This is a genomic window from Rhodospirillales bacterium, assembly GCA_016699855.1.
In the GTDB taxonomy this organism is placed as follows: Bacteria; Pseudomonadota; Alphaproteobacteria; order Reyranellales; family Reyranellaceae.
Genome location: CP064988.1, coordinates 3,213,038 through 3,269,096 on the forward strand (window position 1 = coordinate 3,213,038; position 56,059 = coordinate 3,269,096).

Annotated in this window: 53 protein-coding genes and 3 pseudogenes (2 of these 56 cut by a window edge); 29 read left to right on the forward strand and 27 right to left on the reverse strand. The window is 71.9% G+C overall.

The window, feature by feature from the left end:
- Positions 1-248, reverse strand: partial view of a rhodanese-like domain-containing protein gene (locus tag IPK81_15075; protein ID QQS10940.1) — the 5' portion only. Its footprint begins 130 nt before the window's first position; only the first 248 of its 378 coding nucleotides appear in the window; the start codon lies at positions 246-248; its stop codon lies off the left edge, out of view.
- A gap of 102 nt (positions 249-350) precedes the next feature.
- Between IPK81_15075 and IPK81_15080 the strand changes: the two genes are divergently transcribed.
- Positions 351-1,553: an aminotransferase class V-fold PLP-dependent enzyme gene (locus tag IPK81_15080; GenBank protein ID QQS10941.1), complete on the forward strand. Its 1,203-nt coding sequence runs from the start codon at positions 351-353 to the stop codon at positions 1,551-1,553.
- Positions 1,554-1,612: 59 nt separating this feature from the next.
- Here the strand turns inward: IPK81_15080 and IPK81_15085 are convergent, their stop codons facing one another.
- Positions 1,613-2,386, reverse strand: coding sequence for an SDR family oxidoreductase (locus IPK81_15085; GenBank protein QQS10942.1), 774 nt, complete (start codon positions 2,384-2,386; stop codon positions 1,613-1,615).
- A gap of 590 nt (positions 2,387-2,976) precedes the next feature.
- Between IPK81_15085 and IPK81_15090 the strand changes: the two genes are divergently transcribed.
- Positions 2,977-4,857 carry a protein kinase gene (locus tag IPK81_15090; GenBank protein QQS10943.1) on the forward strand — a complete coding sequence of 627 codons (1,881 nt, stop codon included), beginning with the start codon at positions 2,977-2,979 and terminating at the stop codon, positions 4,855-4,857.
- 10 nt (positions 4,858-4,867) lie between these two features.
- Here the strand turns inward: IPK81_15090 and IPK81_15095 are convergent, their stop codons facing one another.
- Positions 4,868-5,572 (reverse strand): pirin family protein, encoded by a 705-nt coding sequence (locus IPK81_15095; GenBank protein ID QQS10944.1) that lies wholly within the window; start codon positions 5,570-5,572, stop codon positions 4,868-4,870.
- A gap of 315 nt (positions 5,573-5,887) precedes the next feature.
- Here IPK81_15095 and IPK81_15100 point away from each other — a divergent pair, with 315 nt between their 5' ends.
- The 4 genes from IPK81_15100 (at position 5,888) to IPK81_15115 (ending at position 10,073) form a co-directional block, all read left to right on the forward strand.
- Positions 5,888-7,033, forward strand: coding sequence for an MFS transporter (locus IPK81_15100; protein QQS10945.1), 1,146 nt, complete (start codon positions 5,888-5,890; stop codon positions 7,031-7,033).
- Positions 7,034-7,184: 151 nt separating this feature from the next.
- Complete coding sequence (locus IPK81_15105; GenBank protein ID QQS15128.1) at positions 7,185-8,366, forward strand: MFS transporter; 1,182 nt, start codon at positions 7,185-7,187, stop codon at positions 8,364-8,366.
- Positions 8,359-9,198 carry a dienelactone hydrolase family protein gene (locus IPK81_15110; GenBank protein QQS10946.1) on the forward strand — a complete coding sequence of 280 codons (840 nt, stop codon included), beginning with the start codon at positions 8,359-8,361 and terminating at the stop codon, positions 9,196-9,198. Before IPK81_15105 ends, IPK81_15110 begins: the two co-directional genes overlap by 8 nt.
- On the forward strand, positions 9,195-10,073 hold the full coding sequence (locus IPK81_15115) for a dienelactone hydrolase family protein (protein QQS10947.1): 879 nt from the start codon (positions 9,195-9,197) through the stop codon (positions 10,071-10,073). The genes IPK81_15110 and IPK81_15115 overlap by 4 nt, the downstream gene beginning before the upstream one ends.
- Before the next feature lie 31 nt (positions 10,074-10,104).
- Here the strand turns inward: IPK81_15115 and IPK81_15120 are convergent, their stop codons facing one another.
- From IPK81_15120 to fsa, 3 genes are all read right to left on the reverse strand, one after another.
- A complete protein-coding gene (locus tag IPK81_15120; protein QQS10948.1) occupies positions 10,105-11,100 on the reverse strand; it encodes a tyrosine recombinase XerC in 996 nt (331 codons plus the stop codon).
- Positions 11,101-11,166: 66 nt separating this feature from the next.
- Positions 11,167-11,871: a DUF484 family protein gene (locus IPK81_15125; GenBank protein ID QQS10949.1), complete on the reverse strand. Its 705-nt coding sequence runs from the start codon at positions 11,869-11,871 to the stop codon at positions 11,167-11,169.
- Between the two features lie 17 nt (positions 11,872-11,888).
- A complete protein-coding gene (gene fsa, locus IPK81_15130; protein ID QQS10950.1) occupies positions 11,889-12,560 on the reverse strand; it encodes a fructose-6-phosphate aldolase in 672 nt (223 codons plus the stop codon).
- Positions 12,561-12,608: 48 nt separating this feature from the next.
- On the opposite strand from fsa, the pseudogene IPK81_15135 reads away from it, so the two are divergent.
- Positions 12,609-14,883, forward strand: a pseudogene (locus IPK81_15135) (primosomal protein N').
- Positions 14,884-14,912: 29 nt separating this feature from the next.
- On the opposite strand, the gene IPK81_15140 reads toward IPK81_15135, so the two are convergent.
- Positions 14,913-15,722 (reverse strand): class I SAM-dependent methyltransferase, encoded by an 810-nt coding sequence (locus tag IPK81_15140; GenBank protein QQS10951.1) that lies wholly within the window; start codon positions 15,720-15,722, stop codon positions 14,913-14,915.
- A gap of 385 nt (positions 15,723-16,107) precedes the next feature.
- Here IPK81_15140 and IPK81_15145 point away from each other — a divergent pair, with 385 nt between their 5' ends.
- The 6 genes and pseudogenes from IPK81_15145 to IPK81_15170 all read left to right on the forward strand — a co-directional run bounded on the left by IPK81_15145 (position 16,108) and on the right by IPK81_15170 (position 22,007).
- Entirely contained in the window at positions 16,108-16,668 is a 561-nt protein-coding gene (locus IPK81_15145) for a F0F1 ATP synthase subunit delta (GenBank protein QQS10952.1), read from the forward strand.
- Positions 16,668-18,196: pseudogene (locus IPK81_15150) on the forward strand (F0F1 ATP synthase subunit alpha). Before IPK81_15145 ends, IPK81_15150 begins: the two are co-directional and overlap by 1 nt.
- Positions 18,197-18,260: 64 nt before the next feature.
- On the forward strand, positions 18,261-19,136 hold the full coding sequence (locus IPK81_15155) for a F0F1 ATP synthase subunit gamma (protein ID QQS10953.1): 876 nt from the start codon (positions 18,261-18,263) through the stop codon (positions 19,134-19,136).
- 46 nt (positions 19,137-19,182) lie between these two features.
- Entirely contained in the window at positions 19,183-20,607 is a 1,425-nt protein-coding gene (atpD, locus tag IPK81_15160; GenBank protein QQS10954.1) for a F0F1 ATP synthase subunit beta, read from the forward strand.
- A gap of 29 nt (positions 20,608-20,636) precedes the next feature.
- Positions 20,637-21,050: an ATP synthase F1 subunit epsilon gene (gene atpC, locus IPK81_15165; GenBank protein QQS10955.1), complete on the forward strand. Its 414-nt coding sequence runs from the start codon at positions 20,637-20,639 to the stop codon at positions 21,048-21,050.
- Positions 21,051-21,188: 138 nt separating this feature from the next.
- Positions 21,189-22,007, forward strand: a complete 819-nt coding sequence (locus IPK81_15170; GenBank protein QQS10956.1) for a ferritin-like domain-containing protein — start codon at positions 21,189-21,191, stop codon at positions 22,005-22,007.
- Positions 22,008-22,016: 9 nt separating this feature from the next.
- Here the strand turns inward: IPK81_15170 and IPK81_15175 are convergent.
- The 10 genes and pseudogenes from IPK81_15175 to IPK81_15220 all read right to left on the reverse strand — a co-directional run bounded on the left by IPK81_15175 (position 22,017) and on the right by IPK81_15220 (position 31,901).
- Positions 22,017-22,495, reverse strand: a pseudogene (locus IPK81_15175) (RNA pyrophosphohydrolase).
- A 16-nt stretch (positions 22,496-22,511) separates the two neighbouring features.
- Entirely contained in the window at positions 22,512-23,957 is a 1,446-nt protein-coding gene (locus IPK81_15180; GenBank protein QQS10957.1) for a divergent polysaccharide deacetylase family protein, read from the reverse strand.
- A gap of 34 nt (positions 23,958-23,991) precedes the next feature.
- Positions 23,992-25,446 (reverse strand): PDZ domain-containing protein, encoded by a 1,455-nt coding sequence (locus tag IPK81_15185; protein QQS10958.1) that lies wholly within the window; start codon positions 25,444-25,446, stop codon positions 23,992-23,994.
- 165 nt (positions 25,447-25,611) lie between these two features.
- Positions 25,612-27,219: a 2,3-bisphosphoglycerate-independent phosphoglycerate mutase gene (locus IPK81_15190; protein QQS10959.1), complete on the reverse strand. Its 1,608-nt coding sequence runs from the start codon at positions 27,217-27,219 to the stop codon at positions 25,612-25,614.
- 39 nt (positions 27,220-27,258) lie between these two features.
- Positions 27,259-27,879, reverse strand: a complete 621-nt coding sequence (locus tag IPK81_15195; GenBank protein QQS10960.1) for a hypothetical protein — start codon at positions 27,877-27,879, stop codon at positions 27,259-27,261.
- 91 nt (positions 27,880-27,970) lie between these two features.
- Positions 27,971-28,429 (reverse strand): 23S rRNA (pseudouridine(1915)-N(3))-methyltransferase RlmH, encoded by a 459-nt coding sequence (gene rlmH / locus IPK81_15200; GenBank protein ID QQS10961.1) that lies wholly within the window; start codon positions 28,427-28,429, stop codon positions 27,971-27,973.
- A gap of 19 nt (positions 28,430-28,448) precedes the next feature.
- A complete protein-coding gene (gene rsfS / locus IPK81_15205; GenBank protein QQS15129.1) occupies positions 28,449-28,916 on the reverse strand; it encodes a ribosome silencing factor in 468 nt (155 codons plus the stop codon).
- Between the two features lie 19 nt (positions 28,917-28,935).
- Positions 28,936-29,760 carry a nicotinate-nucleotide adenylyltransferase gene (locus IPK81_15210; protein QQS10962.1) on the reverse strand — a complete coding sequence of 275 codons (825 nt, stop codon included), beginning with the start codon at positions 29,758-29,760 and terminating at the stop codon, positions 28,936-28,938.
- A 330-nt stretch (positions 29,761-30,090) separates the two neighbouring features.
- Positions 30,091-30,618 carry a hypothetical protein gene (locus IPK81_15215; GenBank protein ID QQS10963.1) on the reverse strand — a complete coding sequence of 176 codons (528 nt, stop codon included), beginning with the start codon at positions 30,616-30,618 and terminating at the stop codon, positions 30,091-30,093.
- Entirely contained in the window at positions 30,615-31,901 is a 1,287-nt protein-coding gene (locus tag IPK81_15220; protein QQS10964.1) for a glutamate-5-semialdehyde dehydrogenase, read from the reverse strand. The genes IPK81_15215 and IPK81_15220 overlap by 4 nt, the downstream gene beginning before the upstream one ends.
- Positions 31,902-32,085: 184 nt before the next feature.
- Between IPK81_15220 and IPK81_15225 the strand changes: the two genes are divergently transcribed.
- Together IPK81_15225 and IPK81_15230 are read left to right on the forward strand one after the other, a co-directional pair.
- On the forward strand, positions 32,086-32,946 hold the full coding sequence (locus IPK81_15225) for an isocitrate lyase/PEP mutase family protein (GenBank protein ID QQS10965.1): 861 nt from the start codon (positions 32,086-32,088) through the stop codon (positions 32,944-32,946).
- A gap of 34 nt (positions 32,947-32,980) precedes the next feature.
- Positions 32,981-34,642, forward strand: coding sequence for a thiamine pyrophosphate-binding protein (locus tag IPK81_15230; protein ID QQS10966.1), 1,662 nt, complete (start codon positions 32,981-32,983; stop codon positions 34,640-34,642).
- A 112-nt stretch (positions 34,643-34,754) separates the two neighbouring features.
- Here IPK81_15230 and IPK81_15235 read toward each other — a convergent pair whose 3' ends face one another.
- The 5 genes from IPK81_15235 to IPK81_15255 form a co-directional block, all read right to left on the reverse strand.
- Positions 34,755-35,396: an NIPSNAP family protein gene (locus IPK81_15235; GenBank protein ID QQS10967.1), complete on the reverse strand. Its 642-nt coding sequence runs from the start codon at positions 35,394-35,396 to the stop codon at positions 34,755-34,757.
- Positions 35,397-35,433: 37 nt separating this feature from the next.
- Entirely contained in the window at positions 35,434-36,660 is a 1,227-nt protein-coding gene (locus tag IPK81_15240; GenBank protein QQS10968.1) for an acyl-CoA dehydrogenase family protein, read from the reverse strand.
- Positions 36,661-36,688: 28 nt separating this feature from the next.
- Positions 36,689-37,813, reverse strand: a complete 1,125-nt coding sequence (locus IPK81_15245; protein ID QQS10969.1) for an acyl-CoA/acyl-ACP dehydrogenase — start codon at positions 37,811-37,813, stop codon at positions 36,689-36,691.
- A gap of 125 nt (positions 37,814-37,938) precedes the next feature.
- Complete coding sequence (locus IPK81_15250; GenBank protein ID QQS10970.1) at positions 37,939-39,474, reverse strand: acyl-CoA synthetase; 1,536 nt, start codon at positions 39,472-39,474, stop codon at positions 37,939-37,941.
- Between the two features lie 193 nt (positions 39,475-39,667).
- On the reverse strand, positions 39,668-40,567 hold the full coding sequence (locus tag IPK81_15255; protein ID QQS10971.1) for an SDR family NAD(P)-dependent oxidoreductase: 900 nt from the start codon (positions 40,565-40,567) through the stop codon (positions 39,668-39,670).
- 188 nt (positions 40,568-40,755) lie between these two features.
- Between IPK81_15255 and IPK81_15260 the strand changes: the two genes are divergently transcribed.
- The 5 genes from IPK81_15260 to IPK81_15280 all read left to right on the forward strand — a co-directional run bounded on the left by IPK81_15260 (position 40,756) and on the right by IPK81_15280 (position 45,450).
- Positions 40,756-41,529, forward strand: coding sequence for an enoyl-CoA hydratase/isomerase family protein (locus IPK81_15260; GenBank protein QQS10972.1), 774 nt, complete (start codon positions 40,756-40,758; stop codon positions 41,527-41,529).
- Between the two features lie 144 nt (positions 41,530-41,673).
- The gene (locus IPK81_15265; GenBank protein QQS10973.1) at positions 41,674-42,480 is read left to right on the forward strand and encodes an SDR family oxidoreductase; all 807 of its coding nucleotides are present in this window, start codon (positions 41,674-41,676) and stop codon (positions 42,478-42,480) included.
- A 27-nt stretch (positions 42,481-42,507) separates the two neighbouring features.
- The gene (locus tag IPK81_15270) at positions 42,508-42,861 is read left to right on the forward strand and encodes a DOPA 4,5-dioxygenase family protein (protein ID QQS10974.1); all 354 of its coding nucleotides are present in this window, start codon (positions 42,508-42,510) and stop codon (positions 42,859-42,861) included.
- A 25-nt stretch (positions 42,862-42,886) separates the two neighbouring features.
- The gene (locus IPK81_15275) at positions 42,887-43,366 is read left to right on the forward strand and encodes a CinA family protein (protein ID QQS10975.1); all 480 of its coding nucleotides are present in this window, start codon (positions 42,887-42,889) and stop codon (positions 43,364-43,366) included.
- A 443-nt stretch (positions 43,367-43,809) separates the two neighbouring features.
- The gene (locus IPK81_15280) at positions 43,810-45,450 is read left to right on the forward strand and encodes an NAD(P)/FAD-dependent oxidoreductase (GenBank protein QQS15130.1); all 1,641 of its coding nucleotides are present in this window, start codon (positions 43,810-43,812) and stop codon (positions 45,448-45,450) included.
- Between the two features lie 21 nt (positions 45,451-45,471).
- On the opposite strand, the gene IPK81_15285 is transcribed toward IPK81_15280, so the two are convergent.
- Genes IPK81_15285 through IPK81_15305 form a run of 5 tightly spaced genes read right to left on the reverse strand, consistent with a single transcriptional unit; the run spans position 45,472 to position 49,052 of the window.
- Positions 45,472-46,455 carry a hypothetical protein gene (locus tag IPK81_15285; protein ID QQS10976.1) on the reverse strand — a complete coding sequence of 328 codons (984 nt, stop codon included), beginning with the start codon at positions 46,453-46,455 and terminating at the stop codon, positions 45,472-45,474.
- Positions 46,456-46,498: 43 nt separating this feature from the next.
- Entirely contained in the window at positions 46,499-47,542 is a 1,044-nt protein-coding gene (locus IPK81_15290) for a hypothetical protein (GenBank protein QQS10977.1), read from the reverse strand.
- Positions 47,543-47,594: 52 nt separating this feature from the next.
- Complete coding sequence (locus IPK81_15295; GenBank protein QQS15131.1) at positions 47,595-47,792, reverse strand: hypothetical protein; 198 nt, start codon at positions 47,790-47,792, stop codon at positions 47,595-47,597.
- 39 nt (positions 47,793-47,831) lie between these two features.
- A complete protein-coding gene (locus tag IPK81_15300; protein ID QQS10978.1) occupies positions 47,832-48,113 on the reverse strand; it encodes a hypothetical protein in 282 nt (93 codons plus the stop codon).
- 33 nt (positions 48,114-48,146) lie between these two features.
- Entirely contained in the window at positions 48,147-49,052 is a 906-nt protein-coding gene (locus tag IPK81_15305) for an FAD-dependent oxidoreductase (GenBank protein QQS10979.1), read from the reverse strand.
- A gap of 238 nt (positions 49,053-49,290) precedes the next feature.
- On the opposite strand from IPK81_15305, the gene IPK81_15310 reads away from it, so the two are divergent.
- The 9 genes from IPK81_15310 to IPK81_15350 form a co-directional block, all read left to right on the forward strand.
- Positions 49,291-49,743 carry a (2Fe-2S)-binding protein gene (locus IPK81_15310; protein QQS10980.1) on the forward strand — a complete coding sequence of 151 codons (453 nt, stop codon included), beginning with the start codon at positions 49,291-49,293 and terminating at the stop codon, positions 49,741-49,743.
- Positions 49,744-49,756: 13 nt separating this feature from the next.
- On the forward strand, positions 49,757-51,922 hold the full coding sequence (locus IPK81_15315) for a xanthine dehydrogenase family protein molybdopterin-binding subunit (GenBank protein ID QQS10981.1): 2,166 nt from the start codon (positions 49,757-49,759) through the stop codon (positions 51,920-51,922).
- Positions 51,923-52,002: 80 nt separating this feature from the next.
- Entirely contained in the window at positions 52,003-52,299 is a 297-nt protein-coding gene (locus IPK81_15320; protein QQS10982.1) for a cytochrome C, read from the forward strand.
- Between the two features lie 11 nt (positions 52,300-52,310).
- Positions 52,311-53,576 (forward strand): FAD-dependent oxidoreductase, encoded by a 1,266-nt coding sequence (locus IPK81_15325; protein ID QQS10983.1) that lies wholly within the window; start codon positions 52,311-52,313, stop codon positions 53,574-53,576.
- Positions 53,577-53,580: 4 nt separating this feature from the next.
- Positions 53,581-54,186, forward strand: a complete 606-nt coding sequence (gene soxX, locus IPK81_15330; GenBank protein ID QQS15132.1) for a sulfur oxidation c-type cytochrome SoxX — start codon at positions 53,581-53,583, stop codon at positions 54,184-54,186.
- A gap of 53 nt (positions 54,187-54,239) precedes the next feature.
- Positions 54,240-54,689 (forward strand): SoxY-related AACIE arm protein, encoded by a 450-nt coding sequence (locus IPK81_15335; GenBank protein ID QQS15133.1) that lies wholly within the window; start codon positions 54,240-54,242, stop codon positions 54,687-54,689.
- The gene (gene soxZ / locus IPK81_15340) at positions 54,689-55,009 is read left to right on the forward strand and encodes a thiosulfate oxidation carrier complex protein SoxZ (protein ID QQS10984.1); all 321 of its coding nucleotides are present in this window, start codon (positions 54,689-54,691) and stop codon (positions 55,007-55,009) included. Before IPK81_15335 ends, soxZ begins: the two co-directional genes overlap by 1 nt.
- The gene (soxA, locus tag IPK81_15345) at positions 55,006-55,788 is read left to right on the forward strand and encodes a sulfur oxidation c-type cytochrome SoxA (GenBank protein ID QQS10985.1); all 783 of its coding nucleotides are present in this window, start codon (positions 55,006-55,008) and stop codon (positions 55,786-55,788) included. Before soxZ ends, soxA begins: the two co-directional genes overlap by 4 nt.
- Positions 55,789-55,847: 59 nt before the next feature.
- Positions 55,848-56,059: the 5' end (the start) of an LLM class flavin-dependent oxidoreductase gene (locus IPK81_15350; protein ID QQS15134.1), read on the forward strand. The gene runs 799 nt beyond the window's last position; only the first 212 of its 1,011 coding nucleotides appear in the window; the start codon lies at positions 55,848-55,850; its stop codon lies off the right edge, out of view.

Below are 56,059 nucleotides of genomic sequence, written 5' to 3' on the forward strand. Positions count from 1 at the left end.
ACGACGACCGTCTTGGCGCGGTCGAACGCCGCGTCGTGCAGCGCCGAGGCGGGATCGGCGCGGAACTCGATCAGGCCGCGGGGTATCGCCACGGCGCCGGGCACTTTGCCCGACGTGGCGACCTCGGCCGGTTCGCGCACGTCGAGGAACAGCGTGTCGTCGCGGCCGACCATCCCCTTGGCCTCGTCGGGGGTGATGCGCGGCACCACGGCCTCGGCCTCGGCCAGCATCTGTTGCACGGTCTTCATGGGTCACCTCCATTCCGGGCCGGCATCTTGCGGGATTCCACGCGGTGTCGGCAAACACCATCGGATCGCGGGTATGATCGACCGGCGTTCGCGGGAGGCGGCATGGACATCCATCTCGACTGGAACGGCGTCGCGCCGGGGTCGATCGCGCCGGGCTCGGCGGCGATGCGGGCGCTGTTCCCGCTCGATCCGGCCGTCACGCAGTTCAACCATGGCGGCTACGGCGTGACGCCGCTGCCGGTCTCGGCGGCGCGCGACGCCTGGCGCCGGAGGGTCGAGGCGAATCCCACGGCGTTCTTTTTCCAGCACGACTTCGTCGCGCGGGTGCGCGCCGCCGCCGGGCGCGTCGCCGGTCTGTTGGGCGGCCGCGGCGAGGACTGGGTGTTCGTCCCCAACGCGACGGCCGGACTCAACGCCGTCATCCAGGCCGTGGACCTCGCGCCGGGAGACGAGATTCTGCTCACCGACCATGGCTACAACGCCGTCAAGCAAGCCGCGCTGCGCTGGACGGCGCGCGCCGGCGCCGCCGTGCGCGTCGCGGCGTTGCCGTGGCCCGACGCGACCGCCGACGGAATCGTCGCCGCGATCTCCGCGGGAATCACGTCGCGCACGCGGCTGGTGATCGTCGATCACATCACGTCGCCCACGTCGCTGACGCTGCCGGTGGCGCGGATCGCGGCGCTGTGCCGAGATGCCGGCATGCCGCTGGCGGTCGATGGCGCGCACGCGCCCGGCCACATCGCGGCGCTCGACGCGCCATCGCTCGGCGCCGACGTCTACGTCGGCAATCTGCACAAATGGGCCTATGCGCCCCGGGCGCTGGGCGCTCTCTGGGCGTCCCCGGCGTGGCAGACGCGGCTCCATCCCACCGTCATCAGCCACGGCTACGGCCAGGGCTTCACGGCCGAGTTCGACTGGCAGGGCACCGTCGATCCGACGCCCGTGCTGACGGTCGACGCGGCGTTCGCCTTCGCTGAAGCGCTCGGCCGCGGGCGGCTGGCGGCATGGAGTCGCGCGACGCTCGACGTGGCGCTGCCCGCGCTGATGACGTCGCTCGGTTCCAACGCCACGACGCCGGCCGAACTGCGCGCGCCGGCGATGGCGACGATCGCGCTGCCGGAATCCGCGGGCGTCGACGTCGACGCGGCGATGTCGCTGCGCCGACGGATGCGCGAACGCCACGGCGCCGAGATCCAGATCGTGCCGTTCGCCGGCAGGCTATGGCTGCGCGTCTGCGCCACGCCCTATCTCGACGTGGCGGATTTCGAGCGCCTCGCGCGGGCGCTGCGGGCGGAGATCGGTTGACGGAGGACGCCCCTCATCCGGGGCTCCTCGCTTCCGTTCTCCCCCGCCGTCGCCGCCGCCTAGAACAGCGTGTACGCGCCGTCGATCACGAAGTCGCGGCCGGTGGTGTACTTGGTGGCGTCGCTGGCGAGGTAGACGGCGATCGGGCCGAAATCCTGCTCGACGCCCCAGCGGCGCACGGGGATGCGCGGCATCACGTTGCCGGCGAACTTCGGATCGTGGAACGCGTTGTGCGTCATCGCCGTCTCGATCCAGCCCGGCAGGATCGAGTTGACGCTGATCTTGTGCCGCGCCAGCTCGACCGCGAGCGCGCGCACGAAGGCGGTCACGCCGCCCTTGCTGGCGCCGTAGTGGCTGCTGCGCGCGGCGCCCTCGATCGCCGCCGTGCTGGCGACCGCGACCAGCGAGCCGCCCTGGCCGCGCGGCACCATGTGGCGGGCGGCGGCGCGGAAGGTCAGGAACACGCCGTCGAGGTTGACGCGCATGACGCGGCGCCACTCGTCGTGGGTCATGTCGAGGATCGCGCCCTTCCCGCGGCCGGACACGCCCGAATTGGCGACGCAGTTGTCGACCTTGCCGAGCACCTTCACGGCCTCGGCGAAGCCGGCGTCGACCTGGGCCTCGTCGCCGACGTCGACGATCTGGGCGTGCACGCGCCGGCCGTGGCGCTTCAGCTTCTCGCTGGCGGCGTCGTTCTTGGCCTTGTTGGTGCCCCAGATGCAGACGTCGGCGCCGGCCTCGGCCAAGGCGTCGGCCATGCCGAAGCCGATGCCGCCGTTGCCGCCGGTGACCAGCGCCACTTTGCCGCTGAGATCGAAACCCTTGTACGCCATGGCGCCTTCCCTCCGTTGAATCGTCCGGCGCGCAGCAAATCCGCTCGACCGCGCGGCGTCAATCGCCGGACGCGCGCCGATATGGCCGGAATTCCGGCCCGCGGCCGCGGCGCTGCTTGTGAGGGCTCGCGCGCGTGGCGTATCATCGCGGCGCATGATCGACGTCCAGGACCACCGCGGGAAGCATCGACAATGACGGGCTCGCCGGTGAAGCGACGCGTCGACGCCGCGACGTCCGTCGCGGTGGCGCCGGGCTTGTCGCGGCGATGACCGGCGGCGACGGACGTCCGCCGCCGCGGTGGCAGGAATCGACGCCGCCAGGCGGCGCGCCGCCGCACTCGACGCCACCTGCCTACCCGCCGCCGCCGGCGTCTCCACCGCCCGTGTCGACGCCTCCACCCGCCGCGCCGCCGGCCTACGCGCACCCCGTCTCCGCGCCGCCCGCGTCGGCGCCGTCCGCCTACCCGCCGGCATACCCGCAGCCCGTATCCGCACCGTCGGCATCCGCGCCGCCCGGCTACATGCCGCCGGTGTCGACGCCGCCCGCTTCCGCGCATCCCGCTTCCGCGCCGCCGGCCTACGCGCAGTCCATGTCGGCGCCGCCGCAGGCGACCTCGGCGTCGCCCGCGCAGTCCGCGCGGCCGTCGTTCCAGGGGCTGACGCCGCCGTCGCAGATGTCCGGCGGCACGCCGCTGGTGCCCGGCATGGTGCTCAACAACACCCACCGCATCGACCAGCTGCTGGGGCGGGGCGGCATGGGCGAGGTCTACCGCGGCGTCAACGTGCACACCGGCGACGCCGTGGCGATCAAGGTGATCCGGCCCGAGCTGGTCGACGACGGGCCGATCCGCGACCTGTTCCTGCGCGAGGCCAACGCGCTGCGCCGCATCCGCCACCCCGCGATCGTGTCCTACGAGGGCGCCAGCGCCGATCCCAGCGGCCGGCTCTACCTCGTGATGGATTTCGTCGAGGGCCAGTCGCTGGCGCACATGGTCGTGCGCGAGCCCCTGACGGTGCCGCGCATGCGCGCGTTGCGCCGCCGTCTCGCCGAGGGGCTGCTGGCGGCGCACGAGCAGAACGTCGTGCACCGCGACCTGTCGCCCGACAACATCGTGCTGCCCGGCGGCGATCTGAACCGCGCCGTGATCATCGATTTCGGCATCGCCAAGCGCACCGACGGCGGCAAGACCAGCATCATCGGCAACAGCTTCGCCGGTAAGCTCGAATACGCCGCGCCGGAGCAGCTCGGCATGTTCGGCGGCGTCGTCGACGCGCGCTCCGACATCTACACGCTGGCGCTGGTGTTGATGGCGGCGATGCTCGGGCGGCCGTTCGACATGGGCGATTCGGCGGCGGCGGCGATCGCGGCGCGTTCCACCGTGCCCGACCTGTCCGCGTTCCCGGCGGCGGTGCGGCCGGAATTCGCCGCCATGCTCCAGCCCAACCCGGCACGGCGGCTGGCCTCGATGCGCGACGTGCTGGCGCTCGAGGGCGGCTCGACGCCGGGCTCGGTGTATCCGGCCGCGGCGGCGGGTGGCCGCGGGCGCGGCAAGCTGGTGTGGATCGCCGGTGGCGGCGTGGCGGCGGCGCTGGCTGTGGGCGCCGCCGTGTTCGCGCTCGGACCGATGCTATGGCGGCCCGCCCCGACGATCGCGACCGCGCCGACGCAGCCCGTCAAGCCGTCGCCGGCCAACAAGGCGGCGTCGGCCCCGACACCCGCGCCCAGACCACCCGACACCAGCGCCGAGGAACGCGCCTGGGCGGCGGCGGTCGCGTCCGACACGGTGGCGGGCTATCGCGACTTCCTCCAGAGCCACGCCACCAGCGCGCGCGCGGCGGAGGCGGGACGGCGCATGGCCGCAGCGATCGAGCGCGAGGCGCGCGCCGAAACGCAGCGACGCGGCGCCGAGGCCGCGGCCGCCGCGGAAGCGCGGCGGCATCAGGCCGAGGCCGAGGCGGCGGCACGGAGCCAGACGACGTCGCGGCCGGGGGCGGCGCTGCCGACCCAGCCCGCCTGGTCGACCGTGCCATGCGCCTCGATACCGATGGCCGTGCCGACGGGCTTCCAGTGCCAGACCAGCGCCGACTTCTCGATGTCCGGCGCCGGACGCTACGGCGCGGCGGCGTTCGGCGGCACCGTCAACGGCTGGCAAACCTACGTATGGTTGTATGAGCCGCGTGGTGATGACAGCCAATCGGTCCGGCCGATCGCGGACGCCGCCGACGCCCTGCGCACGCTCAATGCGCTGACGACGGCGGGCACGTACTGGTCCGAGGTCGGCACCTACGGCGGCGCCGAGTACATGACGTTCCGCTCCGGCTTCGCCCAGTGCGTGGCGTTCCGCAAATTCGGCCCGCCACGCCCGCCGGGCTACGCCCACGCCTTCACCGGCGTGCAATGCGCGCCGCAAGGCTACGTGCTGGGTGAAGCCGACATCCGCACGACGATCGACGCCGTGCGGCGGCGCTGAGTTCGCCGCGTCAGTTCAGCCGGTCGGTCTCGACCATCACGATCTCGGCGTCGTCCAGCGCGGTGATGGTCACGTTCGCTTCGTCGACGATGGCGACGCCGTCACGCGCGTCGAGCTCGACGCCGCCGACCGACACGCGACCACGCGCCGCCACGAGATAGGCGGGTTTGCCGCCGAGCGTCTGCTCGATGGTCGCGCCCGCCGCCAGAGTGCCGGCGTAGAGCGCCCCATCGGCGTGCAACGGCAGCGCGCCGGCGTGTTCCGGCCGGCCCGACGCCAGCGGCACTAGCCTGCCGGCGCGATCGCCGCCGGGAAACTCGACCGTCTCCCAGCGCGGCGCGACCCCGGTCTTGTTGGGCAGCAGCCAGATCTGGAACAGCTCGGTCTCGTCGGATTCACGGTTGTACTCGGCATGGGTGATCCCCTTGCCGGCGCTCATGACCTGGACCTGCCCCGCGCCGGTGCGGCCGCGGTTGCCGAGATGGTCCTCGTGCGTGATCGCGCCCTTCAGGACGTAGGTGACGATCTCCATGTCGCGGTGCGGGTGGGGCGGGAAGCCCGTGCCGGCCGCGATGCGGTCGTTGTTCCACACGCGCAGCGCGCCCCAATGGTCGCGGGCGCGGTCGCGGTACTCCGCGAAGCTGAAGTGGAAGTTCGCTTTCAGCCAGCCGTGATCGGCCTTGCCAAGGCCGGAGAAGGGCCGTTTCTCGATCATCGCGCACCCGGTTTCGAATTGTGACTTGGTCGTGACCCCGCCAGATGGGCCGTCGCGCCGGCAACATCAAGGGATTGTGCCTGGGCCGCGACGTGTTGTCGGATCCTGCCCGGCGAGTTTGTTCTAAATACTTGCTAGAGAAAGGTTTTTCGCGTCACTCAGTCGCGTGATTCACGCTTGCGGAAACGCCGTGGCGCCAATCTGTCACGCTTCCGCGAACGGCGGTTCACATCATCGCAAGTTCACGCTATAGTTGTTAATACAATGAATATTCAAGTTCTTATCGGTATTGTTTGCTTCGCCCAGACATTATCGATGCTCGGGGCCAACGGCTTCACGACGCTGCTGCCGATGTTCCAGATCGAATGGGGTCTGTCGAACACGCAGGCGGGTCTCGTGGCCGGCTGCCAGTATTTCGGATTCATGCTGACCGTGCCCGTCCTGTCGGCGCTGACGGACCGGTTCGACGCGCGCCGCGTGGTCCTCTGCGGCCTCGGCGTCGTCGTGGCCACCAGCTATCTGTTCGCCTTCGTCGCCGACGGCTTCTGGAGCGCGCTGATCATCCGCAGCCTCTACGGCACCGGCTTCGCGGCCACCTACATGCCGGGCCTACGCGCCCTGACCGACCAGATCGACGATCCGGCGATGAAGGCGCGCGCCACGACCTGGTACCTCGTGGCGTTCAGCACCGGCGTCGCGCTGTCGATCCTGATCGCAGGGCAGTTGGCGCCCCCGCTGGGGTGGCGCGGCTCGTTCGGCATCGTCGCCGCGCTGGCCACGGTGGCGTTCGCGCTCAACATCTTCTACCTGCCGCGCCGGCGGGCCGCGCCCGCGCAGCCGCCGACGCTGCGCGAAGTGTTCGATTTCCGGCCGGTGCTGCGCCATCGGCCGGCGATGGCCTACGTCGTCGGACAGTGCGGCCACACCTGGGAGATGTTCGCGATCGTCTCATGGACCGTCGCGTTCCTGATGTACGTCTCCGACCGCGCCGCCGGCACGAGCGGCTGGCCGCGGCCCACCGAGATCGCGACGCTGGCGGCCTTCGCCGGCATTCCCGCGTCGTTGATCGGTGGTGGACTGGCCGCCAGTTTCGGCCGCCGCAAGGTTATCCTGACGGCGATGGTCGCTTCGTGCGGCGCCATCCTGGCGTTTCCATGGGTGGCGGATTTCGGCTATCCGGCGGCCGCGATGTTCGTGATGGTCGTCATGATGTTGATCTACGTCGACTCGCCGGTCCTGACCGCAGGCCTCGTCGCCAACGCGCCGGAAGGACGCGCCGGCGCGGCGATGGGTCTGCACACCTTCCTCGGCTTCTGCGGCGGGTTCCTCGGGCCGCTGGCGTTCGGCGCCATGCTCGACACGGTCGGACGCGAGAGCACGATGGACTGGAGCATGGCGTTCGCCACGGCGGCGGTCGCGGGCATGATCGGATGGCTTCCGATGCTGCGCTGGGGCCGCTGATCGCCGGTTGATTCACGGCCGCGTCCGACGGCATGCTGCGGCCGACCAAGCGCATGCGCCAGATCGCCGAATTCGTCCCTCCACCCCGTCCGCCGGCGCCGCGGCGCCGTCGCGCGCCATGGCGCTGACCGGCCGCCCTCTCGTCCTCGCGATGGCCGTCGGGCAGGTCGGCGGCTTGCTGCCGCACGTGACCTTTCCGGCCGTGATGGCGGTCCATCTGATGGGACCGTGGGGCCTCGACAACGCCGAGGCCGGCGCCATCGCGGGTGGCTACATGCTGGGCTACACGTTGGCGGTCCCGGTGCTGACGGCGCTGACGGACCGGATCGACGCCCGCCGCATCCTCGCCGTCGGCTCGGCCGCCAGCGCGCTGGCCACGATCGCCTTCGGCCTGCTGGCGCAGGGATTCTGGTCGGCGCTGGCGCTGTGGGCGCTGGCCGGCGCCGGATTCGCCGGCGCCTACATGCCCGGCCTGCGCGCGCTCACCGACCGGCTCGAGGGGCCGGACTCCTCGCGTAGCGTCACGGTCTACACCGCGAGCTTCTCGATCGGCGTCGGCCTGTCGTTCCTCGTGGCGCAGGTGGTGGCCGACCGCTGGGGCTGGCGCGCCGCTTTCCTCGCGACCGGCGCCGGACCGTTGGTCATGCTGGCGGTCGCCGCCGCGATGGGGCCGAAGCGGCCGACGCCGGCGGCGAAGGCCGCCAACCTGCTCGATTTCCGCCCGGTGCTGCGCAACCGCCCGGCGCTCGGCTACATCCTCGGCTACGGCGCGCATTGCTTCGAGCTGTACGGCATGCGGGCGTGGCTGGTGCCGTTCTGGATCTACGTCGTCGCGCGCGAGGGATCCGGCGCGCCGCTCGACGCCAAGTGGCTGGCGCTGCTGGTCACGGTGCTGTCGCTGCCCGCCAGCCTGCTGGGCAACGAGGCGGCGCTGCGCTTCGGCCGCCACCGCGCCATCGGCACGATCCAGGTCGCGTCGGCCGGCGTCGCCGTCGCGATCGGGCTGGCGGCGGGTGTCGCGCCGGTCTGGGCGATCCTGGCGTTGTTGGTGCTCTACGGCGTCACCGTTCCCGCCGATTCCGGTTCTCTGACCTCGGGCATGGTCGGCGCCGCCGCGCCCGATTTCAAGGGCGCCACCATGGCGGTGCACTCGACCGTCGGGTTCGCGACCTCGGCGGGCGCCGCCTACGCGGTCGGCGTGGCGCTCGACGGCGCCGGCGGCGCGGCCAGCGGATCGGGCTGGCTGGCGGCGTTCTGCGTGCTGGCGGCCGGCATCTCGCTCGGTCCGCTGGCGCTGTGGTGGTCGCGGCGCGCAGGTCCCGGCCATGCGTAGCGCCGTGTTCGCGGCGCTCGCGCTGCTATCGCTCACCGGCACGGCGCGGGCGCAGGAAAGCGTGTCGTTTCCGGTCGCGCTGGCCGGCGGCGACACGCTGACCCTGACGGCGAAGGTCTTCCGGCCGCCCGGCGATGCGCCGCGGCCCGCGGTGGTGCTGGTGCACGGATGCTCCGGCGTCGGCAACGCCACGCGTCGCTGGCCGAAAGTGCTCAACGAGCTGGGCTACGTCGCGATGATGATCGACAGCTTCGGCGGCCGCGGCGTCAAGGAGGTGTGCACCCGGGGTTCCCGTCCGGTCGAGGCGCGCGATCGCGCCCGCGACATCGCCGGCGCCGTCGACTGGCTCAAGGCGCGTCCGTTCGTGCGGCCCGACCGGGTCGCCGTGCTCGGCCAGTCGCATGGCGCCGCCGCGACCCTGTTCGCGGCGCTGCGCGAGGACGGCGGCCGGCCGCTGCCGGCGCCGGGATTCGCCGCCGCCATCGCGTTCTATCCCGATTGCTCGCTGCGCGGCCGGACCGACAAGCGCTTCGAGGTCCTGCGCCCGACCCTGGTCCTGATCGGCGAGAAGGACGACTGGACGCCGGCGGAGCGCTGCCGCGACCTGCTGCCGCGGATCGGCGGCGCGCCGCTTGAGCTGCGCACCTATCCCGACGCGTTGCACGCCTTCGACAGCGTCGGCGTCGCTCCGCGCTACCGGCCTGAGGTCTCCAACCGCACCAAGCCCGGCGGATGCTGCGGCGCCTGGATCGGCTACCACGAGGCGTCCTACCTCGACGCGCGCGCGCGTGTCGCCGCGTTCCTCGCGCAGCATCTCGGCGGCGCGCGATGACGGCGCGGCCGCGCCGCGCGCTGGCAGCGATCCTCCTGGCGGTCGCGGCCGTCGTCGCGGTTCCGGCGGCCGCGCAGCAGCAGGTGCGCGTGCCGGTCGTCGACGGCGGCGCGCCGCTGACGCTCGCCGCGACCTTGTTCCGTCCCGCCGGCGCGCCCGGCCCGGCGCCGGCGGTCGCGATCCTGCACGGCTGCGGCGGCGTCGGCGTCAACGTCACGCGCATGGCGCAGCGTCTGGCCGCCCGCGGCTACGTCGCGTTGCTGGTCGACAGCTTCGGCGCCCGCGGCATCCGCGACGCCTGCACGCGCAACTGGCCTACTCTCGCACAAGCCGCCGAACGCGCGCGCGACCCCGTCGCCGCCGTCGCCTGGCTTCGCGCGCAGCCCTTCGTCGCCGCCGACCGGGTCGCCGTGATGGGCTATTCCTACGGCGGCGGGGTGGCGTTGATGCGCGCGCTGGAACCGGCGCGCGGCGCCACGTCGGCCGCGCGGCCGCCGGCGGCGCCGCTGGCGCGCGCGGTGATCGCCGTCTATCCGGATTGCGCGCTACCGCACCCCGACTCCGGCGCTCTCGTCGCGCGGCAGCCGGTGCTGATGGCGATGGCGGAGCGCGACGACTGGACGCCGGTGGCGCAGTGCGAGGCGTTGCTCGCGCGGATCGGCGACGGCCGCGGCCGGATCGAGACCAAGATCTATCCCGGCGCCTACCACAGCTTCGACGCCGTCGGGCTGCCGGTGCGGTATCTCGCCGCCGCCGGCAACCGCTCGAAACCCGGCGGCTGCTGCGGCGCGCACTACGGCCACGATCCGGACGCCTACGCGCGCTTCGTGGTCGACGTCGACCTCTTCCTCGCCCGCGAGCTTCGCGGACCGTAGCGCCGCGCCGACGGCGGGGCGGGCGGCCGCGTCAGCCCTGCGCCTTGGCGCGCGGATGGGCGGCGCGGTACACGGCCGCGAGCCGCGCGGCGTCGACGTCGGTGTAGCGCTGCGTCGTCGACAGCGAGGCGTGGCCGAGCAGTTCCTGGATGGTGCGCAGATCGCCGCCACGGCCGAGCAGATGCGTGGCGAAGGAATGGCGCAGCGCGTGCGGCGTGGTCGAGGCCGGCAGGCCGAGCTCGAGACGGACGCGGCGCACCGCGCGCTGCACGATGCCGGGATCGAGCGGCCCGCCGCGCGCGCCGATGAAGAATCGGTCGCCCGGCGCCGCCGCCGGCAGATAAGGACACGCGGCGCGGTAGGCGGCGAGCGCCGCGAGCACGGCCGGCAGCAGCGGCACCAGCCGCTGCTTGCCGCCCTTGCCGCGGATGACGACGGTGGTGGCCCGCGCGCGCAGCAGCTCCTCGACGGTCGCGCGCGTCAGCGATAGCGCCTCGGCGATGCGCATGCCGGCGCCGTAGAGGAGCGTCAACACGGCGCGGTCGCGGCGCGCGATCCATTCGACGGCCTGGTCGGCGTCGGACTCGGTCAGCAGATCGCGCGCGTCGCGCTCGGTCAGCGCCTTGGGGACGGCGCGGGGCAGCTTCGGCGTGCGCACCAGACCGACGACGGCGTTGGCCGCCAGCCCGCGGCGGTCGAGGAAGCGGAAGAAGCCGCGCACCGAGGACAGCGCGCGCGCCGTCGAGGTGCGCGCCATGCCGCCGCGCGCCCGCTTCGCCAGCCACGCGCGGAAATCGCCGGCGCGCAGCGCGGCCAGGGCGCCTAGGTCGGCCGGTCCGCCGCGGTGCTCGGCGGTGAAGGCGAGGAACTCCGCCACGTCGCGGCGGTAGGCCGTGATCGTGCGCGCCGAGGCGCGCCGCTCGGTCGCCAACCACGTCGTCCAGCCGTCGACGGCGTCGACGACGTCGGGCGGCGCGGCCAGCGGCGGTCGCGCGGGAGGGGGAGGCGGCTGGTGCTTACGCGCCATGGTCGGCCGGCATGATGACGCCATCGCGCCGGCCGCGCGAGGGGGCGGACGCCGGCGCCCGGCGCGTCACTCCGGCAGGTCGAGCCAGGCGCGGATCGTGTTCTCGAGCACGCGGGTGAGGAAGAACAGCAACTCGGTCGACTGGTTCGGGCCGAACGTCTCGGGGTCGCGGGCGCCGAACGACAGCACGCCGTCGGGCGAGCCGCTGGAGACCTTCAGGCGCACCAGCACGTCGGCGCGGACGTGCCGCGCCACGGGGCCGAAGAACGCCTCCTCGCCGACGATGTCGCCGCGCAGCCGCGCGCTCTCGCCCGGACCGAGCGCCGCGTCGATGGCGCCCGGCGCCAGCACGTAGACGCCGCGCACCGGCACCCGGCGCGGCGCGTCCTCGGCGCCCTCGATCGCCAGCGCGATGAAATCGACGTCGAGCAGGCCCGGCAGCTCGTGGGTGACGACGTGGATCAGCTTCTCGAAGCTGGTCGCCTGGATGATGCTCAGTACCGCCACGTGGATGCGGTTCTGGGTTATCTGGTTGGCGCGGCCGGCGCTGACCAGCTCGTGGTGGGTGGCGCGCAGCTTGTCGATCTCGCCGCGCAGCCGGCGCACCATCGCCGTCTGCATGTCGATCACGCCGGCGCCGCTCTGGCGGGCCGGCGGGTCGATCTTGCCGGCGTTCTCGATCAGGAACTCGGGATGCGCGCGGAGATAGGCGAGCACGTCGGCCGCCGTGATCTCGTCCTTGCCGCGGGCTGCGCCGCGATCGGCCGGCATCGCTCTTGACTCCGCGTTCAGAGGATCGACTGGCCCGTCTTGGCCCAGTCGTCGAGGAAGGCCTTGAGCCCGTTGTCGGTCAGGACGTGCTTGAAGAGCTGCTTGAGGATGTTCGGCGGCACGGTGACGACATGGGCGCCGAGCTTGGCCGCCGCCACGACGTGCTGCGGGTGGCGCACCGAGGCGACCAGCACCTCGGTCTTGAAGGTGGCGGGATACTGCCGGTAGATCGTCATGATCTCGGCGATCAGCGCCATGCCGTCGTGGCCGATGTCGTCGAGCCGGCCGACGAACGGCGACACGAAAGACGCGCCGGCCTTGGCGGCGAGGATCGCCTGCGCCGGCGAGAAGCACAGCGTCACGTTGACGGCGATGCCCTCCGACGACAGCGCCTTGCAGGTGCGCAGCCCGTCCGGCGTCAGCGGCACCTTGATGCATATGTTGTCGTTGCGCGCCTTGCCGATGGCGTGGAGCTTGGCGGCCTCCTTCATCATCGTGGCGTGGTCGGTGGCGGTGACCTCGGCGCTGACCGGGCCGGGCACGATGTCGGCGATCTCGCGGATCACCTCGATCATCGGCCGGCCCGATTTCGCGATCAGCGAGGGATTGGTCGTGACGCCGTCGAGCAGGCCGCTTGCGGCGAGCTCGCGGATTTCGGAGACGTCAGCCGTGTCGACGAAAAACTTCATGGTCCGTCCACCGTTTCCCCGCCGCGCGCCGCCGACTATGGTGCGCGCATGACCGCGCCGCGCCGCGCCGCTTCTTCTAACGAATGGCCCCCCACCGGGCAAGGCGACGGCGCCGGGGCGGGCGCCGCCCCGTGCGCGCGTGTGGATAACGTCGCGGTGCTGCTGCCGCTGCCGCTGGGCGAGGCCTACGACTACCGCGTGCCGGACCATATGGCCGTCGCGCCCGGCGACTTCGTCGTGGTGCCGCTGGGACCGCGCGCGCTGGTCGGCGTCGCGTGGGGACCGGCGCGCGGCGATGTCGCCGAGGCGCGGCTGCGCGACGTGGCGCGGGTCCTGCCGGCGGCGCCGATGTCCGCGGCGATGCGCAGGTTCATCGACTGGGTCGCGTCCTACACGCTGACGCCGCCGGGCGCGGTGTTGCGCATGGCGATGAGCGTGCCCGAGGCGCTGGAGGCGCCCAAGCGCGAGACCGTCTTCCGTCTGGTCGACGATGTCGACGTGCTGATGATGGCCGGCGAGTCGCCGGCGACTCCGGCGCGGCGCCGCGTGGTCGAGATCCTGCGCGGCATGCCGCCGTCGCCGCCATCGGAGATCGCGCGCGCCGCCGGGGTCGGCGCCGGCGTCGTGAAGGCGCTGCTGGCGGCGGGATGGCTCGAGGCGCTCGAGCGCGACGTGGCGCACGCCGCGGTCGCGGCGCCGGACGCCGATCACGCCGGGCCGACTCTGTCGGTCGAGCAGGCCGCCGCCGCCGCCGACCTCGTCGCCAAGGTCGAGGCGCGGCGGTTCTCGGCGACGCTGCTCGACGGCGTGCCGGGCGCCGGCAAGACCGAGGTCTACTTCGAGGCCGTCGCCGCAGCGCTGCGCGCCGGGCGCCAGGCGCTCGTGATGCTGCCGGAAATCGCGCTGTCGACGCAGTGGCTGGGGCGCTTCGCGCGGCGCTTCGGCGCGCCGCCGGTCGAGTGGCACTCCGAGCTGTCGCCGGCCGAGCGCCGGCGCAACTGGCGCGACGTCGCCGGCAACCGCGCCCGGGTGGTGGTGGGCGCGCGCTCGGCGCTGTTCCTGCCGTTCGCCGATCTCGGCCTGATCGTCGTCGACGAGGGCGACGGCGCCTTCCAAGCAGGAGGATGGCGTCCTCTACAACGCGCGCGACATGGCCGTGGTGCGCGCGCGCCTCGAGGACGCGCCGGTCGCGCTCGCGTCGGCGACGCCGTCGCTCGAGACCGTCGCCAACGCGCGCGACGGCCGCTACGGCGCGCTGCGCCTGCCCGACCGGCACGGCGGCGCGCGCATGCCCGAGATCGGCGTGGTCGATCTGCGCCGCCATCCGCCGCCGCGCGGCCGCTGGCTGGCGCCGCCGGTCGAGGCCGCCGTGCGCGAGACGCTGGAGCGCGGCGAGCAGGCGCTGCTCTTCCTGAACCGCCGCGGGTACGCGCCGCTGACGCTGTGCCGCGCCTGCGGCCACCGCCTGCAATGCCCGAACTGCGCGGCGTGGCTGGTCGAGCACCGCTTCCGCGGCCGGCTGGTGTGTCATCATTGCGGCCACGGCGCGCCGCTGCCCAGCGCCTGCCCGCGGTGCGAGGCGAAGGACTCGTTCGTGCCGTGCGGCCCCGGCGTCGAGCGCCTCGCCGAGGAATGCCTGGTGTCGTTCCCGGATAAGCGGGTCGAGATCTTCGCCAGCGACACGGTTTCGACGCGGCGTGCGGCGCAGTCTCTGGTGGAGCGCATCGCGGCGGGAGAGGTCGACCTGATCATCGGCACGCAGATGGCGGCCAAGGGTTACCACTTCCCGCAGCTCACGCTGGTGGCGGTGGTCGACGCCGATCTCGGCCTCGCGGGTGGCGATCTGCGGGCGGCGGAGCGCACGTTCCAGCTCCTCTACCAGGTCGCCGGCCGTGCCGGGCGCGAGGAGCGTCCCGGCCGCGCGCTGCTTCAGACGCACATGCCGGAGCATCCCGTGATGCGGGCGCTCGCCAGCGGCGACCGCGACCGCTTCGTCGCCGCCGAGCTGGCGGAGCGCGAGCGCGCCGGCTGGCCGCCCTTCGGCCGGCTGGTCGCGTTGATAGTGTCGGGCGCCGACGAGGCCGCCACGGACGCCGCGGCGCGGACGCTGGGCCGCGCCGCGCCGGCGTTCGACGACGTGCGCGTGCTCGGGCCGGCGCCGGCCCCGCTGTCGCTGCTGCGCGGGCGCTTCCGCCGCCGCCTGCTGCTGCGCGCCGGCCGCGGCGTCGACGTGCGCGCCGTCGTCGCCGACTGGCTGGCCGCCGCGCCCGTGCCGGCGTCGATCCGCGTGCAGGTCGACGTCGATCCGTATTCCTTCATGTGACGTCGGCGCGGCGGCGCGACGCGCGCGCGTCAGTCGCGGCGCTTCATGTAGACGCCGATGCTCCAATAGGTCTCGGCGTGGGTCGCGGGATCGCCGCCGATCACGCGCGCGTCGGCGGGATCGGCGCGCCGGTAGCGCAGGTTGAACAGCATGCGGCGCGTCAATCCGAGCATCGGATGGAGGCGGCGCATCGTCGCGACGTCGAAACGCGACAGCCAGTCGACCGACAGGATCTCCATGCCGTTGGCGTCGGCCAGCGCTTGGAAGTCGGCCAGCGTGTAGCCGATGCGGACGTGGTCGCCGTCCTGCGTCGGCGAGACGTTGTCGAAGCCGGGAATTTCCCGCGCCATGCGTGTGACGAACGGCGCGCTCGGCGTCGACACCAGCAGCCTGCCGCCCGGGGCGACGTGGTCGCACAGCTTCGAGAACAAGCGGCGGTCGTCGACCAGATGCTCGAGCACCTCGAGGCATGCGACCAGATCGAAGGGCCCGAAACCCCAATCGCCGTCGAGATCGAGTTCATGGAACGCGCGTGCGAACGGCAACGCGGCGAACCGGCGTTGCGCGCGTTCTACCTGATGATCTATGCCAACGTAGGATGCGATCCTGTCGGGAAGCTGACGAAAATTGAAGAACGCCGTCGAGCTGCCGCAGCCTACATCGAGGATCGAGATCTTCGGCTGCGGCGCGGTCGCGACGTAGTGCGTCAGATAGTCCGCGCGATCGAAAATCGTGATGTCGCGGGTGAGTTCGAAGTACGGACGTCCGAACCGCCGCACGAGCGCGTTGTCGACTCGCGCCAGCGTCTTGCGGAGGCGATGATCCGGTCGCAGCGGCATAGGGTCGATCTTATCGGGCAGAAATTTAGTCGAATCAACAGATTACGGTGGCGTGATCGCGTGCGTCCCGCCGCCGACTCCGGCGCGGGGGCGGCGATGCACCCGACCGACGGGGCGAATCCGCCGATCGACCGGGTCACGCGTTCGCGTGCCCGGCGTCCGCCGCGCCGTCGCGGCGCGCTGTCGTTTCAACCGCGCCGACGGACGCCGCGCCGCGCCGCGGGCCTATACGGGCGCGCTTTCTTGCAACGCCGGAAACCGTGTGCTAGCAAGCGGCCGCGCTTTGCGGGGGCGATGCCGACCCTGTGTCCGTCTGTTGCAACAACGTACGTAATTCCAAGGGGTTCCGACCCCTCGAACCACGAGCCTCCGGGGAAATTTCGCCGTGGCGAACGAAGCATCCGGTCCGGCCGGTCTGGCGGGACGATACGCGAGCGCGCTGCTGGAGCTCGCCGACGCCCAGAAACAACTCGATGCCGTCGCCGGAGATTTGTCCGCGCTGCGCCGTATGATGGCCGAGAGCGCCGATCTGCGCCGCCTGGTCGACAGCCCGGTGATCGGCCGCGCCAAGCAAGGCAAGGCGATGGCGGCCATCCTGGCGGCCGCCGGCTCGGCCGACCTGACCCGGAAGTTCATCGGCACGATCTGCCGTAATGGCCGCCTGCGCGACCTGCCGGCGATGATCACGGCCTATCTGGCCGAGCTGGCGCGCCGTCGCGGCGAGACCACGGCCCAGGTCGTGTCGGCCGCGCCGCTGACCCAGGCCCAGCTCGACGCGCTGTCCGAGACGCTGCGCCGTCTGGTCGGCAACAAGGTGACCGTCGACGCGCGCGTCGACGCCGACCTGCTCGGCGGTCTCGTCGTCCGGGTCGGCTCGCGCATGTTCGATTCGTCTGTACGCACCAAGCTGCTCAGGCTGCAGCTCGCCATGAAGGGAGTCGGGTGATGGATATCCGCGCGGCCGAGATCTCGGCCATCCTCAAGAAGCAGATCGAGGACTTCGACTCGGCGGCCGAGGTCGCGGAGGTCGGCAGCGTCCTGTCGGTCGGCGACGGTATCGCGCGCGTCCACGGCCTCGACAACGTCAAGGCCGGCGAGATGGTCGAGTTCCAGGACGGCACCAAGGGGATGGCGCTGAACCTCGAGAACGACAACGTCGGCGTCGTGATCTTCGGCGACGACCGCCGCATCAGCGAGGGCGGCGTCGTCAAGCGCACCGGCACCATCGTCGACGTGCCGGTCGGCAAGGCCCTTCTGGGCCGCGTGGTCGACGGCCTCGGCAACCCGATCGACGGCAAGGGTCCGATCGCCACCACCGAGCGCCGCCTGGTCGAGGTCAAGGCGCCGGGCATCATCCCGCGCAAGTCGGTCAGCGAGCCGATGCAGACCGGCCTCAAGGCGATCGACGCGCTGGTGCCGGTCGGCCGAGGGCAGCGCGAGCTGATCATCGGCGACCGCCAGACCGGCAAGACCGCCGTGGCGATCGACACCTTCATCAACCAGAAGTCGATCAACGCCGGCGGCGACGAGTCGAAGAAACTCTACTGCGTCTACGTCGCGATCGGCCAGAAGCGCTCGACCGTGGCCCAGATCGTCAAGACGCTCGAGGACGCCGGCGCGATGGAGTACTCCATCGTCGTCGCCGCCACCGCGTCCGATCCGGCGCCGCTGCAGTTCCTCGCGCCCTACACGGGCTGCGCGATGGGCGAGTATTTCCGCGACAACGGCATGCACGCCGTGATCGTGTACGACGATCTCTCCAAGCAGGCCGTGTCGTACCGCCAGATGTCGCTGCTGCTGCGCCGCCCGCCGGGCCGCGAGGCGTATCCCGGCGACGTGTTCTATCTCCACTCGCGCCTGCTCGAGCGGGCCGCGAAGCTCAACGAGAAGAACGGCTCGGGCTCGCTGACGGCGCTGCCGATCATCGAGACGCAGGCCGGCGACGTGTCGGCCTACATCCCGACCAACGTGATCTCGATCACCGACGGCCAGATCTTCCTCGAGACCGGTCTGTTCTACCAGGGCATCCGCCCCGCCATCAACGTCGGCCTATCGGTCAGCCGCGTCGGTTCGGCCGCGCAGATCAAGGCGATGAAGCAGGTCGCGGCTCGATCAAGCTCGAGCTCGCGCAGTACCGCGAGATGGCGGCCTTCGCGCAGTTCGCGTCGGACCTCGATGCCTCGACGCAGCGTCTGCTGGCGCGCGGCCAGCGCCTGACCGAGCTGCTCAAGCAGGGCCAGTTCCAGCCGATGCCGGTCGAGGAGCAGGTGATGTCGATCTACGCCGGCACCCGCGGCTACCTCGACAGCCTGCCGGTGGCCAGGATCGGCGAGTTCGAGCGGCGCGCCCTCGAGGCGCTGCGCGCCTCGGGCAACGGCGTGCTCGACGGCATCCGCTCGGCGCGCGAGCTGACCAAGGACAACGAGGCCGCTCTCAAGGCCTTCTTCGACGACTTCGTGAAGAAGTTCGCCTGACCGAACGGGCCGGCGCCGACGCCGGCCCACCCCAGACACCGCGACCTCACGGGCTGAAGCGCCGATGCCGAGCCTCAAACAGTTCCGAATGCGGGTCCGAAGCGTCCAGTCGACGCAGAAGATCACGAAGGCGATGAAGATGGTCGCCGCCGCCAAGCTGCGCCGCGCGCAGGAGGCGGCCCAGGCCGGCCGTCCCTACGCGCAGGCTATGGACGGGATGATGGCGTCGCTGGGCGCCGGCATGGCCGGCAAGGCGGGCGCGCCGCGGCTGCTGGCGGGCACCGGCTCGGACAAGGTGCAGCTCCTGGTCGTGGCGACCGCCGACCGCGGCCTGTGCGGCGGCTTCAACAGCTCGATCGTGCGCGAGGCGCGCCGCGCCATCCGCGCGCTGCAGGCCGAGGGCAAGACCGTCAAGGTCCTGTGCGTCGGCAAGAAGGGCCGCGACCAGCTGCGCCGCGACTTCGCGTCGCTGATCGTCGACACGATCGACGGGCTGGGCAAGCCGCGTCTGGGTTTCGCCGACGCGCGCCGGGTCGCCGACCGCATCCTCGAGCTGTTCGAGGCCGGCGAGTTCGACGTCGCCACGGTGATCTACAACCGTTTCCGCTCGGCGATCAGCCAGATCACCACGCGGCAGCGCATCATCCCGCCGGCGGCCGGCGAGACCGGCGGGGCCGCGCCGTCGGCCTCGTACGAGTTCGAGCCCGACGAGGAGACGATCCTCGCCGACCTGCTGCCGCGCAATCTCGCGGTCCAGATCTACCGCGCCCTGCTGGAGAACAGCGCCTCGTTCTTCGGGGCGCAGATGACGGCGATGGACAACGCCACCCGCAACGCCGGCGACATGATCAAGCGGCTGACGCTGCAGATGAACCGCCAGCGCCAGGCGTCGATCACCAAGGAACTCATCGAGATCATCTCGGGCGCCGAGGCCCTCTAGCGCCTCCGCCCGCGACCAACGCACGACCGACAAAGGGGTTACCGACATGGCCGCCAACAACATCGGCAGGATCACGCAGGTCATGGGCGCCGTCGTCGACGTCCAGTTCGACGGCGAGCTGCCCTCGATCATGAACGCGCTGCACGTCGACTCGGACGGCCGCAAGGTCGTCCTCGAGGTCGCGCAGCATCTCGGCGAGTCGACCGTCCGCACCATCGCGATGGACACGACCGACGGCTTCGTGCGCGGCCAGAAGGCGACCGACACGGGCGCCCCGATCGCCATGCCGGTCGGCCCGGAGACTCTGGGCCGCATCCTCAACGTGATCGGCGAGCCGGTCGACGAGCGCGGCCCCGTCGGCCACAAGAGCACGCTGCCGATCCACCGCCTCGCGCCCGAGTTCGTCGACCAGTCGACCGAGGCGCAGATCCTCGTCACGGGCATCAAGGTCATCGACCTGCTGGCGCCCTACGCCAAGGGCGGCAAGATCGGCCTGTTCGGCGGCGCCGGCGTCGGCAAGACCGTCACGATCATGGAGCTGATCAACAACGTCGCGAAGGCGCACGGCGGCGTGTCGGTGTTCGCCGGCGTCGGCGAGCGCACCCGCGAGGGCAACGACCTCTACCACGAGATGATCGAGTCGGGCGTCATCAAGCTCGACGGACCGGGCTCCAAGGTGGCGCTGGTGTACGGCCAGATGAACGAGCCGCCGGGCGCGCGCGCGCGCGTCGGCCTGTCGGGCCTCACCGTGGCGGAGTACTTCCGCGACGCCGAGGGCCAGGACGTGCTGTTCTTCGTCGACAACATCTTCCGCTTCACGCAGGCGGGCTCCGAAGTGTCGGCGCTGCTCGGCCGCATCCCCTCGGCGGTCGGCTACCAGCCGACGCTGTCGACCGACATGGGCGCGCTGCAGGAGCGCATCACCTCGACCAAGAAGGGCTCGATCACCTCGGTGCAGGCGATCTACGTGCCCGCCGACGACCTCACCGACCCGGCGCCGGCGACGTCGTTCGCCCATCTCGACGCCACGACGGTGCTGAGCCGCTCGATCGCCGAGCAGGCGATCTTCCCCGCCGTCGATCCCCTCGACTCGACCTCGCGCATGCTCGACCCGCGCGTCGTCGGCGACGAGCACTACAAGGTCGCGCGCGACGTCCAGCGCGTGCTGCAGCAGTACAAGTCGCTGCAGGACATCATCGCCATCCTGGGCATGGACGAGCTGTCGGAGGAGGACAAGCTGACCGTCGCGCGCGCGCGCAAGATCCAGCGCTTCCTCAGCCAGCCGTTCCACGTCGCCGAGGTGTTCACCGGCACGCCCGGCGTGTTCGTGAAGCTCGAGGACACGATCAAGGGCTTCAAGGGCATCGTCGCCGGCGACTACGACGACCTGCCGGAGTCGGCCTTCTACATGGTGGGCACGATCGAGGAGGCCGTCGCGAAGGCCAAGAAGATGGCGGCCGAGGCGGCCTGACGGACCGCGCGTCGACGGGAGGGGGCCCGATGGCCAAGGTTGCGTTCTCACTGGTGCTGCCCGAGCGCGAGCTCGCCCGGCTCGACGCCGACATGGTGGTCGTGCCCGGCGGCGACGGCGATTTCGGCGTGATGCCCGGGCACATCGCGATGGTCTCGACCGTCCGTCCGGGCGTGGTCGAGCTGCACGACGCCGGCAAGGTCTCCGCCCGCTACATGGTCGCCGGCGGTTTCGCCGAGGTCACGCCGGAGCGCTGCACCGTTCTGGCCGAGGAGGCCGTGCCGCTGGCCGAGGTGACCGCCGACGGTCTCGCCAAGCGCGTCAAGGACGCCGACGCGGCCGTCGCCGACGCGGCCACGCCGGGCGAGAAGGCGGCCGCCGAGCGCGCCGCGACGGTCGCGCGCGAGCTTCAGCGGGCGCACGCCTACGCGGCGGCCCACTGACGCCGCGGCCCGATCCACGGAATCGAGGGGGCCGGCGTTGCGCGCCGGCCCCCTCTCCGTTTATGACTCGCGCATGACGCCCCCGGGCGGCCCGGAACCCGGGACGGACCGGCGGCGTTCCAAAGGGCGGCGGGATCCATGAAGAACTGGACGCTCGACGACATTGCCTGGGACCGGTTCGAGCCGGCGAAGGTCGACGCCGACCTCCTGGGCATCGTCAAGGCCGCCGCCCTCGTCGAGCGCAACGGCCTCGACTACGGCGTCTACCTCAACAACGTGTTCGCCGACGACCCGGAGTTCCGCGCCGTGATCGACCAGTGGTCGCGCGAGGAGGTCCAGCACGGGCTGGCGCTGGGACGCTGGGCGGCGATGGCCGATCCGTCGTTCGACCCCGACGCCGCGTTCCGGCGCTTCACCGACGGCTACAAGCTGCCGCTCGACGCGCGCACGTCGGTGCGTGGATCGCGCGCCGGCGAGCTGATGGCGCGCTGCATGGTCGAGACCGGCACCAGCTCCTACTACGCCGCCCTGCGGGACGCCGCGACCGAGCCGGTCCTGAGGCAGATCTGCGACTGCGTCGCGCGCGACGAATTGCGCCACTACAAGCTGTTCTACGCCCACATGCGGCGCTACGTGGAGACCGAGCGGCTCGGCGCCTGGGGCCGGGCCCGAGTCGGCGTCGGCCGCATCGCCGAGAGCGAGGACGACGAGCTGGCCTTCGCCTACTACGCGGCCAACGCGCCGGCGGACGCGGTCTACGACCGGCGCACCTACAGCCGCGCCTACGCGCGGCGCGCCTACGCCGTCTACCGTCCGCGGCACGTCGAGCGCGGCGTGGCGATGATCCTGAAGGCGGTCGGCGTCAACGCCACGGGCCGTCTCAACGCCCTGTTGACGCGGCTCGCCGCGTGGTTCCTCCGCTGGCGCTCCGCGCGGCTGGCGCGCGCCGGCGCCTGAGGCGCCCGCTCAGTCGACGAGGTCGGCGAACTCCGCGACCACGGCGCGGTAGACGTCGCGCTTGAACGGCACGATCAGCTCCGGCAGCTCCGCCCGCGCGCCCAGCGCCACGCCGCGAACTCGGGATGGCGCGTGCGGATGTCGATGTCCTCGTCGCCGCCGAGGAAGCGCATCGCCACCCAGCGCTGCGCCTGGCCACGCCAGCGGCCGCGCCACAACCGCTTGGCCACCGGCCGCGGCACGTCGTAGGCGTACCAGCGCGCGCTCTCGCGCAGAACCTCGGCGGCGGCGGTGCCGACCTCCTCCTCCAGCTCGCGCGCGGCGGCCTCGACCGCCGACTCGCCGTCGTCGATGCCGCCTTGCGGCATCTGCCACGCGTCCTCGCGTGAATCGACGCGCCGCCCGATCCAGACGCGTCGATCCGGCGCGATCAGCATGATCCCGACGTTGGGGCGGTAGCCCTCCGGGGGCGCGTCCGATTCGATCATCGCGGCCCCGCCGCCGTCAGCGCGCGCCGACGGCCAACGCCTTCTCGACCCGGGTGGCGCAGACGTCGACGCATTCCGTCAGGCCCGTCACCGGGGCCAGCGCGAAGCCGCGGGCCTCGACCTCGCGCGACCATGTCGCCAGCTCCTCGACGGTGTCCTTGCGGGCCATCGCCACCGCCAGCGCGAACTTGTTCTGGCGGGTGAATTTCTCGAGCGCCTCGAGGTTCGCCTTGAGCTCCGCCGCGCCGGGTTGCCGGTCGACCCAGCCGGCGTCCGCGCTGTAGGGCAGTCCGGCGTCGCGGCTGGCCTGGTAGACGGCGCGCCCGGTGCGGAACGTCTCGACCAGCATCAGGCCGCGGTCGGCCAGCGTCTTCACGATCGGGCGAAGGGTGGCGTCGTCGGCGCTGACGGGGCCGGGCAGCGGCAGCACGACGCCGACATAGCCGGTGCCGCCCCGCGCCAGCGCGGCGGCGAGGCGGCGCTGATTCTCGGCCGCCGACACGTCGACGCGCAGCGACGCCGCCGGCGCACCGTCCTGCGCGCCCTCCGGCGCCTGAGCCGGCAGCACGATCAACGCCTCATGGCCCTTGCCGCGCGCGCGCTCGATCCAGCGGTCGAGGAACGGAGCGTCCCACATGAAGCCGAGGGTGATCTGTGGCGGCAGACCGTCGATGGCGCGCTGCGTCAGCGCCGGATCCTTTCCCAGACCGAGGATCAGCACGCCGATGCGCGGCCGCGTCTCGCGGTAGTTGAACACCGCGGCGTGGGCCAGCCAAGGCATGCAACCATGCGCGTCGATGCGGGGCAGGCGGCCCTGCGGCGTCGTCTCGACGAGGGTGGAAAGGTCGACGGGTGGGCACCGGATCGGCACCGGCGGCTTCTCGGGCGGCGGCGCCGGCAGGCCGCTGGCGGCGAGCACCGTCCACGTGGTCCGCGGCGCCGCCGTCGCGGCAGGCGGTGTCGTGCCGGTTGGTGGCGACGCGCCGCCGGCCGCCGCTGGCGGCGCGGGGGGGACAGTCGACGACGGGGCGATGGACGATGGCGGCGCGGCGGCTGATGGCGGCGTGACGGCTGTCGACGCCTCGGCGCCGGGCGCAGCCGCAGCCGGCGGTGTCGACGCCTCGGCGCCGGGCGCAGCCGCGGCTGGCGGCGTCGGCGCGGCCGGCGGCGGCGCTGGCGGCGCGGCCGCTGGCGCCGCTGGTGGCGGCAGCTTCGGCATCGCCAGGTTCACCGGCGGCGGCATCTGGAGGTTCGTGCGCGCCGCCGCCGGCGGCCGCGCCTCGCCCGCCCTGGCCTCGGTGGACGGGGGCGTCGCCGGGCGCGGACGCAGCTGCCAGACGGCCAAGGCGCCGGCGCCGACCAGTAGAGCGACGGCGATGCCGTAGGCTGCGAACACCTCGGGTCGGCGGCGCCGTCGCGGCACCGGCAGGCGCCGGTCCCACGGATCGCCGCCGTTCGTCATGGCCGCCCGTCCTAACGTCCGGCCCGCGCGCCGGTCACTGGCCGCGCTGGCCGTAGAGCGCGATCCCGCGGATCAGGTCCATGGCGCGCTGGAGCTGGTAGTCGGCCGTCGCCGCGTTCGGCGGCTCGTCCGTGTCCACCTTCTCTTCCTTGGCCTCGCCCGGTTTGGCGGCCTCGCCGGGCTTGCCGTCGGTCTTGGCCTCGGGCGCCTTGCCCGCCGGACCCGCCGGCGGCTTGGCCGGCTCGCCGGCCTTGCCGCGGTTCGCCGGGTTGACGATCGAACCGCGCAGATTTTCCTCGCGCGTGCGCTCGGCCGGCTTCACGGCCTCGACCTTGGCCTGCTCGACCTCGATGTCCGGCTTGATGCCGTCCTTCTGGATCGACCTGCCGGAGGGCGTGAAGTACAGCGCCGTCGTCAGGCGCATGGCGCCGCCACCGGTCACCGGCATGATCGTCTGGACGGAGCCCTTGCCGAAGCTGCGGGTGCCCAGCACGATCGCGCGCTTGTGGTCCTGCAGGGCGCCGGCGACGATCTCCGACGCGGAGGCCGAACCGCCGTTGATCAGGATGACGATCGGCAGACCCTGGGCGGCGTCGCCGGGCGTGGCGTTCCAGCGCTGCACGTCCTCGGCCTTGCGGGCGCGCGTCGAGACGATCTCGCCCTTGTCGAGGAACAGGTCCGACACCTTGACCGACTGGTCGAGCAGGCCGCCGGGGTTGTTGCGCATGTCGAGCACGACGCCCTTCCACTTGGGCCCGAGCTCCTTCTTGAACTTCTCCAGCGCCGCCGCGAGCCCCGCGGTTGTCTGCTCCGTGAACGACGTGATGCGCACGTAGCCGATGTCGCCGCCCTCGACGCGGCTCTTCACCGACTGCACCACGATCTTGGCGCGCGTCAGCGTGACGTCGAACGGCTCCTTGCCGGCGCGCCGGATGCCGAGCGTGATCTTGGTGTCGATCTTGCCCCGCATGCGCTCGACCGCCTCCTGGAGCGTCAGCCCCATGACCGGCTCCTTGTCGAGCGTCACGATGTAGTCGCCGGGCTGAAGGCCGGCGCGCGACGCCGGTGTGTCGTCGATCGGCGAGACGACCTTCACCAGGCCGCCGTCCATCGTCACCTCGATGCCCAGCCCGCCGAACTCGCCGCGGGTCTGCACCTGCATGTCGCGGAACGCCTTGGCGTTCATGTACGAGCTGTGCGGATCGAGCGACGCCAGCATGCCGTTGATGGCCGCCTCGATCAGATCCTTCTCGTTCGGCGGCTCGACGTACTCGTTGCGCACGCGTTCCAGCACGTCCCCGAACAGGTTGAGCTGCTGGAAAATCTCGGTCTTGTCGGTCGCCTTCGGCTTGTCCTTGGCCTCGGCGGGCTTCTCCTGCTGCTGCGCGCGGGCGGCGGGGGCGAAGGCCAGATCGACCGGCGACCAGAACGTCGCGAGCGCGGCGAGGGAGGCGGCGGCCGCGAGGGCCGGGAGACGGACGGTCTTCATCGGGACTTTCCGGAGCGGGCGCTCCAACGGGGGGAATTTCGCCGTTTCGGCTGTGAAGAGGACATTACCCGCCGCAATAAGGCCGAACAAGGGCGGGCCCGTCCGCTCGCGCGACCGTGTGCGTGGGTGGTCGAAAACAGTGCGTTCCCGGGCGCCGCGCGGCGCTCAGGCAGCGGCGGCCCGCGCGCGCAGCTCCGCGGGGACGGACAGCACGCCCGGGCGCGGCTCGGCGCGCAGCAGCGACGTCCCGGTCATCTCCGCGGGTCGCGGCAGGCCCATCAGCGCCAGCAGCGTCGGCGCCACGTCGGCGAGCCGGCCATCGGCCAGCCCCGCGACCCCGGCCGGCGCGTTGAACAGGATGGCGGGCACGCGGTTGAGCGTGTGCTGCGTATGCGGCTGGCCGGTGGCGTGGTCGAACAACTGCTCGACATTGCCGTGGTCGGCGGTCACGAACATCGCGCCGCCGGCGCGGCGGACGGCGTCGGCGACGCGCCCGAGGCAGGAATCGACCACCTCGACCGCCCGCACGGCGGCGGCGAACACGCCGCTGTGGCCGACCTGGTCGGTGTTGGCGTAGTTGACGACGACGAGGTCGAACCTTCCGGAATCGATGGCCGCGACGAGCTTGTCCGTCACCTCCGGCGCGCTCATCTCCGGCTGCAGGTCGTAGGTCGCGACCTTCGGCGAGGGGACGAGGATGCGCTCCTCGCCGGGGAAAACGCGCTCCTCGCCGCCGTTGAAGAAGAACGTGACGTGGGCGTATTTCTCGGTCTCGGCGATGCGCAGCTGCGTCCGGCCGGCGGCTGACACCACCTCGCCCAGCCCGCGCGACAGCGCGGCCGAGTCGAACAGCGTGCCGAGGAACGGATTGAGCGCGCTGGAGTACTCGACCAGGCCGAGCGCCGCGGCGAAGGCGGGCCGGCGCGGACGCGTGAAGCCGTCGAACATCGGGTCGAGCAGCGCCGTCAGGATCTCCCGCGCGCGGTCGGCGCGGAAATTGCCCATCAACACGCCGTCGCCGTCCCTCATGCCGGCGTAGTCGTCGATCACTGTGGGCAGGACGAACTCGTCCGTCAGACCGGCGGCGTAACCCGCGGTCACGGCGGCGTCGGCGGTCGGGGCGCGCGGACCCGCGGCGTCGACCAGCGCGGCATACGCCTTCGTGACGCGCTCCCAGCGCTTGTCGCGGTCCATCGGATAGAAGCGGCCGCTGACGGTGCCGATCGCGATGTCCTTGCCGTTGTCGAGACGCGCCGTGAAATCGGCGAGATACTCGCGGGCGCTGCTGGGAGGCGTGTCGCGACCGTCGAGGAAGGCGTGCACGCGCACCGCGACGCCGTGGCCGGCGACGATGTCGGCCAGCGCCGCCATGTGGTGGTGGTGGCTATGGACGCCACCGGGCGACAACAGGCCCATCAGATGGCACACGCCGCCGCTGCGCTTCAGCGCCGCCACGAACGCCAGCAGCGCCGGCGCGCGCGCGAGGCTTCCGTCGGCGATCGCCTGGTCGATCCGCGGCAGGTCCTGCATCACCACGCGCCCGGCGCCGAGGTTCATGTGGCCGACCTCGGAATTGCCCATCTGGCCGGACGGCAGGCCGACATGCAGCTCAGACGCGTCGATCAGGCCCTGCGGACAGGTCGCGACCATGCGGTCGAAATTCGGCGTGCGCGCCGCCAGCACGGCGTTGTCGCGCGGATCGAGGCGGTGGCCCCAGCCGTCAAGGATGCACAGCACCACAGGGCGCGGCGCGGCGGTCGGAGCGGAGGCCATCTATCGTTGCTCTCTTGCGGGTCGTTTCACGGATGCGCGTCAACCGCCGCCGTGGACGCCGCCGGCCATCATGGTCGGCGCGGCGGGCGCGCCGACGGATTGGAACTTGTTCGGGCAGGACAGCTCCGTGGGATCGATGTCCTCGTCCTGCTCCTTCAGCTCGATCGCGCAGAACACGAACTCGCCGCGCGGCTCGCCATCGATGGTGATGTGGTAGGTGTAGGTGCCCGGCGGATCACCCTCGATGATGCACCACGAGCGCTGTAGATAGCCGTCGACCACGCGCTCGCGCATGCGCGTCGTGGCGCGGGTCTTGTCCTCGCTGACCTCGGTCTCCGGCCCGGCGATCACGTCCTTGGCGGGCTGCGACGTCTGCAGCACCTCGACCAGGCTGATCGACCGGTTGGGGCCGCCGAGCCACGCCCGCCAGCCGAAGCACGCCTTGTTGATCAGCAAGGGGATGGCGTTGGTCTCGAAATACCGGGTCGAGCCGTCGCTCTTGGTGATCGACACGAAGGGGATGCTGCGCGCCTTGCCCGGCTTGCGCGGCGTGTCCTGCGCCATCGCGCCGACACCGGCTGTCAGGGCGAAGGTGGCGGCGGCCAAGGTCGCGGCGCGCGCGAGGCGGTGGAGGGGTGTGGCGAGGGTCGGTCTGGACATGGGCCCAATGTAATCGCGATTTCGCGGCGGAAAAGCGGCAAGCGTCGATTTCCCGCCGGAACGCCGCCCGAAACCGCGGTTTCCCCGCGCTTCAGGCCCGGTGGTAGGGGTGTCCGGCCAGGATCTGCTGGGCGCGGTAGAGCTGCTCGGCCAGCATCACCCGGGCCAGAAGGTGGGGGAACGTCATCGGGCCGAACGACAGGGCCAGCGCGCAATCCGCCAGTAGCGCCTCGGTATGGCCGTCGGCGCCGCCGATCAGGAACGCCAGCTCGGCGGTTCCCGTGTCGCGGCGGCCGGCGATCCATTTGGCGAAGGCGGCGCTATCCAGCGTGCGGCCGCGCCGATCCAGGGCGACGAGGGTCGCGCTGGCCGGGCAGGCGTCGCGCAGGAGCCTGCCCTCGCGGACCATCGTCTCGGCCGCCGGCAGCGGGCGTCGCTCCTCGACCTCGCGCAGGGTCAGCGGCCACAGCATGCGTCGGGCGTACTCGTCGTAGAGCGCCTTCTCCGGCCCCGATTTCGCCCGACCGACGGCGGCGATGGTCAGACGCATGGGCGGCCGCCCGCAGGCGTCAGGCTTTCCCGGCCGCGACGGGCGGTTTGGCGTCGGCCGCTTCCTGGGCTTCGTCGTCGGCTGTGGTCGCGGCTTTCGAGATGCGGCGGCGTTTCGGCGCGCCCTCCGCCGGCTCCTCGGGGAAGGTCCACAGCCGCTCGAGCTGGTACAGTTCGCGGATCTCCGGCCGGAACACGTGCACGATCACGTCGCCGGCGTCGACCAGCACCCAGTCGCCCTGCGTCTTGCCCTCGACCCGCACGCCTTTGTGGCCGGAGTCCTTGAGGCGCGAGGCCAGTTTGTCGGCGATCGCCGAGACCTGCCGGGTCGAGCGCCCGCTGCACACGATCATCCAGTCGGCGACGCTGGTGCGGCCGGCGACATCGAGTTCGACGATGTCCTCGGCCTTGTCCTCCTCGAGGGATTCCCGGACGAGCTTGCGCAGGGCGTCGGAGGGGCTGGGACGGCGGCGGGGGCGGGCGGGAATGACAGTTCTCCGTCGGTCTTCAGGGATGGCGGGCGGCGCGGATCGCGGTCGCCGAGAGCGGGCTGAGCCGGCAACGCAGGAAACACCACGCCGGCGGCCCGGCGGCGGCGAGGCCGCGCACGGCGCCGTCGCGCGAACGGGCCGCACCATAGCGCCGCGCGACCGCCCCGGCCAGCGCCCGTACGCCGCAGCCCGGCCGGTCGATCACCGCGATCGGCGCCATGGCCGCGATGTCGGGCCAGCGCTTCCAGCGCGCCATCTGCGCCAGATTGTCGGCCCCCATCAGCCACACGAACGCGATGCGCGGGAACAGCCGGCGCAGCCGCGCCAAGGTGTCGACCGTGTAGCGGGTGCCCAGGACGCGTTCGATGTCGGTGACCCGGATGCGGTCGTGGCCGGACATCCGGCGCGCCGCGGCGAGCCGTTCGTCCAGCGCGCCCATGCCTCGGGCGTCCTTCAGCGGATTCTGCGGCGCCACCAACCACCAGATCTCGTCGAGATCGAGCCGGCGCAGCGCCTCGACGCTGATATGGCGGTGGCCCTCGTGCGCCGGGTTGAACGATCCGCCCAGCAGGCCGATCCGGCGCGGCGCGGCGCCGAGCGCGGCGCGCGCGGCCGGGGGTAGGAACGGGCGGATGCGGTCGCGGCGCACGGGGTCGGCCTCACGAGCCGAGGAAGCGTTTGGCGCAGGACAGTCCGCCCAGCCGCGGCGGCGCGCCCTCCGGGAGCTTGATGCCGCAGAATCGGAACGCCGCGACGAAGCGGCCGTCGATGTCGACGCGGTAGTGGTATTCGCCGGGCGGATCGGCGTCGTTGACGCACCATGTGTGCGCCACGGCGCCATCGCGCACGACCATGCGCCGGGTCCATTCGGTCGCGTCGGAGGCGTCGTTGATCCGGATGTCGGCGCCGACGTCGAAGCGCGTCGGACCCGGCGTCGTCTGGCGCTCGGTGACGTTCACCAGGCGCTCGGCGCCGCCGACATGGACGACCCACGTGTAGCAGGCCCGCGCAGGCCACAGCGGGAACGCGTCGCCGCGGACCGGGCCCTCGATGGTCTTCCCGTCGGCATCGCGTAGCCGGATCAGCTTGCGGTGCTCGCCCGGAGGCGCGGCCAGCGCGGCCGTCGACGCGAACGGCGTCGCCAGCAGGCCGGCGCGGACGGCGTCGCCGCTCACGACCCCTCGTGCCTGCGCGGACAGGCGAGTTTCTCGAGGTCGAACGGCTCGTTCTCGGGCACACGGATGCCGCAGTAGCGGAATTCCGCCGCGTGGCGGCCGTCGATATGGACGTCGAAGCGGTACTCGCCCGGCGGATCGGCGTCGTTGACGCACCAGGTGCTGACGATGCGGCCGTCGGCGCCGACCGTAAGGCGCTGCTTGGCGGTCGTGCCGTCGAGCGTCTCGTGCACCTCGAAACCGTCGCCGGCGAAGCGCGACGGGCCGGGCAGCTTCTGGATCTCGACCACCTCGACCGTCTGGAAGGCGTAGGTCGGCAGGGTCAGCACCCAGCCGAAGCAGCTGCGGATCGGCCACAGCGGCACGACGTTGGTGGCGACCGGCCCCTGCAGCAGCTTCTTGTCCGCGTCGTAGATCTCGACGAACGGGTAGTTGCCCTCGGCGGCGGCGGCGGGTTGGAACGCCGTGAGCGCGGCGATCGCCAGCGCGGTGGCGGCGCCGCGGATGCGTTGGGAGACCGTCACGGGCGCAGCGTGCCGTCGCCGCGCACGACGTTCTTGTAGGTCGTCAGCTCGGCCAGTCCGACCGGCCCGCGCGCGTGCAGGCGGTCGGTCGAGATGCCGATCTCGGCGCCCAGCCCGAACTCGCCGCCGTCGGCGAACTGCGTGGACGCGTTGTGCATGACGATGACGCTGTCGACATCGCGCAGGAACCGCTCGGCCGCCGCGGCGTCGGACGTGACGATGCAGTCGGTGTGGCCGGAGCCGTAGGTGGCGATGTGGCGGATGGCGCCGTCGACGCCGTCGACCACGGCGGCGCTGATCACCGGCGCCAGATACTCGGTGCGCCAGTCCTGTTCCGTCGCGGCCGTCGCGCGCGGCTCGATCGCGCGGATCGCGTCGTCGCCGCGCACGGCGCAGCCCAGCGCGATCAGCCGGTCGAGCACCGGCCGCGCGTGGGTCGCGAGCGCGGCCCGGTCGATCAGCAGCGTCTCGGCGGCGCCGCACACGCCGACCCGGCGCATCTTGGCGTTGGCGACCACGTCGCGCGCCATGGCGATGTCGGCGGCGCCGTCGACGTAGACGTGGCAAAGCCCCTCGAAGTGCTTGAGCACCGGCACGCGGCTCTCGCTCGAGACGCGCTCGATCAGGGCGCGTCCGCCGCGCGGTACGATCAGGTTCAGGAATTCCACCGCCCTCAGCAGCTCGCCGACGGCGGCGCGGTCGGTGGTCGGCACAAGCTGGACGCAGTCCTCGGGCAGGCCGGCGCTGGCGAGGCCGCGGCGCAGACAGGCGGCGATGGCGCGCGAGGAGTGGAAGCTCTCCGAGCCGCCGCGCAGGATCACGACGTTGCCCGATTTCAGGCACAGCGCGCCGGCGTCGGCCGTGACGTTGGGGCGCGACTCGTAGACCACGGCGATCACGCCGATCGGCACCCGTACCCGCGTGAAACGCAGGCCGCTGGGCCGCGTCCATTCCTCCATCACCTGGCCGACCGGATCGGGCAGGGCGACGATGTCGTCCAGGCCGTGCGCCATCGCCTCGACGCGGCCGGGATCGAGCATCAGCCGGTCGAGCATGGCGGCGTCGAGCCCGGCCGAGCGTGCGGCCGCCATGTCGCGGGCGTTGGCCTCGACGATGGCGGCGCTCTCGGCGCGCATCAGCCGCGCGGCCTCGACCAGGGCGGCGTCCTTGGCCGCCGTGGTGGCGTTGCGCAGCGCCGCCGCCGCGTTCTTGGCCCGCGCTCCGAGGTCGCGCACGAGGGCCGCGACCTCTTCCCCGGACGCGGGCCGGGTCTGGACGTTCATGACGAATCCTTTCGCGGCCGCACTATACGCGAAAAATGTGCGTGGCGATGCAGCCCCGCCAGACCGGCGAGCCTCCCCGATTTGGCATGTCCGTGTCCCGGCGGGATGGCGGACCGCCGTGGTGGACCCGCCGCCCCCCGGTCTGGAATACTCCCGCCCGTCCTAGGGGAGGGCGCCGCACAAAATGAACTGGTCCGATCGTCGAAAGCGCTTCCGCGCCGTGCTTGCGGGTGACATCTGCGTCCATCCGGGGTCGGTCCACGACGCCATCTCCGCCCGGATCGCCGAGGATCTCGGGTTCGAGGTCGGCATGTTCGCCGGCTCGGTGGCCTCCCTGACGGTGCTGGGGGCGCCGGATCTGATCGTCCTGACCCTGTCGGAGTTCGCCGGCCAGGCCTACCGGATCAACCGGGCGGGCGGCCTGCCGCTGATGGTCGACGCCGACCACGGCTACGGCAACGCGCTGAACGTCAAACGTACGGTCGAGGAACTGGAGACCGCCGGCGTCGCCGGGCTGAGCATCGAGGACACCGAGCTGCCGCGGCCCTATGGCGACGGAAAGGTGACGCTGATCCCGGTCGAGGAGGGCGTCGGCAAGATGAAGGCGGCGCTGGCCGGTCGGCAGGACCCGATGCTGGCGATCGCCGGCAGGACCAGCGCCGTCATGCTGACGGGCGTCGACGACGCCATCGCGCGGGGCCGCGCCTACGAGGCCGCCGGGGTCGACGCGTTGTTCTTCGTCGGCGTGACGACGCGCGCGCAGCTCGACGCGCTGTCGGCCGCCACGACCCTGCCGATCATCCTCGGCGGCGTCGCCGGCGACCTGTCCGACAAGGCCTATCTCGCCAGCCGGCGCGTGCGCATCGCTTTGCAGGGGCACCAACCGTACGCGGCGGCGGTGCAGGCGACCTACGCCACGCTCAAGGCGCTGCGCGACGGCGTGCCGCCCTCGAAGCTGGAGGGCGTGGCCTCGGCCGACCTGATGAAGCGGGTCACGCGCGACGGCGACTATGCGCGCTGGACCAAGGAATTCCTCGGCGGCTAGGCCGTCGACGACAACGTATCAATCGGGGGAAGCGATGCGCGGACGTCAGGTGTTCATGGAGAGTCTCGTCGCCCACGGCGTCGAGCGCATGTTCGGCAATCCCGGCACGACCGAGAGTCCGCTGATCGACAGCCTCGGCGCCTATCCAAGCGTGGAATACGTCGTGGCGCTGCACGAGGGCATCGCGCTGGGCGCCGCCAGCTTCTACGCGCAGGCCAGCGGGAAGACGCCCGTCGTGAACGTCCACGTCGCGCCGGGGCTGGGCAACGCGCTGGGCATGCTCTACGGCGCGCTCAAGGCCAACTCGCCGATGGTCGTGACCGCGGGCCAGCAGGACACGCGGCTGCGGCTGCGCGATCCGCTGCTGGGCCACGACCTCGCGGCGATGGCCGCGCCGGTGGTCAAATGGAGCGTGCAGGTCGAGCGCGCCGACGAGATGGCGCCGATCCTGCGCCGCGCCTTCAAGATCGCCAACGACCCGCCGTGCGGGCCGGTGTTCGTGGCGTTGCCGATCGACGTGATGGAGCAGGAGACCGACGTGCTCGCCGCGCCGCCCGGCGCGCTGTACCGCGCCACGCGGCCGGACCCCGACGGCGTGGCGGCGGCGGCGCGGGCGCTGCTGGCGGCGCGCTCGCCGGTGATCGTCGCCGGCGACGATGTCGCGCGCGCCGGCGCCGTGGCCGAGCTGGTCGCGTTGTCGGAGACGCTCGGCGCGCCGGTGTGGGTCGAGGGCCTGCGCCATCAGCTCTCGTTCCCGTCGTTCCACCGCAACGCCCGGGGCGCGGTGCCGTTCGACGCCGCCGCCATGCGCAAGGCGTTCGACGCCCACGACCTCGTCATGCTGATCGGCGGGCCGTTCTTCGAGGAGGTGTGGTACGCGCCGGGCGCGCCCTTCGCCGACGGCGCCGCGGTGGTGCATCTCGAGGAATCGTTCGAGCGGCTGGCCTACAATTTCGCGCCGACGGTCGGGCTGGCCGGCCATCCGCGCGCCTCGATCGCCGCGATCCGCGCCGCGCTGGCCGCCGCGCCGTCGGAGTTCACCGTCGCCGCCGCGCGCCGCGGGGCCGCTTTGAAGTCCGCGCGCGACGCCGACGACGCGGCCCAGGCGGCGCGCGCCGAGAAGAGCCGCGCGCGCTCGCCGATGTCGATGGCCGTGACGATGGCGGCGATCCGCGACGCGTTGCCGGTGGACGTCGTGGTGGTCGACGAGTCGATCACCGCCAACGTCGATCTGGCCCGCACCATCCCGTTCGAACGTCCCGGCGACTATCTCAGCGGCCGGGGCGGCGGCATCGGCCAGGCGCTGGCCGGCGCGATCGGCGCCAAGGTCGCGTGCCCGGACCGGCCGGTGCTGGCGATCTCCGGCGACGGCTCGGCGATGTACAGCGCCCAGGCGCTGTGGAGCGCGGCGCACCACGACCTCGCCATCGTGTTCGTCATCCTTGCGAACCGCGAATACCGCGTGCTCAAGCACAATCTCGACACCTACCGGCAGCGCTTCGACGCGATGTCCAACCGCGACTACCCGCAGATGGACCTGACCGGGCCGAACCTGGGTTTCGTCGACATGGCCAGGGGCATGGGCATCGCCGGCGCGCGGGTGACGAAGCCGGACGAACTGACGGCGGCGCTACGCGCCGCCTTCGCCTCGGGCAAGCCCTACCTTCTGGAGGTCGAGATCGAGGGCAAGCGGTGAGGCGGAGGGGCGAGGAACGGCCCCTCGTCCGGCGCTACGCGCCGCCTTCTCCCCCGTCTTCGGAGAGGAAGCTGCCCCGAAGGGGTAGATGAGGGGATTCGTCTTCCGCTGCCTACTTCACCTTCACCGCCGGATGCGGCAGCAGGATGATCGATTCGAGGTCGGTGAGCATCGGGGCCGATCTGGCGATGAACGCCTGCCACTGCGGGTCCTTGTAGAGGTCGCCGCGCGCCGCGCCGCGCGAGTCGAGCGTCGGGTAGTGCCACATGTGCGCCACCTCGTTCGGGTCGGGCGCCTCGCCCTGCCACAGGCCCACGTTGGGCGACGGCGCGTATTTCTCGCGCACCGGCAGGATGTCCTTGAACATCTGGCACCACGGCCCGGCCTGGCCGAGATTGGTCTTGTACATGCGCAGCTCGTAGAAGCCGCCGTCCGTCTTCGGCGCCTCGAACGGCTTGGCCGCCTTCCAGAACCGGATCGACTGCCGCTTCACCAGCGGCCGCACGCCCGGCACGTACTCACCGGTCCAGCGCGGGTTCTTCGACAGCGCCACGCGCTTGGCCTCGCGGTCGTCGAGGCTGTCGTAGCTCCACAGGTGCCACGCCTGGTTCAAAGTGCCGAACTCCGACGCCCAGTAGCCGTGGTTCATGCCGTAGTCGTCGCCGCGCACCGGCCGGCCGACGTCGCGCACGTGGTCGAAGTACTTCGGCAGCGCGCCGGGATGGAGCGTGTAGGTCCGCATCTCGAAGATCATCGCTTCCTCCCGCGCCGCGTCGCGGCGTCGCCCTGTGTCACTTCGCCTTGCCCAGCGCGCTGAACGGCACGTCCTTGTCGACGCGCACGTCCTGCGGCAGGCCGAGCACGCGCTCGGCCACGATGTTGCGCAGGATCTCGTCGGTGCCGCCGGCGATGCGGAAGCCGGCACCGCCGATCCACTGCGCCTGGAAGCCGCCGGCGCCCGGCACGTCGCCGGTCATGACGCCGCCGGTGCCCATCAGCTCCATGGCGAAGGCGCCGAGGTCCTGCATCTTGGGCGCCGCCACGATCTTGCCGATCGAGGATTCCGGTCCCGGCGTCTGGCCCTTCGAGAGCGACGTCAGGGTCCGGTACTTGGTGTATTTCAGCCCCTGCGTCTGCACGTACCAGTCCGCGATCTTCGACCGCACGTGGGCGTTGCGGATCGCCGGGCCGTCCTCCAGCTCGGTCTCGCGCGCCAGATCGAGCAGCTCGTCGACGTCGAGCCCGCCGGACGGCGTGCCGACCGCGAGGCGCTCGTTCATCAGCGTCGTCAGCGCCACCTTCCAGCCGTCGCCGACCTTGCCGAGCCGCTGCGAGTCGGGGACCCGGACGTTGGTGAAGAACACCTCGTTGAAGTTGGCCGCGCCGGAGATCTGGCGGATCGGCCGCACCTCGACGCCCGGCGACTTCATGCTCAGGAAGAACATCGTCAGCCCCTGGTGCTTGGGCACGTCGGGGTTGGTGCGGGTGATGACGATGCCGTAGTCGCAGTAGTGCGCGCCGGACGTCCACACCTTCTGGCCGTTGATCACCCAGTCGTCGCCGTCGCGCTCGGCGCGCGTGCGGATGCCGGCCACGTCCGAGCCGGCGACCGGCTCGGAGAACAGCTGGCACCACACCTCGTCGCCGTGCAGCGCCGGCTTCACGTAGCGGGTGAGGTGCTCCTTGGAGGCGTAGGCCATCATCGTCGGGATGCACATGCCCAGCCCGATGTCGAAGAAGCCCAGCGGCACGAGGTAGTTGGCCTCCTCCTGGCTGTAGATCACCTGCTGGATCTGCGTGCCGCCCATGCCGCCGTACTCGACCGGCCAGGTGATGCGGGCGTAGCCGGCGGCGGCCTTCTTGTCCTGCCACTCCTTGGCGCGCTTCAGCAGCTCGGGGTCGTCGACGCGGGCGCGGTAGGCCTGCTTGTCGTCGGTCTTGCGCTTGGCGTTGGCGTCCAGCCAGGCGCGGGCCTTGGCGCGGAACGCGGCTTCCTCGGGGGTGTCGTTGAAGTCCATGGCGGCGTGTCCTCTCGGAAATCGCGGATCAGGCGGCGTTCTTCTGCTCGAGGCGGGAGACGAGCTTCTCCTTCCACGCCATCGGGCCGCCGATGCCGAGCGCCAGCAGGCGCGAGCGGCGGTAGTGGAACTGCGTGTCGGCCTCCCAGGTGAAGCCCATGCCGCCATGCGTCTGGATGTTCTCCTTGGCGGCGAAGTCGTAGGCGTCGATGGCCGACACGCGCGTCGCCGCCGCCGCGACCGGCAGGTCGGCGCCGCGGTCGTTGAGCATCATCGCGCCGTAGTAGGCGTTGGACCGCGCCAGCTCGACCTTGACGTACATGTCGGCGAGCTTGTGCTTGATCGCCTGGTAAGAGCCGATCTGCCGCCCGAAGGCGTAGCGCTGCAGCGCGTAGTCGCGCGCCATCCACATCGCCGCCTCGGCGCCGCCGATCTGCTCGAAGGCGATCAGCACCGCGGCCGCGTCGTAGAGCTCGTTGAGCATCCGCCAGCCGTCGCCCTCGGCGCCCAGCGGCTCGGCCTTGGCGCCGTCGAACGCCAGCCGGGCGTGCTTGCGCGCCGGATCGACCGTGGCGACGCGCTCGCGCTTGACGCCGGCGCCGGCCAGCTCGACCAGCGCCAGCGACAGGGCCCGCTCGCCGGCGCCGCCGGTGTTGACCAGCACGACCGCGAAATCGGCGGCCTCGCCGTCGGGCACCGGCAGCTTCTCGCCGCTGAGCTTGCCGCCCGACAACGCCGCGCGGACCGTCCGCGGCGAGGCCGGCTTCGGGCCCTCGCCGGCGGCCAGCGTGCCGATCGCCGAGCCGTCCGCGAGCCGCGGCAGCCACGTCTTCTTCTGCGCGTCGCTTCCCCAGCGCATCAGCGCCTCGGTCGCCAGATACACCGACGACGCGAACGGCACCGGCGCGCAGGACCGGCCCAGCTCCTCGGCGATCACGCACAGCTCCAGGGCGCCGAGCCCCGAGCCGCCGTAGGCCTCCGGGATCGCGGTGCCCATGGCGCCGAGCTCGGCCAGGCCTTTCCAGACCTCGGCGGCGTGCGTCTCAGGCCCGTCGAGCACGCGGCGCACGACCTTCATCGGGCACTTGTCGGTGAGGAACTTCCGCACCTGGTCCTTGAGCATCTTCTGGTCGTCGGAGAAGTCGAAATTCATGTCCGTGATCCTAGATGTGGCGCGCGATCATGCCGCCCGTCCGTGGCCCGCCGCAACGCCCGCGTCGCCCGCCGCCGCCGGCTCGCCTCGCAGGCCGAAACCATGCCCGGCCGTCTCCGCCGACCTTAAGCCTTCTTCGGCCAGTACGCGTCGCGCAGCAGGCGCTTGTACAGCTTCCCCGTCGGCAGCCGCGGCATGGCGTCGGTGAAGTCGATCGACCGCGGCACCTTCTGCCGCGACAAGCGCCCGCGCGCGAACTCCAGCAGCTCTTCGGCCAGCGCCGGCGAGGGCGCGATCCCCGGCGCCGGCTCGACCACCGCCTTGACCTCCTCGCCGAGATCCTCGTTGGGCACGCCGAACACCGCCACGTCGCCGACCTTGGGGTGCAGCACCAGCGCGTCCTCGATCTCCTGCGGGTAGATGTTCACGCCGCCGGCGATGATCATGAACGCCTTGCGGTCGGTCAGGAACAGGTAGCCCTCGTCGTCGAGGTAGCCGACGTCGCCCAGCGTCGACCACAGCGGTCGCGCGGGATGGCGCGCCGCGTCGGTGCGGGCGTCGTCGTTGTGGTAGGCGAACGGCATCTCCTCGCGCTCGAAGTAGATCAGGCCGGCCTCGCCCGCCGGCAGCTCGCGCCCCTCGTCGTCGCAGATGTGGATGATCCCCAGCGACGCCTGGCCGACCGAGCCGGGCTTGCGCAACCAGTCGTGGCTGTCGATTCGGGTGGAGCCGTTGGACTCGGTGCCGGCGTAGTACTCGTGCAGGATCGGCCCCCACCATTCGATCATGCCGCGCTTGACGTCGACCGGGCAGGGCGCGGCGGCGTGGATCGCGGCGCGGTGGCTCGACAGGTCGTGGCGCGCGCGCTCGGCGTCGGTCAGCTTCAGCATGCGCACGAACATCGTCGGCACCCACTGGCTGTGGGTGACCTTGTGGCGCTCGATGGCGGCCAGCGCCTCCAGGGGGTCGAAGCGGCGCATCATCACCACCGAGCCGCCCAGCGCCTGCGCGCCCAGCGTGAAACCCAGCGGCGCGGAGTGGTAGAGCGGGGCCGGCGACAGGTAGACCGTGTCCGGCCCGAAACCGTAGCGCGCCAGCGTGTCGCGGCTGCGCAGCCCGGCCGACGGATGCTCGTCGCGCAGCGCGCGCTTGATGCCCTTGGGCCGGCCGGTGGTGCCGGAACTGTAGAGCATCGTGTCGCCCAGCCGCTCGTCCTCCAGCGGCCCGCCGTCGACCGACGCCAGCGCCTCCTCGTACGAACGCCAGCCGCCGCCGGCGCCGTGCATCATCAGCCGGATCCCGCAGCCGGGGATCAGCGGCGCGAGTCCGTCCGCGGTGTCGCGCATCGCCGCCGACGTGACGATCGCCTTGGCGCCGCTGTCGTTGACGATGTAGGCGGCCTCGTCGGGCACGAGGTAGCGGTTGATGGCGGTGATGTAGAGGCCCGACCGCAGCGCCGCCCACGCCACCTCGTGGTAGTGGAGATTGTTCTCCATCAGCAGCGCGACATGGTCGCCGCGCCGCAGCCCGGCGCCGCGCAGCAGCCGCGCCAGCCGCGTCGAGGCCTCGTCGACCTCGCGGAACGTGACCATGGCGCCCGTCGCGGAGTCGATCACCGCCGGCTTGTCGGGCGTCAGCCGCGCGTGTTCGCCGATGTACATGGTCGCGTCCTATGCCGGGGCTAGCGAACGCCGCGCCGCGATCCAGCGGCCAGGTCCTTCGCCGCGCTCTGGACGACGGAGAACGCGAACGCCCCTGCGTTTCGCGTCGGCCCGAGCGCGGCGAAGGATCTCGATGCCCGCTCGCGTCGCGCCCCTCTCCGCCGGCATGCGCGGCGGAGAGGGCGACGACCCGTCAATCCAGATCCATGCCGTCCATGCCGGCGTTCTTCCGGGCGCGGGCGACCATGTCCTTGACGATCGGGCCGAGCGTCGCCGGATCGGCGACCTGCTCGATGGTCGGGCCCTTGTGCCAGCCCTCGGCGACGGCGATCTGGCCGTTGCCGGCCTGGAACACGCGGCCGGTGATCTCGCCGGACTCCTCGCTGGCCAGCCAGACGGCGATCGGCGCCACCCACTTGGGATCGCGCTTCTCGAGATCCTCGGGCGAGTACTGGCGCAGGTCGGCGGTCATGCGCGTGTAGGCCGACGGCGAGATCGAGTTCACGGTCACGCCGTAGCGCCGCATCTCGCGCGCCGCGATCACCGTGAACGCCGCGATGCCGGCCTTGGCGGCGCCGTAGTTGGTCTGGCCGACATTGCCGTAGATGCCCGACACCGAGGTCGTGGTCAGCAGGCGGCCGTTCACCGGCCGGCCGGTCTCCTTGAACTTGTCGCGCCAGTAGGCGCAGGCGTGCCGCGCCGGCGCGAAGGTGCCCTTCAGGTGCACCTTGATGACGGCGTCCCACTCCTCCTCGCTCATGTTGGTGAGCATGCGGTCGCGCAGGATGCCGGCGTTGCTCAGCACGATGTCGAGCTTGCCGAAGGTCGAGATGGCCTGGTCGACCATCCGCTTGGCGCCGTTCCAGTCGCCGACGTCGTCGCCGTTGACCACGGCCTCGCCGCCCATCGCCTTGATCTCCTCGACCACCTGCTGCGCCGGGGTCAGGTCGGCGCCCTTGCCGTCGCGTTCGCCGCCGAGGTCGTTCACGACCACCTTGGCGCCGTGCTTCGCCAGCAGCAGCGCGTGCTCGCGTCCCACGCCCCGCGCCGCGCCCGTCACCAGCGCCACGCGCCCCTCGCACAACCTCGCCATCTTCCGTCTCCTCCTGATCGGCGCCCGGCTTGCGACGCGGGCGTTCCACCGCGACCTTTGCCCGGCTGCGGCCCCGGGACAAGCCGTCCGACCATGCGGGCGGCGCGGCCCCCCTCTGCGCCGGACCGGTAGGACCGGGCGGTGAAATCCGCTAGCTTGCCGCCGAATCCGAACGGGAGGAGAGACTCATGGCCGGCAAATTCGCGGACCTCGGCGTCAGCAGCGAGGGACACGTCGGGATCGTCGAGATCCAGCGTCCGCCGCACAACTATTTCGACAATTCGCTGATCAACCAGATCGCCGACGCCTACGAGGATTTCGACCGCGACGTGAACATCCGGTCGATCGTGCTGTGCGCCCAGGGCAAGTCGTTCTGCGCCGGCGCCGATTTCGCCAACCGCCCGGCCACCGGCGCGGCCGAGAGCGGCAAGCACCTCTACAAGGAGGCGACCCGCATCTTCCGCGCGAAGAAGCCGCAAGTGGCGGCGGTGCAGGGCGCGGCGATCGGCGGCGGTTTGGGTCTGGCGCTGTCGTCGGATTTCCGCGTCACCTGCAGCGAGGCGCGCTTCAGCGCCAACTTCAACCGGCTGGGCTTCCATCCCGGCTTCAGCCTGACCTACACGCTGCCCCGCCTCGTGGGCCAGCAGAAGGCCAACCTGCTCTTCTACACGGGCCGTCGCGTCACGGGCGACGAGGCCGTGGCGATGGGCATGGCCGACGTGCTGGTGCCGGCCGCCGAACTGCGCGCCGCGGCGATGGCGCTGGCGACGGAGATCGCGCAATCCTCGCCGCTGGCCGTGCAGTCGACCCGCGAGACCATGCGCCGCGGCTTCGCCGATGGCGCCGAGGCGGCGACCGAGCGCGAGCTGACCGAGCAGGACTGGACCCGCAAGACCTCCGACTTCAAGGAGGGCGTCAAGGCCTGGGCCGAGAAGCGCCTGCCGAACTTCCAGTCGAAGTAGGGCGCGCGCTTCCCTTCTTCCCCGATGACGGGGGAGAAGGGACGGCGTCGAAACGGCGCGTTCCTCCCTTTTCCCTCCGACGAGGGGGAGAGGTCGCCCCGAAGGGGCGGAGGAGGGGCTTCCGCCGCGCAGGGGGAGCGGGACATGGGACAGGTATCGGGCAAGGTCGCGCTGGTGACCGGGGGCGCGTCGGGCATCGGGGCGGCGTGCTGCGAGACCTTGGCGCGCGAGGGCGCCAAGGTGGTCGCCACCGACATCGACGCGCCGCGCGGCGCGGAGTTGGTGGCGCGCATCAAGGCGGCCGGCGGCGAGGCGTCGTTCCTGACCCAGGACGTCGCCGACGAGGCGCGCTGGATCGAGGTCGTGGCCGACATCGTCAAGCGCCACGGCCGGCTCGACGTCATGGTCGCCAACGCCGGCATCGGCATCATGGTGCCGAGCATCGCCGACATGTCGTTGGCCGATTGGCGGCGGCAGACCGCGATCAACCTCGACGGCGTGTTCCTGTCGGTGAAGCATTGTCTGCCGGTGATGCGGAAATCCGGCGGCGGCTCGATCGTGATGATCTCCTCGATCGCGGGATTGCGCGGCTCGCCGACGCTGGCGGGGTACTGCGCCACCAAGGGCGGCGTGCGGCTGTTCGCCAAGGCGATCGCCATGGAGTGCGCCTCGGTGGGCGACGGCGTGCGCGTGAACTCCGTGCATCCCGGCATCATCGACACCCCCATCTGGGGCAAGCTGCCGGTCGGCGCGTCGGGCGGCGGACGCAACGCGCCGGTCGATCCGCACGAGCTGGCGAAGATCGGCGCGCCGGTGGGCCGCGCCGGCAGCGCCCAGGACATCGCCAACGGCGTGCTGTTCCTGGCCTCCGACGCGTCCAGCTACATGACCGGCGCCGAGCTGGTGATCGACGGCGGCATCACCAGCGGCGGCGCCGTGCGGCGCGGCTGAGCGCGGCGCACCAGGAGAGGATCGACGATGGACGTCTCGCGCATCGAGAGCTGGCACGCCCACGTCTATTTCGACGCCGGCACGCGCGACACCGCGTGGGCGTTGCGCGAGGAGATCACGGCCCGCTTCGCCGACGAGATGGTGATGGGCCGGTTCCACGAGCGGCCGGTCGGACCGCATCCGCGCTGGAGCTACCAGGTCGCGTTCAAGCCCGACAAGTTCGAGCGCATCGTGCCGTGGCTCAATCTCAATCGCCGCGGCCTGACGGTGCTGGTGCATCCCAACACCGGCGAGGATCTCGAGGACCACCGCGACCGCGCGGCGTGGCTGGGCGAGAGCGTCGCGCTCGATCTCGCGGCGCTGGCGCCGCTCACCGCGTAACGCGGCGACTCCGGGGAGCACGACCATGGACACGCTGCTGCCGATCGCCACCGCCATCGCCGGGCGCCTGAAGGCGCGCGGCGAGACGTTGGCGATCTCCGAATCATCGATCGGCGGTTTGCTGTCGGCGTCGCTGATCGCGGTGCCCGGCGCCTCGGCGTATTTCCTCGGCGGCGCGGTGATCTACACGCGCGCGGCCGGCGACGCGCTGCTGGCGATCCCGCCGCAGGCCCGCAGCGGGCTACGCTCGGCGACCGAGGCCTACGCCGCGCTCGGCGCCCGCACGATCCGCGATAAGCTCGGCGCGACCTGGGGCATGGCCGAGACCGGCGCCAGCGGCCCGGCAGGCAACCGCTACGGCGATCCCGCCGGCCACGCCTGCGTCGCCATCGCCGGCCCGGTGTCGCGCGCCATCACCGTCCGCACGGGCGATTCCGACCGCGTCGCCAACATGCGCGCCTTCGCCCGCGCCGCGCTCGAGCTGCTGCGAGCCGAGCTGGGATGATCGGCGCCGCCGGTTCCCGGCGCGTCCGACCAACGCGGCGTCATCTTGGATCGTGGCGAGGGGCGCGGCCGGCGTAGGGCGGGGCTGCGTCGCCGCGCGGTGTCCCGCCGGCGCGTCCGTGCTGTAGTGACCGGGGTGGTCGGACGGACGCCGGAGCGACGGGAATGGATGGAACCACGCGGGACACGCTGATCGACGCGGCCTCGATGCGCGCGGCGCTCGACGAGGCCGACATCGTGCCGCTGACGTTGGCGCTGGTGCACCTCACCGGCGATCGCCAGCCGCTCGACCTGATCCGCCCGCACGTCGCCGGCGCGTGGAACTTCATGCAGAAGGTGCCGGAGGACGTCGCCGCGGGGCTGCGCGACAGGCTGGCCGCTATCCTGCTGTCGCGCGCGCCCGACGCGGTGGTGCCGCCGCCATCCGACGACCTGCTGCGCGAGATGATGGCGGCCGGCGTCGGCCAGGCCGTGCCCGACGAATACATCCCGCTGATCCTCGAGGAGACGCGTCTGACCGGCGACGGCGATCCGCGCAGTGTGCCGTGGCGGCGCGCGCCGGACGCGGCGGCGCTGTCGCGCTTCCGCGTGCTGGTGATCGGCGCCGGCCTGTCGGGCCTGTGCGTGGGGATCAAGCTGCGCGAGGCCGGCATCCCGTTCACGATCCTCGAGAAGAACGACACCGTCGGCGGCACCTGGTACGAGAACGCCTATCCCGGCTGCGGCGTCGACACGCCCAACCACTTCTTCTCGTTCTCGTTCGAGCCCAACCACGACTGGCCCGACCATTTCTCCAAGCGCGACGAGTTGTGGGGCTATCTCGAGCGCGTCGCCGACAAATACGACGTGCGCCGCGCCGTGCGCTTCGGCGTCGAGGCGACCGCCGCGGGCTATGACGCGGCGAAGGGCGTCTGGCGCGTGGCCGTCCGCTCGAAGGACGGCGCCGAGGAGACGATCGAGACCGAGATCCTCGTCGGCGCGGTCGGTCAACTCAACCGGCCGGCCATCCCGGACATTCCCGGTCTTTCGGATTTCGAGGGTCCCGCGTTCCACACCGGCCACTGGGAGCCGGAGCACGATCTGAGCGGCAAGCGCGTGGCCATGATCGGCACCGGCGCCAGCGGCATGCAGGCCGGCCCCTCGATCGCCGGCGACGTGGCGCGGCTGACGATCTTCCAACGCACGCCGCACTGGTCGGTCCACAATCCGAACTACCACGCGACCGTCGCGGCCGGGAAGAAATGGGCGCTGCGCCACGTCCCGTTCTACGACAAGTGGTACCGCTTCCTGCTGTTCTGGGCCTCGGCCGACGGCTTGCACGCCTCGCTGCAGATCGATCCCGCCTGGCCGCATCCCGACCGCTCGCTGAACGCCGTGAACCAGGGCTTCCGCGACATGCTGGAGGCCCACATCCGCGCCGAGATCGGCGACGATCCCGTCCTGCTCGCCAAGGTGATCCCGCCCTATCCGCCCTACGGCAAGCGCATGCTGCGCGATAACCGCTGGTACCGGATGCTGAAGCGGCCAAACGTCGATCTGGTGACCGCGCCGATCGCGCGCGTCACCGCCGACGCCGTCGTCACCACCGACGGCGTGGCGCATCCCGCCGACGTCATCGTGTTCGCCACCGGATTCCAGGCCGGCCGCATGCTGTGGCCGATGGACATCCGCGGACGCGGCGGTGTGTCGTTGCGCGACCTGTGGGGCGACGACGATCCGCGCGCCCATCTCGGCATGACCGTGCCGGGCTTCCCCAATTTCTTCATCGTCTACGGCCCGAACACCAATCTCGGCCACGGCGGCAGCATCATCTTCCACACGGAATGCCAGGTCCGCTACATCATGCAGGCGCTGCGGGAGATGATCGAAGGCGGCCACCGGACGATCGAGTGCCGGCGCGAGCCGCACGACGCCTACAACGAACGCGTCGACGCCGCGCACCGCCGGATGGTGTGGTCGCATGGCGGCGTCGGCAACTGGTACAAGAACGCATCGGGCCGCGTCATCGCCAACTCGCCGTGGCGGCTGGTCGACTATTGGTCCATGACCCGAGAGTTGGATCCCGCCGATTTCGACTTCGCGTGACGCGTCCTTCCGCCGACGGCGTCAGGGCCGCAGCAGCGGCGCGGTGATCGGCCGGGTGCCGCCCATCCACAGCGGCACATGGGTCATCTTCAGCCCGGCGCCGCCGGTGACGACGAGATGGATGTCGTCGGGCGAGCGCGCCACGCGCGCCTCCGGTTCGCTTTCCGTGAACAGGTAGTGCTGCGCCGCGCGCAGATCCCAGCCGCCGCGCTCGATCATCCGCGCCATCTCCGGCGGCAGCAGGAAGACCTGCTCGCCGCCGGGACGGGCGCGTCCGGCGCCGGCGGCGGCGCGGGCGGCCGCCATGGCGCCGAGGATCGGCCGCAGCACCGCCTGCGGCGAGGAGCCGCCGTCGAGCGGCAGCACCTCCATCGTGCCCGACACGCCCAGCACGGTGACGGCGTCGGAACCGGCGGCGAAGCCGCGCCGGACGTGCAGCGGCGGCGCCCAGGGATCGTCGTGGTCGGCGAAGCAGAAGGTGTAGCGGCCGGGCTGGCCCATCGTCGCCATCGAGCCGATGCCGGGATGGGCGCCGCCGATGTTGGTCAGCGACAGACGGATGGCGCGGCCGATGCAGGCGTTGGCGCGGACGCCGGGGCCGAGGCAGTTGGCGCCGGCGTTGATCCTCAGCCGCGCCGCGGCCGGCCCGTGCACGATCGCCGCCACGGTCGGCGTGCCGGTCGTGGTCTGGATGCCCAGCAGGTTGAAGTCGGGCTCGAGGCAGGCCGCGACCGCCGTCAGCACCACCGGCAGCTCGGCCGGGACGCAGCCCGCCAGCACGCACTGGTAGGCGACGGCCGCCGCCGTCAGATCGCCGAACAACGGCGGCACCGGGCCGTAGGAGCGGTCGGGATCGTCGACGTCGGCCAGCATGCGCTCCAGGCGCCGGCGCGTCGGCGGCACCATCGGCAGACCGTCGCCGAGCTGCAGCGCCTCGAGCGCGCGCTGCGCGTCCTCCCAGGACGCCGACTCCTCGAAGATCGGCAGCGCGTCGTCGTCGGGCATCGCGGTGGACCTCGTCAGCGCCGGCGGCGGGGGCCGCGGCGGGTCAGGACGGGAGGTTCACGCGCACGCTGCACACCGCCGTGCCGCCGAAGGACGGGATGTAGGCGGAGTGCTTGCCCGGCCCGCCGGCGACGGCGATGTGCACGTCCTCGGCGGTCGGCGACATGCGGTAATGGTCGTCGATCGGCACGTGGCCGGTGCTGGCGTAGCTCTCGCGGTTCTCCTTGGAGACGCGCGTGTAGTGCACGCGGGCGCGCTTGAAGACTTCGTCACGGAGCGCGTCGATCTCCCAGCCGTCGCGCCGCAGCGTGGCGGCGTGCTCCGGTCCGAGCAGCAGCACGTAGGGGCCCTTGCCATAGACCAGGTTGGAGCCGGGCTGCGCGATCGAGCCGCAGATCGTGGTCAGCAGGCCCTCGCCGCTGACGCTGCCATGGTCGTTGATGTTGTGCGGCCCCTCGCCGGCCATCACCGTCACGACGCTGTCCGCCGCGCCGAATCCACGGCGGACGTGGTACGGCGCCCAAGGGCTCTCCTCCTCGTTCTCGCCGAAACAGAACGAGTACTTGGCGGGCGAGCCCTGCGTCGAGCGGTCCATCACGCCCGGCTTGGCGCCGCCGACGTTCAGCAGGATCAGCTCCAGCGCCCGGCCGATCGTGGCGTTGGCGCGCCAGCCCTGGCCGAAGCAGTTGCTGGAGCAGTTGATCTCCAGCGTCTTCCGCAGGGGGCCGTTGACCATGATCATGGGCGCGCAGGGATGCGTCGTCGCCAGCGTGCCGTGCAGGTTGTACTCCGGCGTCAGCACGCCGCGCAGCGCCGACAGCACCACCGGGAAGTACTCCGGCTTGCAGCCGGCCATCACCGCGTTGGCCGCGAGGCTGGCCAGGGTGGGCACCACCTGGCGCGGCGAGATCGGCGCGAAGGTCTGGTTGTCGCCGCGCGCCGCGGCGGTGAACCTCGCCACCGCCGCCTCGGTCGGGACCGCCAGCGGCATGCCGTCGCTCCAGCCCTGCTCGATGGCGTACTCGTTCCACGAATCGGAATCGAGCGCCTCGAGGTCGATGATCTCGCTCTCGGTCGTGTCCTTCATGCCACCGTCTCCGCGGACGGCGCGCCGGGGGGACCGGCGCGCCCGGCCGGCGCTATTTGCCCATCATCGCCTTGATGCCCTCGAAGGCGCGGTCGATGCGCTCCGAGAGTTCCTCGGCGTTGAGGCCGCCGACGGGATGCTTCACGACGACCAGCTTGGGGTCGATCTTGCGGGCCTTCGCCTGGGCGAGGACCAGAGGACGGAACGTCTCGGTCGCGATCACCACGCCGGTGACCCCGCGCTTTTCCAGTTCGACAGAGTCGTGGAAACTCCACGATGAGCAGGACCCTCAATCGGCGAGGGCCAGCAGGGCTATTCGGTAGTTCTGCGCGACATGCGCCAGCGTGTCGGCCGGCGCGCCCTGGCTGGCGCTGTTCTTGTGGGTGTAGCCGACGTTGTCGACCGGCCGCAGGGTGGCGATCCTGGCCTTCAGCCCGTCGAGCAGCTCGCGCGCGTTGGGCTTGGAGTTCGAGAACAGGACGATCGGGTCCTTCAGCCAGTCGACCGGTCCGGTCTTCAACGTCTCGGAGCCGGCCGGCGCGACGCCGAAGGCGGGATTGACGATCCGCATGCTTGGTTCCTCCTCTTGCCTGACGCCGACGGCTCACGCCGACAGCGCGCGCAGGACGGATTGCCCCGCCCGCCGTCCGTCCGCGATCGCCTCGGCGACGCGCTCGGACGCGCCGGCGCGCGCGTCGCCGGCCGCGAAGAGCGATGGTGCGCCCGCGCGCATGTCCTCGTCCACCGCGATTCGCGAAGTGGAGTCCTGCGCCAGGGCGCCGGCGGCGAAGCCGAGATCCGGCCGGCGGCCGGCGTAGGCGAACACCGCGCGGGCCTCCAGGGTCGAACGCCTGCCGTCGCGCTCGATCACCACCGAGTCCAGCCCGTCGGCGCCGTTCAGCGCCACCACGCGCCCCGGCACGATGGTGGCGTTGAGCAGCGCCGCGACGTGGTGCGTGCGCGGATCGGCCACGTCCAGCCGCGCGTCGCCGATCGTCAGCGTGACGTGGCCGGAGGTCTCCGCCAGCTCGACCGCCTCCTGCAGCGCCCATTTGTCCGATCCATCCACGACCACGGTCTGGCCGGCGTAGAGCGGCCCGTCGCAGGCCGCGCAATGCGACAGCCCCTTGCCCTCGAACCGCGCCTCGTCGTCGATCCCCAGCCGACCCGGCGCCAGGCCGGTGGCGACAACCACGGCGCGCGCGGTATGGGTCGCGTCGTCGGTGGCGACGGTCCACGGCCCGCCGCCGCCCAACGACGTCACCTCGCCGAAGCCCATCTCGACGCCGGCGTCGGTGGCGGCTTCGGTCAGCGTCGCGACCAGGTCGGGGCCGGTGGTGCCGGGTGCCAGTCCGGGACAATCGTGCAGCGCGGCGAGATTGATCAGCACGCCGCCCGGCCCGACCTTGTCGATGCACAGGCAGCGCAGCCCGCCGCGCGCCACCGTCTCGGCCGCGCTCAACCCGGCGACGCCGGCGCCGATCACGATCACGTCCCAGGCCTGGTCCATGCGTCCCCATCCTCGCCGCGACGGTCCGCCCGCCGCGCCGCGATGCTTGCCCGCGGCGCCGCCGCGACGCAAGCGGCATGGCCGCCAAATCACGACTTCGCGAGCGGCCGGACAGACGGACGTTGTGGATGGCGGCGCCGCTCCGCTACGGTCGCGGCCGACACCGAGTGACGCCGCCGCGACGGCGGCCGTGGGAACCGAACGCGGTCGGTTCCGTCCGGACGAGAGGAGACGACGCATGCCTGCGCTCAACGTCAACGGCAAGACCTACCAGACCAACGCCGATCCGCGCACGCCGCTGCTGTGGGTGCTGCGCGACTCGCTCGGCCTGACCGGCACGAAGTACGGCTGCGGCATCTCGCAGTGCGGCGCCTGCACCGTGCACATCGACGGCGTGGCGACGCGCTCCTGCCAGGTGCCGCTCAGCGCCGTCAGCGGCGCGCGCAAGGTCGTCACCATCGAGGGGCTGGCGGTCAACGGCGTCCTCAGCAAGATCCAGAAGGCTTGGCTCGACAACGACGTGCCGCAATGCGGCTACTGCCAGAGCGGAATGATCATGGCCGCAGCCGCGCTGTTGAAGTCGACGCCGAAGCCCACCGACGCCGACATCGACGCGGCGATGAGCAACATCTGCCGTTGCGGCACCTACCAGGAAGTGCGTGCGGCCATCCACGCCGCCGCCAAGGCCTGAGGAGGAACGCCCCATGACCGCGACCGCCACCATCAACCGCCGCTCCCTGCTCACCGCCGCCGTCGCCGCCGGTGGCGGGCTGTCGCTCGGCTTCGGCCTGCCCGGCGCGCGCGACGCCGCCGCCGCCGAGGTCAAGGAGATCAACGCCTGGGTGGTGATCCATCCCGACGACAAGGTCGTCGTGCGCGTCGCGCGCTCCGAGATGGGGCAGGGCTCGGCCACCGGCCTCGCCCAGCTCGTCGCCGAGGAGCTGGAGTGCGACTGGGCGAAGGTGTCGGTCGAGTACCCGACGCCGGGCCAGAACGTCGCGCGCAACCGCGTGTGGCGCAACTTCTCGACCGGCGGCAGCCGCGGCATCCGCGAGTCGCACCAGTACGTGCGCGAGGCCGGTGCCGCCGCCCGCGACATGCTGGTGCGCGCCGCGGCCGCCCAGTGGAAGGTGAAGCCCGAGGAGTGCGTCGCGGCGCGCAGCGTCATCACGCACAAGGCCAGCAACCGCACGATCTCCTACGGCAAGGTCGCCGAGGCGGCCGCCAAGCTCGAGCCGCCCAAGGAGGTCAAGCTCAAGGACGTCAAGGACTGGAAGATCGCCGGCAAGGGTTTGAAGCGGCTGGACACGCTCGACAAGCTGACGGGCAAGCAGATCTACGGCATCGACCTGCGCCTGCCCAACATGCTGACGGCGTCGATCCGCGACACGCCGGTGCCCGGCGGCAAGCTGGTGAGCTACGACGCCGCCAAGGTCGAGGGCATGCCCGGCGTGAAGAAGGTGGTGAAGGTCGGCGACAGCGCCGTGGCCGTGGTGGCCGATTCCTACTGGTCGGCGCGCAACGCCCTGCAGGCCCTGCCGGTCGTGTGGGACGGCGGCGCCAACGCCAAGGTGTCGAGCGCCCAGATCGCCGAGACGCTGAAGGAGGGCCTGACGGCCGAGCAGGCCTTCGTCGGCAACAAGGCGGGCGACGCCAAGGCGGCGATCGCCGGCGCGGCGAAGAAGGTGGAGGCTGTCTACAGCTACCCCTACCAGCACCACGTCACGATGGAGCCGATGAACGCCACCGCGCTCTACACCGCCGACAAGTGCGAGGTGTGGTGCCCGACACAGAACGGCGAGGCGGCGCTGGCCGCCGCCGCCGCCGCCGCCGGCCTGCCGATCGCCAAGTGCGAAGTGCACAAGATGCTGCTGGGCGGCGGTTTCGGCCGTCGCGGCCGCTCCGACTACGTCACCCAGGCGGTCGACATCGCCAAGCAGATGCCCGGCACGCCGGTGAAGCTGGTGTGGTCGCGCGAGGAGGACATGACGCACTGCCAGTACCATCCGGTGACGCAGTGCAAGATGACCGGCGCGCTCGACGCGCAGGGCAAGCTCGTCGGTCTGCACATGCGCGTCTCCGGCCAGTCGATCCTGGCGTCGCTGCTGCCGCAGAACCTGCAGAACGGCATGGATCCGGTGGTGTTCCAGGGCCTCAACCCCGGCGGCGCCGAGTCGGCGTTCGGCTACGACATCCCGAACCTGCTGGTCGACCACGCGATGCGCAACCCGCACGTCGTGGCCGGCTTCTGGCGCGGCGTGAACACCAACCACAACGCCATCTACGTGGAGTGCTTCATGGACGAGCTGGCGCGCGCCGCCGGCAAGGATCCGCTGGAGTTCCGCCGCGCCATCCTCAAGCCCAAGCACCGCGCGGTGCTCGAGGCGGCGGCGGCCAAGGCCGGCTACGGCAAGGCGCCGAAGGGCCGCTTCCACGGCCTCGCCCAGGTGATGGGCTTCGGCAGCTACGTCGCGGCCTGCGCCGAGGTCTCGGTCAGCGACGACGGCACGCTGAAGATCCACCGCATCGTCGCGGCCACCGATCCCGGCGTGGCGGTCAACCCGGCGCAGATCGAACGCCAGGTCTCGGGCTCGTTCGTCTACGGGCTGTCGGCGGCGCTCTACGGCGAGATCACCGTCAAGGACGGCGCCATCGAGCAGACCAACTTCGACAGCTACAACATGATGCGCATGGACGAGATGCCGAAGGTCGAGTCGGTGATCGTGCCGTCGGGCGGATTCTGGGGTGGCGTCGGCGAGCCGACCATCGCCGTGGCGGCGCCGGCGGTGCTCAACGCCATCTTCGCGGCGACCGGCAAGCGGATCCGCTCGCTGCCGCTGATGAACCATGATCTAAAGAAAACCGCCTGACGGGTCCGCCGCCGGGGCGCTCGCGCCGCCGCGGCGGCGCGACGTCCGCCGCGGCCACGCCGGAAGGAGGCGCGATCGCCGTGCGCTGGTTGCCGATCGTCCTGCTGATCGCCGCGTCGGCGCCGGCCGCGCGCGCGGCGCCGCCGCCCGACGGGCCGGCGCTGGCGTCGGGCTGCTCCGGCTGCCACGCCGTGTCGAGATCGGTCGAGACGCCGGTGCCGCGCATCATCGGCGTCGAGCCGGCGCGCATCTCGGCCGCGATGCGCGAGTTCCGCGCCGGCGACCGGCCGGGCACCGTCATGGGCCGCATCGCCAAGGGCTTCACCGACGCCGAGATCGACGCCATCGCGGTGTGGCTCGGCGCGCAGCGCGACTGACCGGCGACGCCATGCCCCCGCACTCGCTCCCGCGCCGCGCCTTCCTCGCCACGACCGCCGTCGCGGCTCTGCCGCGCGTGGCGGTGGCGCAGGGGCCGGCGCGGATCGTCGTGATCGGCGGCGGCTTCGCCGGCGCGGCCTGCGCGCGCGCGCTCAAGACGCTCGATCGCGCCCTGTCGGTCACGCTGGTCGAGCCGAACGCCGTCTTCATCGCTTGTCCATTCAGCAACGCCGTCATCGCGGGCATGCGCGAGATCGAGGCGCAGCGCTTCGGCTACGACGGCGTCCGCCGCGCCGGCGTGACCGTGGCGCGCGCGACTGCCACCGAAGTCGACGCCACCGCTCGGCTCGTGACGCTCGACGACGGCACGCGGCTTCCCTACGACCGTCTGGTCGTCGCCGCCGGCATCGACCTCAGGTGGGACGCGCTGCCGGGCTACGACGAGGCCGCGTCGACGCGCATGCCGCACGCCTGGAGGGCCGGCGAGCAGACGTCGCTGCTGCGGCGGCAGCTCGAGGCGATGGACGACGGCGGCGTCGTGGTGATGTCGGCGCCGGCCAACCCGTTCCGCTGCCCGCCCGGTCCGTACGAACGCGCCAGCCTGGTGGCGCACTATCTCAAGACCCGCAAGCCGCGCTCGAAGCTCCTTCTGCTCGACGCCAAGGACGCGTTCTCCAAGCAGCGTCTGTTCACCGGCGCCTGGAAGGCGCTCTATCCCGCCATCGTCGAGTGGGTGCCGCTGTCGAAGGGCGGCAAGGTGGCGTCGGTCGATCCCGGCGCCATGACGCTCACCACCGACTTCGCCACCCACAAGGCCGCGGTTGCCAACGTGATCCCGCCGCAGCGCGCCGCGCGGATCGCCGCGACGGCCGGTGTGGCCGACCGGTCGGGCTGGTGTCCGGTCGATCCGGTGTCGTTCGAATCGACGCTGCGGCCGGGCGTCCACGTGATCGGCGACGCCGCGATCATGGGCGCGATGCCGAAATCGGCGTTCTCCGCCAACGCGCAGGCGCGGATCTGCGCCGCCGCCATCGTGGCGCGGCTGGCCGGCCGCGAACCGGTCGAGCCGCGGCCGGTCAATACCTGCTACAGCCTGGTCGCGCCCGACCGCGGCATCTCCGTCGCCGGCGTCTACCGGCCGGTCAACGGCCAGCTCGCCGACATCCCCGGCGCCGGCGGCACCAGCCCGCCCGACGCGTCCGAGGATGTCCGCGTCCAGGAGGCGCGCTACGCCGAGGCGTGGTTCCGCACCATCACGACCGACACGTTCGGCTGAGATGATGGGTGCGCCGTCCCGCTCCTCGCGGCGCGCGTCCGGCGTGCTTCGCGAAGCCGCTCCCCCCGACCTACTCCCCTCATGCGAGGGGAGCGGGGTTACGAGTCCGCGCCCCGCGAAGGCGGGGGGAGGAAGGGACCCGTCGCGTAGCGATGGGAAGGCGAGGAGCTTCGTTGCCGCGTTCGCGCTGTCGCTTGTCGCTAGCGCGGCGCCCGCCGTGGCCCAGGACGGCTTGCGGCCCTATGTCGTGGTCGACGACGCGATCCCCGTGTCGCTGACCGGCGTGGCCGGCGATCCGGCGCGCGGACGCGCCATCGTGGCGAACCGCCAGATCGGCCTCTGCCTGCTGTGCCATAGCGGCCCGATCGCCGAGGAACGGTTCCAGGGAACCGTGTCGCCGACCTTGGCCGGGGCGGGATCGCGCTGGTCCGAGGGCCAGCTGCGCTTGCGCATCGTCGATCCGAGGCGCTTCAATCCCGCCACGATCATGCCGTCCTACTACCGGACGGCCGACCTGACCCGGGTCGCGCGGGCCTTCGCCGGCAAGCCGATCCTGACGGCCGAGCAGGTCGAGGACGTGGTGGCGTATCTCGTGACGCTGAAGGATTGAGATGACGACGCGTTTCCGCGATTCCGCGAACCACCGCGCCCCGACGCGGCGGGATTTCGTCGCGCGCGGCGGCGGCGGCGCTGGGCGGCGGCGCGCTCGCCGTGGCGGTCGCGGCGCCGGCGCGGGCGACTCCGGAATCGATGCGCGCCGCGGTCCTCGAGGTGACGCGCGGCGTGGCGCCGCGCGAGGGCCGCGTCTCGCTCGACCTGCCGCCGCTGGTCGAGAACGGCAACGCGGTGCCGCTGACCGTGTCGGTCGAGAGTCCGATGACGGCCGCCGACCACGTGCGCGCCATCCACGTGTTCAACGAGAAGAACCCGCAGCCGCACGTGTTCGCCGCGACGATCGGTCCGCGCGCCGGCCGCGCCGTCATCTCGACCCGCATCAAGCTGGGCGACTCGCAGCGCATCGTCGCCATCGCCGAGACCAGCGACGGCGTTTTCTGGACGGCGGGTGTCGACGTCATCGTGACGCTGGCGGCGTGCCTCGAGGAGCTGACCTGATGACCGGCGCCCTCATCAACGTGCCCCGGACCGCGCGCCCGGGCGAGATCGTCGAGATCAAGACGCTGGTGTCGCATCCGATGGAGACGGGATTCCGCGTCGGCACCAACGGCACGCTGATCCCGCGCGACATCATCGGCGAGTTCCAGTGCCTCTACAACGGCGAGGAGGTGTTCCGCATGCGGCTGTCGCCGGCCATCGCCGCCAATCCGTTCGTGTCGTTCTCGACGGTGGCGACCGAAAGCGGCACGCTGCTGTTCCGCTGGACCGGCGACAAGGGCTTCACGCTGGAGCAGAGCGCGTCGATCACCGTCGGATGATCCCGGCGTGGCGGACGGCGGTGGCGCTGGGGGTGGCGCTGGCTTTCGCCGGCACGGCGGTCGTGGCGCAGCTCCGCCTCGAGGAGCGCCGCTCCGGCTACGCCGACATGGGCCCGGCGCTGCGCGCCATGCAGGACGACGACGCGGCCAATCCCGCGATGTTGTGGGTGTTGGAGGGAGCGGCGCTGTGGGCGCGCGTGGCGGGCGCCGCCGGAAAGTCCTGTGCCGATTGCCACGGCGCGCCTGAATCGATGACCGGCGTCGCCGCGCGCCATCCCGCCTTCGACGCCGCGATGGGGCGGCCCGTCACGCTTGAGCAACGCGTCAACGCCTGCCGCGTCGAGCGGCAACAGGCGCCGGCGCTGGCGCCGGAGAGCCGCGAATCGCTGGCGCTGACGGCGTTGATCGCGAAGCAGTCGCGCGGCGCGCCGCTGGCGCCGCCGGACGATCCCCGGCTCGAACCGTCCGCCGCCAGCGGCGCGGCGCTGTTCGAGCGGCGGCAAGGGCAGCTCAACCTGTCCTGCGCCATCTGCCATGATGACAACCACGGCCGTAAGCTCGGCGCCGCCACCATCCCGCAGGGCCATCCCACCGCCTATCCACTCTACCGGCTGGAATGGCAGGGCGTTGGTTCCCTGGCGCGCCGGCTGCGCAACTGCATGATCGGCATGCGCGCCGAGCCCTACGCCTACGGATCGCCCGAATACGTCGATCTGGAGCTGTTCCTCGCCCGCCGCGCCCGCGGCATGCCGTCCGAGGCCCCCGGCGTGAGGCCATAGCGCCGCGCGCGGATCGGCTATAGTCCGGCGGCGTTTCCGTCCGGCGTGGAGTTCCAGTGATCCGTCTGTCCGTCCTCGACCAGTCCGTCGCCGTCGCCGGCCGTCCGCACGACGTGTCGATCCGCAACACCGTGTCGCTGGCGCGGCATTGCGAGACGCTGGGCTACGACCGGTTCTGGGTGTCCGAGCACCACAACCACCCGACCATCGTCGGCACCGCGCCGGAGATCGTCATGGCGGCGATCGCGGCCACGACGGAGCGCATCCGGGT

Coding starts and splice junctions, on each gene's coding strand:
- IPK81_15080 (QQS10941.1), top strand. CDS start 351: ATGGACATCCATCTCGACTGGAACGGCGTCGCGCCGGGGTCGATCGCG.
- IPK81_15085 (QQS10942.1), bottom strand. CDS start 2,386: ATGGCGTACAAGGGTTTCGATCTCAGCGGCAAAGTGGCGCTGGTCACC.
- IPK81_15090 (QQS10943.1), top strand. CDS start 2,977: ATGTCGGCGCCGCCGCAGGCGACCTCGGCGTCGCCCGCGCAGTCCGCG.
- IPK81_15095 (QQS10944.1), bottom strand. CDS start 5,572: ATGATCGAGAAACGGCCCTTCTCCGGCCTTGGCAAGGCCGATCACGGC.
- IPK81_15100 (QQS10945.1), top strand. CDS start 5,888: ATGCTCGGGGCCAACGGCTTCACGACGCTGCTGCCGATGTTCCAGATC.
- IPK81_15105 (QQS15128.1), top strand. CDS start 7,185: ATGGCCGTCGGGCAGGTCGGCGGCTTGCTGCCGCACGTGACCTTTCCG.
- IPK81_15110 (QQS10946.1), top strand. CDS start 8,359: ATGCGTAGCGCCGTGTTCGCGGCGCTCGCGCTGCTATCGCTCACCGGC.
- IPK81_15115 (QQS10947.1), top strand. CDS start 9,195: ATGACGGCGCGGCCGCGCCGCGCGCTGGCAGCGATCCTCCTGGCGGTC.
- IPK81_15120 (QQS10948.1), bottom strand. CDS start 11,100: ATGGCGCGTAAGCACCAGCCGCCTCCCCCTCCCGCGCGACCGCCGCTG.
- IPK81_15125 (QQS10949.1), bottom strand. CDS start 11,871: ATGCCGGCCGATCGCGGCGCAGCCCGCGGCAAGGACGAGATCACGGCG.
- fsa (QQS10950.1), bottom strand. CDS start 12,560: ATGAAGTTTTTCGTCGACACGGCTGACGTCTCCGAAATCCGCGAGCTC.
- IPK81_15140 (QQS10951.1), bottom strand. CDS start 15,722: ATGCCGCTGCGACCGGATCATCGCCTCCGCAAGACGCTGGCGCGAGTC.
- IPK81_15155 (QQS10953.1), top strand. CDS start 18,261: ATGCCGAGCCTCAAACAGTTCCGAATGCGGGTCCGAAGCGTCCAGTCG.
- atpD (QQS10954.1), top strand. CDS start 19,183: ATGGCCGCCAACAACATCGGCAGGATCACGCAGGTCATGGGCGCCGTC.
- atpC (QQS10955.1), top strand. CDS start 20,637: ATGGCCAAGGTTGCGTTCTCACTGGTGCTGCCCGAGCGCGAGCTCGCC.
- IPK81_15170 (QQS10956.1), top strand. CDS start 21,189: ATGAAGAACTGGACGCTCGACGACATTGCCTGGGACCGGTTCGAGCCG.
- IPK81_15180 (QQS10957.1), bottom strand. CDS start 23,957: ATGACGAACGGCGGCGATCCGTGGGACCGGCGCCTGCCGGTGCCGCGA.
- IPK81_15185 (QQS10958.1), bottom strand. CDS start 25,446: ATGAAGACCGTCCGTCTCCCGGCCCTCGCGGCCGCCGCCTCCCTCGCC.
- IPK81_15190 (QQS10959.1), bottom strand. CDS start 27,219: ATGGCCTCCGCTCCGACCGCCGCGCCGCGCCCTGTGGTGCTGTGCATC.
- IPK81_15195 (QQS10960.1), bottom strand. CDS start 27,879: ATGTCCAGACCGACCCTCGCCACACCCCTCCACCGCCTCGCGCGCGCC.
- rlmH (QQS10961.1), bottom strand. CDS start 28,429: ATGCGTCTGACCATCGCCGCCGTCGGTCGGGCGAAATCGGGGCCGGAG.
- IPK81_15210 (QQS10962.1), bottom strand. CDS start 29,760: ATGGCGCCGTGGCGCACACATGGTGCGTCAACGACGCCGATCCGCCCG.
- IPK81_15220 (QQS10964.1), bottom strand. CDS start 31,901: ATGAACGTCCAGACCCGGCCCGCGTCCGGGGAAGAGGTCGCGGCCCTC.
- IPK81_15225 (QQS10965.1), top strand. CDS start 32,086: ATGAACTGGTCCGATCGTCGAAAGCGCTTCCGCGCCGTGCTTGCGGGT.
- IPK81_15230 (QQS10966.1), top strand. CDS start 32,981: ATGCGCGGACGTCAGGTGTTCATGGAGAGTCTCGTCGCCCACGGCGTC.
- IPK81_15235 (QQS10967.1), bottom strand. CDS start 35,396: ATGATCTTCGAGATGCGGACCTACACGCTCCATCCCGGCGCGCTGCCG.
- IPK81_15240 (QQS10968.1), bottom strand. CDS start 36,660: ATGGACTTCAACGACACCCCCGAGGAAGCCGCGTTCCGCGCCAAGGCC.
- IPK81_15245 (QQS10969.1), bottom strand. CDS start 37,813: ATGAATTTCGACTTCTCCGACGACCAGAAGATGCTCAAGGACCAGGTG.
- IPK81_15250 (QQS10970.1), bottom strand. CDS start 39,474: ATGTACATCGGCGAACACGCGCGGCTGACGCCCGACAAGCCGGCGGTG.
- IPK81_15255 (QQS10971.1), bottom strand. CDS start 40,567: ATGGCGAGGTTGTGCGAGGGGCGCGTGGCGCTGGTGACGGGCGCGGCG.
- IPK81_15260 (QQS10972.1), top strand. CDS start 40,756: ATGGCCGGCAAATTCGCGGACCTCGGCGTCAGCAGCGAGGGACACGTC.
- IPK81_15265 (QQS10973.1), top strand. CDS start 41,674: ATGGGACAGGTATCGGGCAAGGTCGCGCTGGTGACCGGGGGCGCGTCG.
- IPK81_15270 (QQS10974.1), top strand. CDS start 42,508: ATGGACGTCTCGCGCATCGAGAGCTGGCACGCCCACGTCTATTTCGAC.
- IPK81_15275 (QQS10975.1), top strand. CDS start 42,887: ATGGACACGCTGCTGCCGATCGCCACCGCCATCGCCGGGCGCCTGAAG.
- IPK81_15280 (QQS15130.1), top strand. CDS start 43,810: ATGATGGCGGCCGGCGTCGGCCAGGCCGTGCCCGACGAATACATCCCG.
- IPK81_15285 (QQS10976.1), bottom strand. CDS start 46,455: ATGCCCGACGACGACGCGCTGCCGATCTTCGAGGAGTCGGCGTCCTGG.
- IPK81_15290 (QQS10977.1), bottom strand. CDS start 47,542: ATGAAGGACACGACCGAGAGCGAGATCATCGACCTCGAGGCGCTCGAT.
- IPK81_15300 (QQS10978.1), bottom strand. CDS start 48,113: ATGCGGATCGTCAATCCCGCCTTCGGCGTCGCGCCGGCCGGCTCCGAG.
- IPK81_15305 (QQS10979.1), bottom strand. CDS start 49,052: ATGGACCAGGCCTGGGACGTGATCGTGATCGGCGCCGGCGTCGCCGGG.
- IPK81_15310 (QQS10980.1), top strand. CDS start 49,291: ATGCCTGCGCTCAACGTCAACGGCAAGACCTACCAGACCAACGCCGAT.
- IPK81_15315 (QQS10981.1), top strand. CDS start 49,757: ATGACCGCGACCGCCACCATCAACCGCCGCTCCCTGCTCACCGCCGCC.
- IPK81_15325 (QQS10983.1), top strand. CDS start 52,311: ATGCCCCCGCACTCGCTCCCGCGCCGCGCCTTCCTCGCCACGACCGCC.
- soxX (QQS15132.1), top strand. CDS start 53,581: ATGGGTGCGCCGTCCCGCTCCTCGCGGCGCGCGTCCGGCGTGCTTCGC.
- soxZ (QQS10984.1), top strand. CDS start 54,689: ATGACCGGCGCCCTCATCAACGTGCCCCGGACCGCGCGCCCGGGCGAG.
- soxA (QQS10985.1), top strand. CDS start 55,006: ATGATCCCGGCGTGGCGGACGGCGGTGGCGCTGGGGGTGGCGCTGGCT.